41 protein-coding genes are annotated in these 46,472 nt (G+C 64.4%); 20 read left to right on the forward strand and 21 right to left on the reverse strand.

What is annotated here, in order from left to right; translation table 11 throughout:
• Nucleotides 1-33: 33 nt before the first annotated feature.
• From ACT3TS_RS14245 to ACT3TS_RS14270, 6 genes are all read right to left on the reverse strand, one after another.
• Nucleotides 34-2,931, reverse strand: a complete 2,898-nt coding sequence (locus ACT3TS_RS14245; protein WP_444532172.1) for a family 20 glycosylhydrolase — start codon at nt 2,929-2,931, stop codon at nt 34-36.
• Nucleotides 2,932-3,005: 74 nt separating this feature from the next.
• Nucleotides 3,006-4,520 (reverse strand): sulfatase-like hydrolase/transferase, encoded by a 1,515-nt coding sequence (locus ACT3TS_RS14250; RefSeq protein ID WP_444532173.1) that lies wholly within the window; start codon nt 4,518-4,520, stop codon nt 3,006-3,008.
• 6 nt (nt 4,521-4,526) lie between these two features.
• Nucleotides 4,527-5,549: an aliphatic sulfonate ABC transporter substrate-binding protein gene (locus ACT3TS_RS14255; protein ID WP_444532174.1), complete on the reverse strand. Its 1,023-nt coding sequence runs from the start codon at nt 5,547-5,549 to the stop codon at nt 4,527-4,529.
• A 70-nt stretch (nt 5,550-5,619) separates the two neighbouring features.
• Nucleotides 5,620-6,417, reverse strand: coding sequence for an ABC transporter ATP-binding protein (locus ACT3TS_RS14260; protein WP_444532175.1), 798 nt, complete (start codon nt 6,415-6,417; stop codon nt 5,620-5,622).
• A gap of 9 nt (nt 6,418-6,426) precedes the next feature.
• Nucleotides 6,427-7,305, reverse strand: coding sequence for an ABC transporter permease (locus tag ACT3TS_RS14265; protein WP_444532176.1), 879 nt, complete (start codon nt 7,303-7,305; stop codon nt 6,427-6,429).
• 223 nt (nt 7,306-7,528) lie between these two features.
• Nucleotides 7,529-8,695 (reverse strand): ROK family protein, encoded by a 1,167-nt coding sequence (locus ACT3TS_RS14270; protein ID WP_444532177.1) that lies wholly within the window; start codon nt 8,693-8,695, stop codon nt 7,529-7,531.
• 263 nt (nt 8,696-8,958) lie between these two features.
• Here ACT3TS_RS14270 and ACT3TS_RS14275 point away from each other — a divergent pair, with 263 nt between their 5' ends.
• Nucleotides 8,959-9,729 (forward strand): alpha/beta hydrolase family protein, encoded by a 771-nt coding sequence (locus tag ACT3TS_RS14275; protein WP_444532178.1) that lies wholly within the window; start codon nt 8,959-8,961, stop codon nt 9,727-9,729.
• 44 nt (nt 9,730-9,773) lie between these two features.
• Here the strand turns inward: ACT3TS_RS14275 and ACT3TS_RS14280 are convergent, their stop codons facing one another.
• Nucleotides 9,774-10,400 (reverse strand): phosphoribosylanthranilate isomerase, encoded by a 627-nt coding sequence (locus tag ACT3TS_RS14280; RefSeq protein ID WP_444532179.1) that lies wholly within the window; start codon nt 10,398-10,400, stop codon nt 9,774-9,776.
• A gap of 146 nt (nt 10,401-10,546) precedes the next feature.
• A complete protein-coding gene (locus tag ACT3TS_RS14285; protein ID WP_444532180.1) occupies nt 10,547-11,356 on the reverse strand; it encodes a metal-dependent hydrolase in 810 nt (269 codons plus the stop codon).
• Between the two features lie 309 nt (nt 11,357-11,665).
• Here ACT3TS_RS14285 and ACT3TS_RS14290 point away from each other — a divergent pair, with 309 nt between their 5' ends.
• The gene (locus tag ACT3TS_RS14290) at nt 11,666-11,881 is read left to right on the forward strand and encodes a hypothetical protein (RefSeq protein WP_444532181.1); all 216 of its coding nucleotides are present in this window, start codon (nt 11,666-11,668) and stop codon (nt 11,879-11,881) included.
• A gap of 33 nt (nt 11,882-11,914) precedes the next feature.
• On the opposite strand, the gene ACT3TS_RS14295 is transcribed toward ACT3TS_RS14290, so the two are convergent.
• Entirely contained in the window at nt 11,915-12,592 is a 678-nt protein-coding gene (locus ACT3TS_RS14295) for a YceI family protein (RefSeq protein ID WP_444532182.1), read from the reverse strand.
• Between the two features lie 154 nt (nt 12,593-12,746).
• Between ACT3TS_RS14295 and ACT3TS_RS14300 the strand changes: the two genes are divergently transcribed.
• The 5 genes from ACT3TS_RS14300 (at nt 12,747) to ACT3TS_RS14320 (ending at nt 16,433) form a co-directional block, all read left to right on the forward strand.
• Nucleotides 12,747-12,941: a hypothetical protein gene (locus tag ACT3TS_RS14300; protein WP_444532183.1), complete on the forward strand. Its 195-nt coding sequence runs from the start codon at nt 12,747-12,749 to the stop codon at nt 12,939-12,941.
• 449 nt (nt 12,942-13,390) lie between these two features.
• Nucleotides 13,391-13,852: a hypothetical protein gene (locus tag ACT3TS_RS14305; protein ID WP_444532184.1), complete on the forward strand. Its 462-nt coding sequence runs from the start codon at nt 13,391-13,393 to the stop codon at nt 13,850-13,852.
• Nucleotides 13,853-14,135: 283 nt separating this feature from the next.
• Entirely contained in the window at nt 14,136-14,744 is a 609-nt protein-coding gene (locus ACT3TS_RS14310) for a carboxymuconolactone decarboxylase family protein (RefSeq protein WP_444532185.1), read from the forward strand.
• Between the two features lie 72 nt (nt 14,745-14,816).
• Entirely contained in the window at nt 14,817-15,146 is a 330-nt protein-coding gene (locus ACT3TS_RS14315; RefSeq protein ID WP_444532186.1) for a hypothetical protein, read from the forward strand.
• Between the two features lie 24 nt (nt 15,147-15,170).
• Nucleotides 15,171-16,433 (forward strand): HD domain-containing phosphohydrolase, encoded by a 1,263-nt coding sequence (locus tag ACT3TS_RS14320; protein ID WP_444532187.1) that lies wholly within the window; start codon nt 15,171-15,173, stop codon nt 16,431-16,433.
• 22 nt (nt 16,434-16,455) lie between these two features.
• On the opposite strand, the gene ACT3TS_RS14325 is transcribed toward ACT3TS_RS14320, so the two are convergent.
• Nucleotides 16,456-17,211 (reverse strand): DUF427 domain-containing protein, encoded by a 756-nt coding sequence (locus tag ACT3TS_RS14325; RefSeq protein ID WP_444532188.1) that lies wholly within the window; start codon nt 17,209-17,211, stop codon nt 16,456-16,458.
• A gap of 214 nt (nt 17,212-17,425) precedes the next feature.
• Between ACT3TS_RS14325 and ACT3TS_RS14330 the strand changes: the two genes are divergently transcribed.
• Entirely contained in the window at nt 17,426-17,890 is a 465-nt protein-coding gene (locus ACT3TS_RS14330; protein ID WP_444532210.1) for a GatB/YqeY domain-containing protein, read from the forward strand.
• 149 nt (nt 17,891-18,039) lie between these two features.
• On the forward strand, nt 18,040-18,303 hold the full coding sequence (locus ACT3TS_RS14335; RefSeq protein WP_444532189.1) for a hypothetical protein: 264 nt from the start codon (nt 18,040-18,042) through the stop codon (nt 18,301-18,303).
• Between the two features lie 26 nt (nt 18,304-18,329).
• Here ACT3TS_RS14335 and ACT3TS_RS14340 read toward each other — a convergent pair whose 3' ends face one another.
• The gene (locus ACT3TS_RS14340; protein ID WP_444532190.1) at nt 18,330-19,406 is read right to left on the reverse strand and encodes a hypothetical protein; all 1,077 of its coding nucleotides are present in this window, start codon (nt 19,404-19,406) and stop codon (nt 18,330-18,332) included.
• A gap of 459 nt (nt 19,407-19,865) precedes the next feature.
• On the opposite strand from ACT3TS_RS14340, the gene ACT3TS_RS14345 reads away from it, so the two are divergent.
• The 4 genes from ACT3TS_RS14345 (at nt 19,866) to hrpB (ending at nt 25,609) form a co-directional block, all read left to right on the forward strand.
• Complete coding sequence (locus tag ACT3TS_RS14345) at nt 19,866-21,389, forward strand: flotillin family protein (protein ID WP_444532191.1); 1,524 nt, start codon at nt 19,866-19,868, stop codon at nt 21,387-21,389.
• Between the two features lie 271 nt (nt 21,390-21,660).
• On the forward strand, nt 21,661-22,341 hold the full coding sequence (locus ACT3TS_RS14350; RefSeq protein ID WP_444532192.1) for an MBL fold metallo-hydrolase: 681 nt from the start codon (nt 21,661-21,663) through the stop codon (nt 22,339-22,341).
• Nucleotides 22,342-22,601: 260 nt separating this feature from the next.
• Nucleotides 22,602-22,925 (forward strand): putative quinol monooxygenase, encoded by a 324-nt coding sequence (locus ACT3TS_RS14355; protein ID WP_444532193.1) that lies wholly within the window; start codon nt 22,602-22,604, stop codon nt 22,923-22,925.
• Nucleotides 22,926-22,930: 5 nt separating this feature from the next.
• Complete coding sequence (gene hrpB / locus ACT3TS_RS14360) at nt 22,931-25,609, forward strand: ATP-dependent helicase HrpB (protein ID WP_444532194.1); 2,679 nt, start codon at nt 22,931-22,933, stop codon at nt 25,607-25,609.
• A 15-nt stretch (nt 25,610-25,624) separates the two neighbouring features.
• Here hrpB and ACT3TS_RS14365 read toward each other — a convergent pair whose 3' ends face one another.
• Nucleotides 25,625-26,482 carry an SDR family oxidoreductase gene (locus ACT3TS_RS14365; protein ID WP_444532195.1) on the reverse strand — a complete coding sequence of 286 codons (858 nt, stop codon included), beginning with the start codon at nt 26,480-26,482 and terminating at the stop codon, nt 25,625-25,627.
• Between the two features lie 8 nt (nt 26,483-26,490).
• Entirely contained in the window at nt 26,491-27,111 is a 621-nt protein-coding gene (locus ACT3TS_RS14370; protein ID WP_444532196.1) for an L-threonylcarbamoyladenylate synthase, read from the reverse strand.
• A 439-nt stretch (nt 27,112-27,550) separates the two neighbouring features.
• Between ACT3TS_RS14370 and ACT3TS_RS14375 the strand changes: the two genes are divergently transcribed.
• On the forward strand, nt 27,551-29,995 hold the full coding sequence (locus ACT3TS_RS14375) for a transglycosylase domain-containing protein (protein WP_444532197.1): 2,445 nt from the start codon (nt 27,551-27,553) through the stop codon (nt 29,993-29,995).
• A 115-nt stretch (nt 29,996-30,110) separates the two neighbouring features.
• Nucleotides 30,111-30,539: a universal stress protein gene (locus tag ACT3TS_RS14380; RefSeq protein ID WP_444532198.1), complete on the forward strand. Its 429-nt coding sequence runs from the start codon at nt 30,111-30,113 to the stop codon at nt 30,537-30,539.
• Nucleotides 30,540-30,581: 42 nt separating this feature from the next.
• Here the strand turns inward: ACT3TS_RS14380 and ACT3TS_RS14385 are convergent, their stop codons facing one another.
• The gene (locus tag ACT3TS_RS14385) at nt 30,582-31,256 is read right to left on the reverse strand and encodes a hypothetical protein (protein WP_444532199.1); all 675 of its coding nucleotides are present in this window, start codon (nt 31,254-31,256) and stop codon (nt 30,582-30,584) included.
• A 204-nt stretch (nt 31,257-31,460) separates the two neighbouring features.
• Entirely contained in the window at nt 31,461-32,480 is a 1,020-nt protein-coding gene (gene cyoE / locus ACT3TS_RS14390; protein WP_444532200.1) for a heme o synthase, read from the reverse strand.
• A gap of 219 nt (nt 32,481-32,699) precedes the next feature.
• Here cyoE and ACT3TS_RS14395 point away from each other — a divergent pair, with 219 nt between their 5' ends.
• Together ACT3TS_RS14395 and ACT3TS_RS14400 are read left to right on the forward strand one after the other, a co-directional pair.
• Nucleotides 32,700-33,245 (forward strand): AMIN-like domain-containing (lipo)protein, encoded by a 546-nt coding sequence (locus ACT3TS_RS14395; RefSeq protein ID WP_444532201.1) that lies wholly within the window; start codon nt 32,700-32,702, stop codon nt 33,243-33,245.
• A 208-nt stretch (nt 33,246-33,453) separates the two neighbouring features.
• Nucleotides 33,454-36,180 (forward strand): DUF222 domain-containing protein, encoded by a 2,727-nt coding sequence (locus ACT3TS_RS14400; RefSeq protein WP_444532202.1) that lies wholly within the window; start codon nt 33,454-33,456, stop codon nt 36,178-36,180.
• 214 nt (nt 36,181-36,394) lie between these two features.
• Here the strand turns inward: ACT3TS_RS14400 and ACT3TS_RS14405 are convergent, their stop codons facing one another.
• Entirely contained in the window at nt 36,395-37,468 is a 1,074-nt protein-coding gene (locus ACT3TS_RS14405; RefSeq protein WP_444532203.1) for a LacI family DNA-binding transcriptional regulator, read from the reverse strand.
• Between the two features lie 263 nt (nt 37,469-37,731).
• Here ACT3TS_RS14405 and ACT3TS_RS14410 point away from each other — a divergent pair, with 263 nt between their 5' ends.
• From ACT3TS_RS14410 to ACT3TS_RS14420, 3 genes are read left to right on the forward strand one after another with little or no spacing between them, the layout of a single operon-like run.
• Nucleotides 37,732-38,865: a Gfo/Idh/MocA family protein gene (locus tag ACT3TS_RS14410; protein WP_444532211.1), complete on the forward strand. Its 1,134-nt coding sequence runs from the start codon at nt 37,732-37,734 to the stop codon at nt 38,863-38,865.
• Between the two features lie 2 nt (nt 38,866-38,867).
• The gene (locus ACT3TS_RS14415) at nt 38,868-40,112 is read left to right on the forward strand and encodes a dihydrodipicolinate synthase family protein (RefSeq protein WP_444532204.1); all 1,245 of its coding nucleotides are present in this window, start codon (nt 38,868-38,870) and stop codon (nt 40,110-40,112) included.
• Nucleotides 40,109-41,017, forward strand: a complete 909-nt coding sequence (locus ACT3TS_RS14420) for a sugar phosphate isomerase/epimerase family protein (protein ID WP_444532205.1) — start codon at nt 40,109-40,111, stop codon at nt 41,015-41,017. Before ACT3TS_RS14415 ends, ACT3TS_RS14420 begins: the two co-directional genes overlap by 4 nt.
• On the opposite strand, the gene ACT3TS_RS14425 is transcribed toward ACT3TS_RS14420, so the two are convergent.
• The 5 genes from ACT3TS_RS14425 to ACT3TS_RS14445 all read right to left on the reverse strand — a co-directional run bounded on the left by ACT3TS_RS14425 (nt 41,007) and on the right by ACT3TS_RS14445 (nt 46,464).
• The gene (locus ACT3TS_RS14425) at nt 41,007-42,188 is read right to left on the reverse strand and encodes a PQQ-dependent sugar dehydrogenase (protein ID WP_444532206.1); all 1,182 of its coding nucleotides are present in this window, start codon (nt 42,186-42,188) and stop codon (nt 41,007-41,009) included. The two genes, ACT3TS_RS14420 and ACT3TS_RS14425, sit on opposite strands and share 11 nt — an antisense overlap.
• Nucleotides 42,189-42,337: 149 nt before the next feature.
• The gene (locus ACT3TS_RS14430; protein ID WP_444532207.1) at nt 42,338-42,973 is read right to left on the reverse strand and encodes a uracil-DNA glycosylase; all 636 of its coding nucleotides are present in this window, start codon (nt 42,971-42,973) and stop codon (nt 42,338-42,340) included.
• A 250-nt stretch (nt 42,974-43,223) separates the two neighbouring features.
• Entirely contained in the window at nt 43,224-44,747 is a 1,524-nt protein-coding gene (locus ACT3TS_RS14435; RefSeq protein ID WP_444532208.1) for a SulP family inorganic anion transporter, read from the reverse strand.
• Between the two features lie 208 nt (nt 44,748-44,955).
• Nucleotides 44,956-46,146: a YihY/virulence factor BrkB family protein gene (locus tag ACT3TS_RS14440; RefSeq protein WP_444532209.1), complete on the reverse strand. Its 1,191-nt coding sequence runs from the start codon at nt 46,144-46,146 to the stop codon at nt 44,956-44,958.
• A 48-nt stretch (nt 46,147-46,194) separates the two neighbouring features.
• Nucleotides 46,195-46,464 (reverse strand): GlsB/YeaQ/YmgE family stress response membrane protein, encoded by a 270-nt coding sequence (locus ACT3TS_RS14445; protein ID WP_444532212.1) that lies wholly within the window; start codon nt 46,462-46,464, stop codon nt 46,195-46,197.
• Nucleotides 46,465-46,472: the final 8 nt, after the last annotated feature.

Genomic DNA, 46,472 nt, shown 5'->3' on the forward strand with positions numbered 1-46,472 from the left:
CCCAAAAACGACCCCCTTGGTGTGGTTTGACGCCTAGTGCATTCTGGCCCGTCGGCGTGCGCCGGCCAGAATTGTCCAGCCCATGATCAACGCCAGGGCCGCACCACCAAGCATCAAGGAAGATGTGGCGCCTGTGCGCGCCAAATCATCCGTCTTGTTCCCGCCGGAAGACGCCGTGGGCGACGTCGTTCCTTCCGTTGGGGCGCCGCTGGCGGCGCCGTCCCCGGCTGGGTCTGTATCAGGGCCCGCAGTTTCAGTGCCCGCTGGGGTGGCGGGCGCTGCAGGCTCTGTTGCTGCCGGGGGAGTTGTGGCGTCCCCCGCAGGCTGGGTGGCGGCAGGAGCCGTGGTGGCTTCCCCGGCAGGATCCGAGGCCGGATCAGTGGGCACGGCCGTCGGTGCCTCCGTGGGTTCGGCCGTGGCCGGTGCTGTGGTTGCCGGTGCTGTCGTCGGCGGCGCCTCGTCCGCTGCCATGGTCACGGTCGCAAAGCCAAGCAGCAGCCCGCTGTCACCTTGCACAGTCACGACATGGCCGCCCGGCGCCAAGCCCGTGGGTATGGTCAAGGGAGCCTCACCGGCCGCATTCGTGCGAACCCACCCGCTGCTCACGGCAGTGTCCCGGCTGTTCAGGGCAGCCGCACCGTCGTCAGCGGTCCCGTGGACTGCAAGCAGCAGCCAGGCGTTGGCCGGCAGCCTGCCCATCGTGACGTACTCGCCGCCGTCGAACTCCGTGGCCGGAACTCCCAGGTCAACCGGGGACTCGGCAGGAAGTGCGGCAGGATCCACAAGTGCCGGCATTTCCTCCGGTGCGGCCGGGGCCGTCGTCCAGTCCACGTCCGTGGTCGTGAAATGTGTCAGGTCCTGGATGGCCATGCGCCCGCCCAAGGCTCCCGCGCGCTTCGTGAAGTCAGCGTAGCTGCGGGATTCCTGCGGGGACCATCCCACTTCGGCCGTTGCCAGGCTGCGCGGGTACTGATAGGACTCGGTTTGTTCCATGCCGCGGATCCACTCGCCCCATTGGACTGTCTCCACTCCGAGGATCCGGTCGTCGCCAATGCCCGGCAGGTAGGTGCTTGGATTCCAGTCGTAATGGTTTTGCAGGGTGCAGGCGCCGCCGCAGGCCCACGTGCCGCCCACGGCCTCGGAGTTGTCCTGCTTCTGTGGAATGTACGTCCTCTCCACCGGGGACAGGATCACCTTGGAGTCGTTCGCCACAATGCGGTCGGCAACGCCCTGGCGGTTGCCGCTCCAATACTGCACGACCGAGCCGGCCGGCAGCTCCGCCGAGGCATACTCGTTCCAGCCAATGACCTGCTTGCCCGTGGCCACCACCTGGTCGGCGAACGCCGACACCATCTTGGTGTACTTCTCGTGCGGGGTGACAAATGATTCGTCGCCGCCAATGTGGACATAGCGTCCGGGAGTCATGGCTGCGATTTGAGTCAGGACCTCCTTCGTGAACTCGTACGTCGCCGCGCTGTCGGCGTCGAAGGTGGAGCCGCCAACGTTGCCGGAGCCTTGGGCCGGCGCCGTGTCTGTGCCGGGCAGCGGTTTCGGGGCCGCCCCTGACGAGTTCAGTTCGGGGATGGCGTGCAGGGCAGCCGTGGTGTGGCCGGGCATGTCAATTTCGGGGACCACCGCCATGCCATTCTCACCGGCATAGCGGACGATCTCCTGGTAGTCGGCCTTGGAATAGAAGCCGGTGTGGCCCAGTTCGGTGCCCTGCAGGACGCCGGCATCGTTGTAGGTCATGGCCGTCTTGCCGGAGATGCCCGTCAGGTCCGCGTACTTGATGCCCGACGGGCTGCTTGCCGGCTGGTCCATCGCAATGCGCCAGCCCTGGTCGTCCGTCAGGTGGATGTGCAGGCGGTTGAACTTGAACTGTGCGGCATTGTCGATGTGTTCCTTCATCTCATCGACGGTGTAAAAGGACCGGGCAACGTCAATCTGGATGCCCCGGTGCTCATAGCGGGGGTGGTCGCTGATGACGACGCCGTCGACGGTCCAGGGCGTGTTGACCGCCGTGTCCGATTCAATCCACTGCGGGAAAAGCTGGCGGAGGGTCTGGACACCGTTCAACGCACCCGCCGCAGAGTTGGCCTCAACCCGTGCACCCTGTGCATCGGCTTGAAGCGCGTAGCTCTCCGGTTTGTCCTCGGAACTCCCGGCAGCGACCGTGACGGCCACGTCGTTCGACGTTGCCGAACCGCCAACCACCGGCAGCGCAAATCCGGTGCTCTTGCGTGCCTTCTCGGCGAAGTATGTCGCGGCGGCAACAGCATCACCGGTGGCCACGATGCGGCTCGATGGCAGCAGCCGGAAGGTGCCGTCGGCTGTCTCGGCCAGTGACGCCGGCAGCGGCACCAGTGCCGGGCCTTCCGGGACGACAGGCTGCGCCTTGTCATAGATCTCGAATTCGGAGATGGAGTAGCCATACGTTGACCAACGCTTCGCACCGAGCAGGCGCACGAACTTGGCTTGTGCGACACCCAGGTGGACGTCATCGACGCGGCCGGGGCCCGTCTCCGAGGTCATGTCCTTGACATCCGTCCAGGTGGTGCCGTCCATGGATGTCTGCAGCGTGTATGCGCGAGCTGCAGCGTTGGGCCAGCCGATCTTCACATGGTCAATGGGGCCGGTTGCTGCCAGTTCCACCTGCAGCCACGTTGCGTCCACATAGTTGGAGGACCAGCGGGTTCCACTGTTGCCGTCGATGGCCATGGCGGCAGTGTTGTTCGGCAGGGCGGACTCGATGCTGGAGGCCGTGGCCGTGCCGGTCAGTGCCAGATTGACCGGCTGCTCAACGGGAGCCGGCGGCGGCACCACAATTGGTGCCGCCTGTGCCGGGGCTGCGCTCACCGCCGCGGGGAGGACCGCTGCAAACAATCCCAGCGCCGCGGCGCAGGCGAGCCCGGCCGTCGTCGTTCTCTTCAATGGTCGTAATGCTTTCATGCGGGTACTCGCCTTACTTCTCTTGGGACCGCAAGAGGCATCCGGAGCGGGTGGTGTCAGTGAGTGATGAAACGTTCGACGGCGGTGTCCGGACGGACGCGGTCGGCCTCGGGAATGTCCCCGGCAAACGCCAGCCACTGGGCGAACTTGTCGCCGCGTTCAACCAGTTGGCGGTACATGGCCCGGCGCATGGCGCTGACCTGGCCGCGGTAGAAGGGTACGTTGACGACATTGGTGAGCTCGTCCGGGTCTGCGATCATGTCGTAGAACTCGTCAATGCCCTCCGGATTCGCAATGTACTTCACTTCCTTGTTGCGAATCATGCGCTGGGCATAGGGGAAGTGGTGGCCGTGGAATTCGCACAGGATGTCTTCTCGCCAGCCCTCCACCGGTTCGCCGTGCGCCAGGGGGAGCAGGCTCCTGCCATGGACGCCCGAGGCGTCCGCCCCGGCGATCTCATGGAACGTGGCCGTGAAATCCAGCAGGCTGATGAATCGGTCCTCGCGGCGTTCCACCTCCCCAGGCAGGGCAAGGATGGCCGGTATCCGGTAGATGTCCTCATACATGGCCGGGCCCTTGTCGTTGAGCCGGTGCGCGCCGGTGAATTCGCCATGGTCCGCCGTGAACATGACAGCGGTGGTGTCCGTCAGCCCCAGCTCGTCGAGCACTTCCAGGATCCGGCCGATCTCATGGTCGATCATGGCAACGTAGCCCCAATAGACGGCCGTGAGCTTTTTCCACTCCTCCACCGAGAAGCAATCGGTTGACCAGTATTCCGCGTAGGCCTGCTGGACCATGGGCTTGCCGTGGAACGTCTCGGCGAAGGAACCGGGCAGTTCAATGGTGGACGGGTCAACCATGTCGTACCACTGCTGCGGGATGAGGTAGGGCAGGTGCGGTCCGAAGATGTGGCAGGAAAGGAAGAACGGCGTACCGTCCTGCTCCTGCAGGGCACCGGCCGCGAACTCACGCAGTTTGGCAATGGTCTGGTCCGCAAGGAACGCCTCAAAGGTGGCCTCCGTGGGCTGGTCCGTCACGCCGGCAATCAGGTGTCCCTGGCTGCCGTCCGCCCGCGTGGTGTAGACGGGGCTGGAGATTCGGAAGTCGGGATGGTCGTTGGCCTTCAGCCAGTCCTCGTAGCCCGGATCGTCAAAGACGTTGAGGGCGCCGGGCAGGTGGATGCCCTCAAAGCCGTAGTGTTCGGGGCCGCGGTCCCTGCCCACATGCCACTTGCCCACATGGCCCAGCCGGTAGCCCTGCTCCGTCAGGGCGGCCGAGAAGGTCGGCAGCCCATCGGGCAGCTCCTCCCGGTGGCCGGAGTTCCATTCGTAGTTGGCCAACAGGCCGTGTTCAAAGGGCTGGAGCCCGGTCAGCAGGCTCGCCCGCGCGGGCGTGCAAATGGCCGTGGGCGTGTAGGCCCGGTCAAAGGTGGTGCCGCGGGCCGCCAGCCTGTCCAGATTCGGGGTGTGCTGTGAGGTGTTGCCGTAGCAGCCCAGGGTGTCGATGCGCTGTTGGTCCGTCATGAGGAACAGCATGTTTTGGCGCTTGCTGGTGTGGTTCGAAGGTGACATTGAGATTTAGACCGTCGGAGCGCTGACGAAGAGTTCGGAATTGTAGAAGGTCTTGGGATCGGTGATCGCCGTGATTTTTCCGTCTATTTTGAACTGCTCCTGCAAACCATTGAGCCACGTGTCCACGGTCCCTTCCGTGGAGAGCGTCTCAAGTTCCTTTGACGTGAACAGCTTGGCCACGCTGGCCTGTGCTGCCATGTCCTCTTCCTTGAGCTTGAGGAACTTCGCCGTCAGGGCAATGGTGTCTTCCTGGTTGCTGTGGCGGAAGTCGTTGGCGCTCTTGACCACGGAAATGAAGCCGGTGGCCAGCTCCTTGTCCTTGGCGGCGCGTCCGGGGGAGGCCACAAAGGTCGACGGGAAGGTGAGGGTGTCGATGAAGTCTTCGTTGGAGTACAGCTCCACCAGGTCCGGCTGGCCCTTCTTCGCGCTGTCGATCAGCGGGTACCAAAGGGCTGCGCCGTCGATCTGCTTGGCGGCGAACGCGGCGACAACGGCCGGCGGCTCCATGGCGGTGACGTCGAAGTCTTCACGTGAGAGGCCTTCCTTGGCCAGGGCCAGGCTGAACAGCTGGTCGCCCGAGGTGCCTGTGGGGACGGCGACCTTTTTGCCCTTCAGGTCTGCCAAGGTCTTGATGCCGGGCTGGGCGATGATGCGGTCGGCGTTGGACACGGAGTTCACGGCCCAAATCTCACCCTTCCCCGAAGACGGGAGCCACAGTGCCCCGGAGCCAATGTAGACAACGTCAACGTTGTTGGTCCCCAGTGCCTGGATGGCCAGCGGGCCGTTGGTGAAGGGCAGGTACTTGGGCTTGAGGCCGGCCTTGGCCCAGTAGCCTTCCTGATCGGCAACGGCCATGAGGGCGGCGCCGTTGTAGTCGGCAATGTAGCCAACGTTGATGTCCAGCGCATCCTTCCCGCCCGCGGCGGTGCCGGCATCGTCGGTCTTGGCCCCGCAGGCTGCCAGCAGCGAGACCGCTGCGGCGCCCATGGACAGCTGGAGGATGTTGCGGCGCGAAATTGTCTTGTTCATGGCTTCTCCTGAGAGTGCTGGGCCCGGATTTGGGCAGGAAGTGCGTGGGGAATGTGGCAATGGGGGTGAACTACTGGTGTGCCTCGGCGACGCCGGGCTGGTGGTAGACGGCTTCCCAGACTTGGGCGCGAAGGCGGGCGAACTCGTCGGAGAGCCGCATTTCCTCGGTGCGCGGGTAGGGCAGGTCGATCTTGATCTCCTGGTGGATCCGGCCCGGCCGGGCTGCCATGACGATGACGCGGGAGGCCAGGAACACCGACTCGTCGACGTCGTGCGTGACGAACATGACGGTGCGTCGTTCCTTGGTCCAGGTGTCCAGCAGCTGCTCCTGCATGTGGACGCGGGTCAGGGCGTCGAGCGCGCCGAAGGGCTCATCCATGAGCAGAATCTCGGGGTTCACGGCGTAGGCGCGGGCGATGGCGCAACGCTGCTTCATGCCGCCGGAGAGCTCCTTGGGCAGCGCCTCGGCGAAGCGGGTCAGGCCCACCAGTTCAAGGTAGTGGTCCACGATGACACGGCGTTCCTTGGCGGGAATCTTCTTTAGTTCCAGGCCGAACTCCACATTTTTGCGGACCGTCAGCCAGGGGAAGAGTGCGTACTGCTGGAAGATGACGCCGGTGCGGGTGCTGGGTCCGTCGACCTGGCGGTCATCGACCATGACGCGGCCGCTCGTGGGATCCAGCAGGCCGGCGGCCGCGTTGAGCATGGTGGACTTGCCGCAGCCCGACGGGCCCACCACGGTGACAAATTCGCCGTCGGCAATGTCAAGGCTGACGCCGTTCAAGGCGGTGAAGGTGGTGCCGGTGAGCGTGAATTCCTGGCGCAGGTCCTCGAAGCGGATCATGGCCTTTTGTGTTGTGGTTGTCATGATTGCTCCTTAGCGGCGTTCTTGCCAGCGGGTCAGGTGGGCCTCGATCATCAGCAGCAGGCGGTCCATGAGCAGGCCGAAGATGCCGATGACGATTACGTTCACGAGGATGGTGGGCATGTCATAAAAGATTTGTGCCTGCTGCATGCGCATGCCCAGGCCGTTCGGGGCGGCAAGCAGTTCGGCGGCGACCACTGTGGCCCAGCCGGCACCGAGGCCGATGCGCATGCCCACCAGGATGAACGGCGATGATGCGGGCACCACGACGCGGCGGAAGATCGTCATGCTGTTCGCGCCCAGGACGCGGGCGGCGTTGATAAGCGTCTTGTCCACACTGACCACGCCCTGGTAGGTGGAGATCACGCAGGAGAGGAACGCGGCCAGGAAGATGACGAAGATCTTGGGCGTTTCGCCGATCCCCATGGTGACCATGACCAGCGGCAGCAGCGCCAGCGGGGGAATGGTGCGGAAGAACTGCACCCAGGGCTCGATGACGGCGCGGCCAACCTGGTACCAGCCCATGAGGAATCCCACGGGAATGGCCAGCAGGCTGCCGATCAGGAAGCCGCTGAGGACGCGGGCCAGGGAAGCGCCGGTGTCCTCGGCAAGCGTGCCGTCGGCGAGGAGTTCCCCGCCACGGACCAGGACCTCCACCGGGCCGGGAAGCCCCACGATCCCTGCAGCGGAGAAAGCGGTCCAGGCGCCGAGGCCGGCTGCAACGGAGCCGAAGTTGATGGCCAGCAGTGTTTTGCGGCTGAGCTTGCGGCGGATGGGGTTCGCGGTCTTTTTGGGTGTACCTGCGGGGTTGCTTGACTGCTCACTGGGCGTCTTGCTGCGAAGGGTTGCCGACAGCTGGTCGACGGGAGCGATGGTGTCTTTTGGTGCCATGCCCACAAATCTATGGCATGGATCACATCATGTCAACAGCCTTTACATAAATAGACTTTGCGTTAACTTTTGTGGCGTTTCGGTGCTCCAGGGGACGACGTCGGGCCCGCCGGATCGCGCTTGATCGGAGCCCCCGGCGGTGCGCAGGACGCGCTCGGGCGCTGCCGGCCGGTGGGCTCCCGTCGCCGGACAGGGCTCCCGTCGCCGGACAGGGCGGCGCGGCTTAGCTGAGAGTTGCCAGCGCCCAGTGCTTCAGGGCGGTCTGGGCGGCACCGTCGCTGCCTGCGCTGGGCGCAAACTCGGCGGTGCTGATGACGGTCTGGCGCGGGCCCAGGTCAAGGTGTTGTTCGGCCAGGGCTTTGCGCACCGGCACCAGGAGCGGCTCCCCGAACTGGGAGAGTTCCCCGGCAATCACGACGCGGCTCGGATCCAGCAGGACGCAGGCTCCAACAATGGCGCGGGCCAGCAGTTCACCTGCCCAATCAACGATGTTGGCGGCGATGCCGTTTCCGTCGGCTGCGGCCTGGGCAAGCTCGGCAATGGAAGCAAAGGACTGCCCCCGGTGGGCTGCCTCAACCAGCACGTTGCCTTCATTGATGAAGCTTTCCAGGCAGCCTTGGCGGCCACACCAGCACGATGGGCCGGCGAAGTCGACGCTGAGGTGGCCCAGTTCACCGGCGAGGCCGTTGCCGCCGCGGAGCAGTGCCCCGTTTGTCACCACGGCGGAGCTGATGCCGGCCGAAAGCACCACATAGAGAAGGTTGTCGCTGTCTTTGCCATAGGCCATGGCGGCGAGGCGGATGTTGTTGTCCCACAGCAGGGGAGCGGGCAGCACCTCCCGCAGTGGCGCCAGAGTGGCTCCCTGCGGATCAAACTGCCGTTCAGCGCCGTCGGACAAGGAAAGGGGATTGGCGTGGCGGCTGGCAATGCCCACGCCGGTGCCGACGACCGTCCCGGGGTTGATTCGCCCGTCGTCGATCATCGCCTTGACCATGCCTGCGGCAAGTTTCACCTTCGCGTCCAGTGCCATCGAGCTGGAGATGTCCTGGCGTTCGCGGGTGACGATGGTGCCGTCGAAGCCTGTGACGGAGATGCCGATGCGCCGCCGTCCCAATTCAATGCCGACGGCGGCGCCGGCCTTGGGATTGAGTGACAGGACCTTTGTGGGCCTCCCATTGCGCCCGGCGGCGTGGAACGACTGGTCGTTTTCGGTCAGCACGCCCCGGCGGCGAAGTTCTCCCACGATGGCGGACAGCGTGGTGCGGGAGAGGTTGGTGTCTGTTTCGAGTTCCCTGCGGGTCCTGTTGCCGTGGGTCACCAAAGACTCCAATACGCGCAGTTCATGCCTGCGCCGCACGGCCTGCAAGGCGCTGTCGTCAGGTGTCAGCACGGGTCCTGCTTTCTTTGTGTCAGCGAATTGCGTGGCCCTGCATGCAAGCGCTCCATTACCCCTGTTGGCTTGATGCAGACCATTTATGTAAAGCCTATTGGCTTTAATCTTTTTTCACGGCAACCGCCACGAAGTTTCTTCGTGCATGCCGACGGGGTTGGCGGCGGGGTGTTCGCGGCATGCCGGGACTGCGCCGGATTGTGCACCAGAAACCAATCTCAGGAACCAGTTACAGACGGGACGGAATCTGGTTGACTGTTGTCATGGCGCAACCCACTTACATGAATCCATTTGTCCTGCCGGTGCCGGCCCGAGAAGCTGTGCGTGACGGCGCCTTGGATGTCTACAGGCCGGAAGGGCTGCAAGACAAGGGCCCTCACGCCTCGGGAAACAGTGACCGAGACGCCGAACCCCTGCTGCCGGCCATCTTATTCGTCCACGGCGGACCGGTACCGCCGGACATGCAGCCCCGGCCCAGGGACTGGCCGGTCTTCGTTGGCTATGGCTCCCTGGCCGCGGCGCACGGGGTGGTGGGCGTCGTCGTTGAGCACGGATTGGTCTCCACCGCCGCGTATGCCGATGCTGCCCGGGATATTGTTGAAGCGGCCGCCGCTGTGCGCGCCCTTCCCGGAGTGGATCCCGAACGCGTGGCCCTGTGGTTCTTTTCCGGGGGCGGCATGCTGACCGCGGATTGGATTCGGGACACACCCAGCTGGCTGCGCTGCATCGCCGCCAGTTATCCGATCATGGCCCCGTGGCCGGGAATGGACGTTGACGCCCGCTTCCGCCCCACTGAAGCCCTGGCGGGGGCTGGCGACGTGCCCATGCTTGTCACCCGTGTCGGTCAGGAGCAGCCGGTCATAGCTGTCACTGTGGACGAATTCATCGCCGAAGGGCGTCTGCGGCAGGCGCGGCTGGACGTCATCGAGGTTGCCGACGGACACCACAGTTTCGACATTGTCGACGACACGGAGGCATCGCGTGCGGCTGTGCGACAAGCCATGGACTGGGTTCTGAGTCGGTTGCGGGAGTAATTCCGGGCCGGCAGCCAGGCATCCTTCGGGCCTTCCGGACGGTCTTAAGGGTTGTTGCGGGCGGCGCGGATGAACGACCGGATCAGCCCAACATCTTTCACGCCGCGGCTGGATTCGACGCCGCTGGAAACGTCCACGCCGGCCGGTTTCAGCGACGCCGCGAGTGAGGCGACGTTGCCGGGGTTCAGGCCGCCGGCCAACAGCCAGAAGCCGTGCGGGGCGCCGTTGACCAGCACGGCGGCATCAAAAGTCTCGCCAGCCCCGGGTTCGACGGCGTCCAGCAGCAGCCGCTCGGAATCCCAGGCCAGCCGCTCATCACCTGGGAGGGCGTTGTAGGCGTTGGCAGAGAAGGCCCGCAGGGTGCGGAAGCCTTCGCCGTGCAACCGGGCCATGTCGGCCAGGCTCTCATCCCCATGCAGTTGGACCGTCGTGACGCCGGCGCGGCGGGCCGTAGCCACGACCTCGTCGATGGGCTGGTTGCGGAACACCCCCACGGTTTCAACACGCTCGGGTACGGTGCTGCCAAGCTCGGCGGCCAGTTCGGCGGTGACGGTTCGGGGGCTGCCGGGGGCAAAGACAAAACCTATGGCGTCGGCGCCCGCATCCACGGCCGCGGCGACGGTTTCAGTCGTTTGCAAACCGCAAATCTTGACATACATTCCTGGCATCATTCCTGACTTCTTTACGCCGCTCGGGGAGTCTCCCGTCGCTCCGGGGCTGCTTCCATATTAACAGTGCCGCTGCAGGCGAGGCGATGTGACTGGAATGCCCGACGGCGACCGGCGGCTCGCGTGTCCGGCCGCCCGGGGCACGCAGCTCAGGAAAACACGGTGTCTGCCATCGCCCAGATGACGTAGCCGCTGACGGGCACCAGCACCAGCCATTCCCGCACGGAGCCGGCATTGCCCAGGATCGGCAGCGCAATGTTCCCATTGGGCCGCCAGATGTTCGTCACCAACGGCATCCTGCGCAGGAAGCGGGGAGGCCTGATGCGCAACGGCCAGATGAGGTTGCAGCCGCCGGTTGTCAGCATGTCCCCGAGTATGTGGATGGCAACACCCAGGGCCATGGCCAGGGGAAACCAGAACTCTTCCTGCGGGGCGAAGAACGTGACGAAGGCGCCGGCGGCAATGCCGATCACCCAGGGGAACTTGCGCATGGTGTCGGGGATGAGCTTCAAGGCCTTGGCCGCGAACGATGTCAGCAGCACGGCCAACAGGCCTGCGCCGGGGAAAATGGTGCCAACATTTGGCAGTTCAACGGTCCACATCCCGGCCAGCACCGCGATGGCGACAAAGATGGCCAGGCCGAGGATGGAGTGTGTCCCGTGCCGGTGGCCTCCGGACATCTTGCCCACCTGGATGCACATGATGTTTGAAAGCGGCGGCAGGGAGTGGGCAATCGTTGCGTGGCGGTGGTCCGCGTCGGGCACCAACGCGGCCCCGGCAGTCACCATGGCACCCACGAGCACACCCGTGGGAGTGAGGTCAAGAAGCCCCAAGCCGACGGAAACCTCCTCAGGAACCGACGGCAGCACGCGCGACACCGCGCCCAGGCCCACGTCAAATTGTGTGGTCAGGGCCAGCCAGACGGCGGCGCCGCTGGCAGCGTGATGGGGTCCCATCATGGGCTCACGTCCTTGTATGTTCGGGTACTTTGTTCTGATCCCGCAACACGTGGACAAAACCTGCTGATCCAAGCCTAGGGGCAGCCGCTGACATTCCAGAACGCGTGCGGCAGGGGTCACACGACCAAAGAGTTGGGGGAGGTGCCCATGTCCAGGCTCATCATGCAAGGCTGCTGGCGCGGTGGGAACGAGTTGCCACATTCTTTGCTGGGATTTGCGCCCGGCAGGGCGGCACCGCCTCAATCGACCTCGCTGGCGAACGCATGGGTGAGAATGGACTCCACGGACATTGACGCCAGGAGAAACTCCATGAACGATTCAAACACTGCAGCAGCCGGTGAATTCCCGCCCGCCATTTCCAAGCCCGCCATGAGGGCCCTGGCGGGCGCAGGCATCAGCAGCTACGGGCAGCTCACTGCGGCGACTGCTGCACACCTTCTTCAGCTTCACGGTGTGGGACCCAAGGCGGTTCGTATTCTGCGCGCGGAGCTGGCCGCGCGGGGTCTGGCGTTCGACGGCGAATAGCGCCCAATGTTTGCCGGTTTTGAGGTGCACTGGCTACTTGGTGAGCTGGAGCAGCATCTCGATGGTGCCCGTGCCCTCTACCTTGACGAAACCCAAGTTCGGGGCATCAATGCCGAAGTCGGAAAACACGATCGGAATGGACCCCTGCACCTCAACGCCACCGTCCGTTGCCTGCGCCTCGAGACTGACTGTGACCGGCCTGGTCACCCCAGCAACCGTCAGGTCCCCGGCTCCCTGGACCGACACGGGCCCGCTGGAGAGCGGGCCAATGTCCACCGGCGTGGTCAACACAAAAGTGGACGTGGGAAATTCCTGCGTCTTCAGGATGCCCTGGAACTGGCTGTCCCGGCTGCCGTTGTCCGTCGCAACGCCCGCCATGGTCACAGTGGCTGTTGCAGCGCTGAGAGTGGAGCCGTCGATGGTCGCCTGCCCTTCGACGTCGTCGGTCCTGCCCACCACAGTGACGTTCTGGCCGTTGAGGACTTCCTTCACCCGGTAACCGGCTTGGGAACCGTCGGCAACGTGCCACTTGCCGGCGATGGAGGTGGCGTCGAAAGTGCTGGACGGTCCGGTGCCGGCGGTCGGTGTGGAAAGGGCGAGCTGGTCCAGGGACTTGCTGTTCTCGACGTTTGCGTAAATGGCACTTCCTCCCCAGATGGCGCCGACGACCAGCAATAGGGATCCTGCGATGATGATCCATTTCCTGCGCATGTGCTGCCCCTCAAAATTTGGCCCGAAGCAATGAACTATGTCATTGGGGGCTGGGGACAAGCTGGGACTTTTCCGGGCCGGAACCATGGACGTTTGGTGCCTGCCGCATCTGGGAGGGGTTCCCGCATCAATGCATACGGCGTAGCGTGGGCTCATGAGCGAAGAACCAGTTGAAGGACAGCCCGACAGCGACACCAACGACAGCGGCCCCGGCAAGAGCGCATCCAAGGATGGCGGCCACCCGTCGCCGGTGGAGGATTTCATCGGCCTCATTGTCCCGGAGCCCGAGCTGTTGGAAGAGGAAACGTCGAGGGATCCAGATGTTGAACCCAGGGTCACGGGTTCGTAAATTCACGCACCAGGAGAGTGGGGATGCCATGGATACGCCGCCACGGCCGCAGGTGCCGCCTGCAAAAGCAACGATTCCCGATCCCAGCCGGCCGCCGATCTCACCGGATCCCACGCAGCCGCCGGATCCGAACAGGCCGTCCCCGCCCGGCGAACCCTTCCCCGCGCCGTTTCCGCCCGATCCCACATTTCCGCCCGACCCCATGGCTCCGCCGGACCCCGGCACACCGCAGCCGCCCCCATCCGACCCGTCCTTCCCCGTCGACGACCGGTAAGGAAGCGCTTGCCACGCCGAGCCGCACCTGCCAGGAACGGGCGGAGCGGCAAGCCGAGGCAGCATTTCTCAACCAGACCTCCACAAAACAATGACCCGCATGGATGGGTCATTTGCCCCATGCGCACGGGGGCACCCCAGTCATACGCTCTTCACATGAGGTGAAGGAGCCCACGTTGAGAACCACAACGCCACAGCAGTCCGCAGCCCTGGCGGAGTCGGAAACAGCACTCCCGGAGGACGCAGCCGAACAATTTTGCGGCTACGCGGTCATGGGTGTGCCGTTCAGCTCCGGCCACTGCCTGGCCTTCAGGCGTTTCCCGGCAAGCTCGGTTGGCCCCGGCTACCACGCCGTGTGGCTGCGCACCCCCGACGGGCAGTGGAGCATCCATGCCGACGCCCCACCGGAAGTCAGCTGTGCCAGGTACTTTGGCACGGCCTTGCACGAAACCAGGCAATCAACGGTTTCAGCTGAATGGACGAGCCCATGGGAGCTGGCGGTGAGTGTGCCGGGTGTCGTGCGTTGGGAGCTGGGGATGAAAGCCACCTGGACGACTGCGGCGGCCACGGCGGTGGCCCGGCACATGCCCCGGCGCTGTGGCGATGGGACGGCGTGTTGTCCACCATGGGCAGGCTGATGGGTCCGGCGCTGGGCGCCGGGAAGCTGAACTTCACCGGCCGTGTCCCCAACGGCCAGTCGTTTCAGGCCCGGCCCCTGCGCGTGTAGAGCGTCGGCACCAGCCGGGCAACCGTTGCCGGGGTCGACGCCGGATCCCCCCAGCCGCTGGCCGTGCAGGACCACCTGGCCGACTTCTGGCTTCCGCAACGGGGATTGTTCGTGGCCGAGCTGAGCCTGCGGTTCCCGTCGACGGCTGCACCAGTTGCAGCTCCGGCGGCATCCCCTCGGGAAAGCAGAACGTCGTGAGCATCGTCGAAACCGTCCCGGAACCGCAGGCCACAGGGCTCGCCGGCGAAATTTATGCCGCCGACATTCAAACCATCGGCTACGTCCCCAGCCACACCAAGGTGCTGGTCCTGAACCCGGAGGCCTGCGGTGCATGGCGGGCGCTGCAGTCGGCCATTGCCGGATCACTGGGCATGCGCCGCTACGAGCTGGTGACCCTGGCCGCCGCGCGCGGTCTTTGCTCCGCTGCCTGCCTGCTGGCCCACGGGAAGAAGACGCTGAAATTCATGGCGGAGGCGGACCTCATCCGGCTTGCCCGGGACCACCATGCCGCGGACCTTTCCGCAGCGGAGGTGGCCATGATGGACTTTGCGTACAAGCTCAGCACCAACGCGGTCTCCATGGACGACGGCGACTCCCAGTCCCTGCGCGACGTTGGCTTCAGCGACCGGGAGATCGTGGACATTGCCCTGGCTGCGGCAGCCCGGAACTACTTCAGCAAGGCGCTGCAGGCACTGGCGGTTGATGTCGATGTCCCGCCCGGACTGAGCCAGCCCCTTCAGGACGCCCTGTTGGCGCCGCTCGGTGCTGAGACGCCTGCAGGCCGTGAGCTCCACGCGGGCTGAAGGTCTGGGACCCTGAAGGTCTTGGGCCCTTAAAGTCTGGGGCGGTGCGCCCTGCGGTCGTAGAATTGACGTGTGGCGGATCAAGGCTCGGAACACTTTAACGTACCGCCCGCGGGGCAGGTCCCGGCGGCGCCAACACAGCGCGGTCCGGCAGCCGTGCGGCGTCCGGAAATTCTGGCAGCCTTGTCATTGGCCATCGACCTCGGCCTTGGGCAGCCCATGGAACACATGTTGCGGGCCACTCTTCTGGGGCTGCGCATGGCGGCACTCATCAATATCGACCAGGCCGGCCGCGACCGCATCTATTACACAAACCAGCTCGCCTGGATCGGCTGCCACGCCGACTCCTTTGAACTGGCGGCCCTTTTTGGTGATGACATCGCGTTCCGGTCCGACTACTAGTTCATCGACGCCCGCGGACTCGCGATGCTGTCCCTGATGCTGCGCCACACGGGAACCAAGCTCCCGCGCGGGCAGCGTGCGGCCCGACGGGCACAGTTCGCGGCCACGGCAACCACTGCGGTCAGGTCCTTGATCCGCTCGCATTGCAGCTCGGCGGGCCGTTTGGCCGAGCGGGTGGGATTGGACCAGGGCATGCCTGCCATCCTCAGCCACACCTTTGAACGCTGGGACGGCAAGGGGCTTCCGGCAGGACGGTCCGGCGTCGAAATTCCGGTGGAAATGCGCATCGCGCAACTCGCAGACACTGCCGAAGTGTTCCTTCGGACGTCCGGACTTGCAGCGGCAGTGGGCACTGTCAAGGAACGCCGCGGCACCCAGTTCGACCCCCGGCTGGCGGACTTGTTCTGTGCGCACGCCGTCGAGCTGACCGCCGGACTGCTGGAGCTTGACCCGTGGCCGGAAGCCCTCTCGGCCGCCCCGGACGAAGCACCCCTGTCGGGGGCCGGGATCGACACCATTCTGTCGGCCATGGGAGATTTTGCCGACCTGAAGTCTCCTTTCACCGCCGGGCATTCCCGCGCTGTGGCCGAGCTGGCGGCAGGCGCGGCGGGGGAGCGCGGACTGCCAGGCGACGAGGTGGCCGTGCTCCGGCGCGCGGGATGGGCTCACGACCTGGGCCGGATGGGCGTCTCCAACGGAATCTGGGACAAAAGTTCGCCCCTGTCTGCCATGGACATTGAGCGACTGCAGATGTACCCGTACCTGAGTGAGCGCATCCTGGGCAGGGTTCCGGACATGCAGCGGGTGGCTGAAGTTGCCGGTGCACATCACGAACGGCTCGACGGCTCGGGCTACCCGCGCGGGCTTGGCGCTGTCCGCCTTGACGAAAGCCAGCGGATTCTCGCTGCCGCCGACTCGTATCAGACGTCGCTGGAGCCGCGGCCGCACCGCGCGCCGATGTCGCCGCGCGCAGCGGGACAGCGGCTGTGGTTCGAGGCCCGGGCGGGCCGTTTGGGCGAGGACGCCGTCAATGCGGTCCTTGTCGTGGCCGGTCATCGGCAGGCTCGACGGCGCAGCCCATCCTCCGGTTTGACCGGAAGGGAACTGGAGGTGCTCAGCCGGCTGTGCCAGGGGATGAACAACAAGGACATCGCCGCAGCATTGTTCATCGCCCCGAAGACTGCGCGCAACCATGTGGAACACATTTATGCCAAGATTGGTGCCACCAACCGGGTCTCGGCCACCCTCTATGCCCTTGACCATGGCCTGTTGGACAGGTCCGGGTAGCTGACCGGCGCCGGGCGCCGGCTCAAGCCGTGCCAGGCCGGTTTCTTGTTTGCGAAAAGATGGACCTCGGCCGGGGCACCAGCACGCCGTCCACCGTGGTGTCGACCGATTCGTTGTAAAACGCGATCCTGCCCTCGATGGCTCCGACTGCGGGGTAGGGATGCGGGTAGGACCAGGCGACGCCGGGTGCTCCCGGGGCATCCCAGTATTCATCCGCACAGCCTTTGTAGGGGCAGTGGCTGCGATTGGCGCTGATGCTGAGCGTGCCCAGGTCGACGCCGCTGCGGGGGAAATAGAAGCGGGTGGGCAGGTAGGTTTCGAACAGCAGCACCGGATGGGTGGTTTCGGCGAGCGTCACGCCGTCCAGGGCGACACTGACGTGGCGTGAGCTCGGGAGCGCCTCGACCCGTTTGTGGGGATCCCTCGGATGGCTGCGGACCTCTTGATCCTCTTCCAACCAGCGGTCCACAATGCCGGACTGCCAATTGAATACGATCCGCTCGCCCACGGCGGGATCGTCGAGGATCCAGGCTGCGTGCGGGCTGACCTTGCCGGCGACGTGCAGGTCAAACCATTGGGCCACAGCCCCCTTGGGCAGGTGAAAAAACGAGCCACCGACGGGTCCATCGTCCCTTGGCAGCAAAAGATCCATGCGCACGTCGGCCTTGGCAAAGGCGTATGACGGGACGGGAAACTTTTCCTCCCAAAACAGCATCGGCGCCCGGGTGTCAACCACGACGGTGTCACCGACCATGGCACGCACCCATTTTTCGCTCATTTCGATCCGCACGGGGACCACCTGATTTCCGTAATTGGGGATGAAAGGAATTTTACGCCGGGGACGTCTGCCCGGCCATGGCTGGTGACCGACTTCAGGATTTAAGACCGCCAGCCCAGGCGGAGCCGGGTGCGTGCAATGCACCAGCCGCCAGGGAGGATAATTGGGGGCAATGACCATCAAGCTGAAGCCTTCAGCAGATTTAGGGGAATACATGTCCACGCTCAAGCAGCAACTGAAGACAGACGTCGTCGGGCACATGAAAGCTGGCAACAAAATTGCCCTGACCACCGTTCGCAACGTCCTGGGCGAAATCGAGACGCGTGAAAAGGGCGGCAAGACCCCCGTCGAGTTCGACGACGCCCAGGTGATCACGTTGTTGCAGAAAGAAGCTGCCAAGCGCCGGGACACCGCACAGATCTACACCGAAGCGGGCGAACCGGACCGTGCAGCCGCAGAGGTCACCGAGGCGGAGGTCATCGAGGCGTACCTGCCGAAACCACTCAACGCCGAAGAAGCGGCAGCCGTTGTTGACCGCATCATCACGGGCCTCGAGGCGGAGCAGGGCAAACTCTCCATGAAGCAGATGGGACTCGCCATGAAGCCCATCACCGCAGAGATCGCCGGTCGTTTCGACGGCAAGGCCGTCTCCGAAATGGTCCGCAAGCGGCTCCAGTAGCAACTGCCGGCACCAACGACATGAGTTTTACGGCCTGCTTCGCCCTGGCACCATTCCCGGACGAAGCAGGCCTTCCGTCCCTGGCAGGAGCCGGGGACGGCAGCCCGTCCCACTTGCAATGAGACGCTGATGATTTGAGACGGAACCCCATGATCCAACTGAAGCAGGACAGCGACGGATATGTGCGCATGAGCCGGCATTTTCCCGCCAAGACGCTGATTTCCATCACATTCTCAGACGGCAGCGTGGCCGAGTACACCGGCCGGCGGATGAATGAGATCTATGACGAGGCACTGGCGTCCTACCGCTTGGGCAACAACCTTGACGCGAAAGGCTTTGACCGCAACACCAAGAAGATCCACCGCCGAAACGCCGTCGACCATGTCCCTGTCCAGGCCGGCATGACAGCCTAAAGGGCCAAACCCTGGCCGATGGAATCCTAACCAGCCCCCTTGGACCGCCGGCGCCCGGCTTCCCACCGGCCGATCCGCAGCAACGGCACCCAGTCGTCCCGCCCACAGTCGTGCCCGGAGCCGGCCGGGGCGGGTGCCGGGGGAGCGGACAAGTCCTCAGCTGCCTGCTCAAGAATGGTCCGGCACTCCGCCTCGGTTTGCTCGGAGATGAACTCCTTGCGGGACTTCAGCAGTGCCCTGCCCACGTCGCAACGGAACTGGCCGGCAAGGACTGCGAGCCCCAAAACGAAGGCAACCGCCCAGAGGGCCGACAAGAGATAGTCGGGTTCGCCGTCGTTCGCGTTGATGGCCTCCTGCACTGTGAAGTACAGCGACAGCGCAGCCATCAGGCCGAACGGCAGCAGCCATTTCCCGCCGGACAACCGGTAGTTCAGCAACAGCCTCCGGAGGAGATACGCTGTGCGGGCGTGATGCTGCGGATCACTCCTGAGGTGCCGCAGCTGTTGGCGGACACGGGGCCGGTCCAGCGACTCCCGGGATGTGAAGTAGACAGCAAAGTCCCCGTCGGTGAACTGCTTGGCCCGGGCAGCGTTCCGTGTTTGGCGCAACTGCTCAAGTTCGGCGGCATAGTGCGCAATCTGGTGGGGGCTGTCCAGGGCGCCAAACTTCCTGGCGTCGTTGAGGTCCGCGAGGAGTTCGGGAAGCTCAATGCGTTCGTTGCGCAGGAACAATCCGGCGATGAACAGTATGGCCGCGGCGTACACGAGCAGGGTCAGGAAGGTGAAGCCCAGTCCGGGCAGGGACAGCAGGTTGACGGGGTCCTTGACGTCGTCAATGTGGGATGCCGCCAGACTTGAGGTGATGCCCGTGATGTAGTTGGCGACGAGCGTGAGCAGGCCCAGGATCAAGACAGTGTAAAAGAACACGCGGCTGCGTTGCCGCGTCTCTTGGTTGCTGCCGGCCAAGACGGCAAGTTTTCTGCGCTGCCTCGAGTTTTCCAGGATCTGGATGCCGATGGAGATGAGCGCCAGGACCAGAAAGATGATCAAGAGCACCGGCCCGTCGGCCTCGACAACTATCGTCACTTCACTTGGGTCATTCATCTGGCGCCCTTGCCCATCTGCCCGTCGGGTTCGTCCCGTCCGTGCTGACCTGCCGGCGGCTGGTGTCACGGCCTCCACCGCCACATGGCCGGGGCTGATCGATCGGCCGTTCACTGACCTTGGTCGCGCCTCGTGCGGAACGAACTTTGCTGCTCCCAGTCAATACCGGCTGCGCCATGCGGCGCAAGGGACCGTACGGCAATGCCCGGTGAACCCGTGCATCCAGGACCCCGGTGCCCACGCATTGGCCGAACTGCCCCGATGGCGGTGGGCTGACTGCAGGCCCTGCGACAATTCCAGACACAATGGGCGGTCATACTATCTGTTTCCGGCACGGCGGAGGCCCAATCGCACGCTTGTTTCTCCATCATGTGGAGAATGCCCTCGAAGTCCGTAGGATTGAGGCGACGAGGCGGGCCATGAAGACCCAGCGGACCGCCACCAAAACTGAAAGGTCTCGTGTTGTCAGCTCTGACCCTCATTCCATTGTTCATCGGGCTTGGCGTTCTGGTGGTGCTCATCATCATTGGTGCCATCATCTCGCGCATGGCCCTGCATATCGCCAGTCCGGACCAGGCCCTTGTCATCTCCTCCAAGGACAACAAGAGCCAGCCGGATCCCAACAGCCAGCGTGTTGTGTTCGGCCGAATTTTCATCAACCCGTTCACGCAGCGCGCCTACCCGCTCTCACTGGCCTCCCGCCAGGTGTCATTGAAGATTGAGGGCATTTCCAAGAACGGCATCAAGCTCCACCTCACGGGCGTTGCCCAGGTGAAGGTCGGCGGCGATGCCGAGTCCGTGCGCAAGGCGGCCCAGCGTTTCCTCAACCAGCAGGACGCCATCGACCACTACACCCAGGAGACGCTGTCAGGTTCGCTGCGTTCAATCGTGGGCACCCTGACCGTCGAGTCGATCATCAAGGACCGCGCCACCTTCGCCAAGAGCGTGAAGGAAGAAGCCGAGCACTCGATGCACAATCAGGGTCTGGTCATCGACACCTTCCAGATCCAGTCCGTCGACGACGATTCCGGCTACCTGGCCAACCTGGGCCGCCCGGAAGCCGCCCTCGTTGAGAAGAACGCGAAGATCGCCGAAGCCCAGTTCCTGCAGGAAGCCGAGCAGGCCAGGGCCATCGCCGATGAGCAGGTTGCCCTGGCACAGCAGCAGCTGACCATCAAGCGCGCCGAGCTCAAGGAAGAGGCCGACGCCCGCCAGGCACGTGCCGATGCCGCCGGTCCATTGGCTGCGGCTGAGCAGAACGAGCAGGTCATCATTCGCGACCAGCAGGTTGCCATGCGCCGTGCTGAGTTGCGTGAAAGGGAGCTCGACACCGAGGTCCGCAAGCCGGCAGATGCCGACAAGTACCGGCTCATCCAGCAGGCTGACGCCAAGCTTGAAGAACGACGCCGGTCCTCGGAGGCCGCTGAAATCGAGGCCACCGTTGAACTCGCCAAGCGCAAGCTCACGGCCGAGGGTGACAGGGTCGCCGCTGAGGCCGACGCTGCCGCCAACACCGCGCGAGGCAACGCCGACGCCGCCGTGATCGAGGCACGCGGTCGGGCCGACGCGGCAGTCATCAAGACGCGGGGCCAGGCTGAAGCCGAGTCCACGGAGGCGAAGGGCGTGGCAGAGGCTGCGGGCATCGCCGCCCAGGCCGAGGCCTACGAGAAGTTCAACGAGGCCGCCATCCTCAGCAAGGTCCTTGAGGTGCTGCCCGCCATGGCCCGCGAAGTTGCCGCACCCATGTCGGCCATCAAGAACATGACGGTGGTGTCCAACGACGGCGCCAGCCAGTTGAGCAAGAACGTCTCCAATGGCGTCCACCAGACAACCCAGCTGATCAAGGACTCAACCGGCCTTGACATCATCGGGTTGCTGCAGGGCGTGGTTGGCGGTTCTTCCGATACAAGCCAAGCTGCCGAGCAAGCCGCCCCGGCCGCTGCCAATGGCACTGCTCCGGAGTCCTTGGAACCGGCCGAGTAACACCTCTGGCTCCATGCCTCACATGATTCATGCACGACGACGGCGGCTCACCTTGGGTGGGCCGCCGTCATCGTGCGGTGGGCCCGGTGTCGTTGGCGGTCACGCCCTCCCCAAACCCGCTACGCCCGCCCGGGGCCCCTCGGGCGCTAGCGCCGTCACGCCCTCCCCAAACTCGCTACGCTCGCCCGGGGCCCCTCGGGTGCTAGCGCCGTCACGCCCTCCCGAAACTCGCTACGCTCGCCCGGGGCCCCTCGGGCGCTAGGCTTAGCCCATGAATGCTGAATCCTCGCTGATCCATGACCTTCCGATGCACACCGTCAGACGCGCCGTCGTCTCCGAGATGCAAAACAACGTTTATTTAATTACGTCGAAGACGACCGGAGCCCAGATCCTCATCGACGCAGCCGACGACTTGCCTGCCATCAACGCACTGTTCGCAGCTGCCGCCGCCGATGCCGAAGTGCCTGCGTCACTGGCCATGATTGCCACGACTCACCAGCACTGGGACCACGTCCGGGCCCTGGCAGGACTCGTTGCCCAGTCCGGGGCAGCGACAGCGGCCGGAGCCGACGACATGGCAGGCATCCTGGCCGAAGCTGGAGTCTCCACAGACAATTCCCTCGTTCACGGCGGAACCCTGGCAGTTGACGGCATTGCGTTGGCCACCGTGCATCTGCGCGGCCACACGCCCGGGTCCATGGCCTACGTATTGAGCTCCGAGCCCGACAACGCCGGCACAACGCTGATCTTCAGCGGCGACTCGCTGTTCCCCGGCGGCGTGGGCAACACCGAAAAGGACCCGGCACGCTTCACCCAGCTGCTCGACGATGTCGAAGAACGCCTGTTCAATGCCTACGGCGACGACACCCACGTGCTCCCGGGCCACGGGGACGCAACAACGCTCGGCGCGGAGCGCTCCTCGCTGCCGCAATGGCGCGAGCGCGGCTGGTGAGGCACCAGCCCCGCGGGCGCCAGTGCCGTCACGCCCTCCCCATCACTCGCTTCGCTCGCGCGGGGCCCCGCGGGCGCTAGCGCCGTCACGCCCTCCCCATCACTCGCTTCGCTCGCGCGGGGCCCCGCGGGCGCTAGCGCCGTCACGCCCTCCCCATCACTCGCTTCGCTCGCACGGGGCCCCGCGGGCGCTAGCGCCGTCACGCCCTCCCCATCACTCGCTTCGCTCGCACGGGGCCCCGCGGGCGCTAGGCTTGGGCTATGCACTTTATTGTTGTTAAATACCAGGTCAAGCCCGAATTCACCGACACTTTCATTGAACTGGTGACCCCGTTCACCGAGGCAACCCGCGCCGAGCCCGGCAACCTCTGGTTCGATTGGTCACGCAGCGTCGAGGACGCCAACGAATACGTTCTCGTCGAGGCGTTCCTCGACGACGATGCCGCAGGCGCCCATGTCTCCAGCGCACACTTCGCCGCGGGCCTGGAAACCATGCGCCCGGCGTTGGTTTCCACGCCGAAGATCGTCTCCCGCAAGGTTGACGGCAGCGATTGGGACGAAATGGGCGAATTGAAGATCGGCTGATCAATATGCCAGACGCCGCCGCGATGAAGCATCCCGGCGGCCCGTTTAATCTTGGCCGGCTTGGGCAGGGACTGGTTTTTGCCCAGTCCCTGCCCGAACTGGCGAGAGTGCTCACGGCCAAGGGCACACCCGACACCACTGGCGCGCCACCTGGCGGTGCCGCGGCTGTTGTCCAGGCGCCGCCGGGCACGGGAAAAACAACGCTCGTCCCGCCGCTTGTGGCCAATGTGCTCAATGCCGGCGCCCGGGCAGACCGGAAAATCATCGTCACCCAGCCACGGCGGGTGGCCGTCCGCTCGGCCGCCAGACGCTTGGCCGCACTCGACGGCACAGCCCTGGGCGCCAGGGTCGGGTACACGGTGCGCGGCGAAAGCCACACCAGTGCCGGCACCATCATCGAATTCCTGACCCCCGGCATCCTCCTGCGCCGCCTGCTCCGCGACCCGGGGCTGGAAGGGGTGGCCGCCGTCGTGCTTGACGAGGTGCACGAGCGCGGCCTTGACACCGACCTCCTGCTGGGCATGCTGGCAGAGGTCCGGCAGTTGCGCGGCGACCTGACACTTTTGGCCATGTCGGCGACCCTTGACGCGGCGCGCTTTGCACAGCTGCTGGGGGAGTCCGACGGCGGGTCGCCGGCTCCCGTGGTCGACTGTCCGTCGGCTTTGCACCCCCTTGAGGTGCGGTGGGCGCCGTCGGCCGTGCCGCGCATTGATCAGCGCGGCATCTCTCGGGCCTTCCTTGACCATGTGGCCGACACCGCTGCCGCGGCACACGCCGCCGCTGTGGCCGGGAACCCCGACATTGATGCGCTCGTGTTTGCGCCTGGTGCCTGGGAGGTGGGCCACATTGCCGCCCGCCTCAGGGCCACTGCCGAGGGCACCGACGTCCTTGAACTGCACGGCCAAGTGCCCGCCCGCGAACAAGACAGGGCCGTTTCGGCGAGGGAGCCCGGCGGGCTGCCGCGCATCATCGTCTCGACTTCGCTGGCCGAGTCGTCGCTGACAGTGCCGGGCGTGCGGCTGGTGGTTGATTCCGGGTTGTCCAGGGAACCGCGGCGCGATGCCTCCCGGGGCATGACCGGGCTGGTCACTGTTTCCACGTCCCGCGCATCTGCAGAACAGCGGGCGGGGCGTGCGGCCCGCTTGGGCCCGGGCACCGTTGTCCGTTGCTACGACCAAAAGACCTTTGCCGCTGCGCCGGCCCACGCGATGCCCGAGATTGCCGTGGCCGAACTCAGCGCGGCCGCCTTGACCCTGGCCTGCTGGGGCGCGCCTGAGGGGGAGGGCCTGCTGCTTCCCGACGCCCCGCCCGCGCAAGCGATGACGGCAGCTGTTGCCGTCTTGGGCGAATTGGGCGCCATTGACGGCCGCGGACACGCCACGACCCTGGGCAAGACCTTGGCCGCCATTCCCGCCGATCCCCGGCTGGCCAGGGCCCTGCTCGACGGAGCACAGGTTGTGGGAGCCAAGGCCGCAGCCGAAATAGTTGCCTTGGTGTCGGGCGACAGTCGGGCGCCCGGGGCGGACTTGACGGTCTCGTTGGCCGCGCTGCGCTCCGGACGCGACCCCGGTGCGCGCCGCTGGAACCAGGAAGTGCGGCGCTTGGAACAGCTGGTGCGCAAGGACACCGGCGGCAGTCACGGCCGCGGCTCCCAAGACCGCGCCGGCCAGGGCGCATCGGAGGTGGAGCGAGCCGATGTGGTGGGCTTCGTCGTCGGACTTGCCTTCCCCGACAGGGTGGCCAGGTTGGTGGCCGGCGCTGCGGGGAACCAATACCTGTTGACGTCGGGCACCCGGGCGGGGCTGCCATCCGGCAGCTCGCTCACCGGTCACGAGTGGCTTGCCGTGGCCGAGGTTGCCCGGGCCGATGGCCGCGATGCCGCCGGAACCGGTGCCGTCATTCGTGCGGCGGCGCCGCTGGCCCAGCAGAACGCCGAGGCCGCTGCCGCGCACATGCTCAAGGATGAGGTCGCCGCCAGGTTCACCAACGGCAAGGTCACGGCCCGCAGGGAACGCCGCCTGGGCGCTGTGCTGCTGTCAGCCACACCCGTCAAGGCGAGCGTTGCCCAGGGCCGGGACGCGGTGGCCGCGGCCCTGGCCCGGGACGGCCTCGGCCTGCTGTCCTGGACTGGCACGGCCGACGCCCTGCGCCGCCGGCTTGCCCTGGTGCACCGCGAACTGGGGGCACCGTGGCCGGATGTCAGCGACGCCGCGCTGCTGGCGCGGCTGCCCGAATGGCTGGGTCCGGAACTGGAAGGCGTTGCAGCCGGCAGGTCGTTGCCGGCGCTGTCCCTGACGGACCCCCTGCGCCGGCTGCTGCCCTGGCCGGAGGCTGCCAAGTTGGGGGAGCTGGCTCCCGAAACGCTGGCAGTGCCCAGCGGGTCCCGGATCAGGATTGACTACCCGGACGTGTCCGACGGCGGCCCTCCCGTTGTCGCCGTGAAGCTCCAGGAATGTTTTGGGCTGGCGGACACTCCCCGGCTGGTCAACGGACGCGTGCGCGTCCTGTTCCATTTGCTGTCGCCGGCCAGACGGCCGCTGGCCGTGACCGACGATTTGGCTTCCTTTTGGAGTGGTCCCTACGCGCAGGTGCGGGCGGAGATGCGGGGACGGTATCCGAAGCATCCGTGGCCCGAAGACCCATGGACGGCACCGGCCACGGCAAAGCTGAAGAGCCGGATGTAGCCCGCGTTCGCCCAGCTACCCGTCGCTGCTGGTTTTCTTGGGGGTGGCCTGGCTCGTTCCGTTGGTGGTGGCCCGGCGCCATTCGTCGTCGGCCAGATGCGAACTCGCCTGCGCACCCACTTCGGCCATGCCGCCGTCGACCTCCCAGCTGGCACCTGTGACATAGCTGGCTGCTGGGGAAGCCAGGAAGGCGATGACGGCGGCCACCTCCTGGGCCGTTCCGGCGTGTCCCAGGGGGATCCCGGGCCGGGCAATGTCATGCGGGTGCCTGGTTTCGGCCGGCCCGAGGTGGGTGGCAATCTCTCCGGGGGCAACGGCGTTGACCGTGATCGCGTGTTGGGACAGTTCAATGGCAAGGGTCTTCGTCAGCCCGTCAAGGCCGTATTTCGACGCGCAATAAGCGCCGTAGCCAACCCGTGGCTGGTGGGCGTGGATGCTGGTGACAACGACGATCCGGCCCCCGGACCCACCGGCCACGAGCAGTTTCGCAGCAGCCTGCAGGCACAGGAATGCGCCATTGAGGTTGGTGTCGAGGATGCGCTGCCAGTCCGCGTAGGCGGTGTCGAGGACCGGTCTGGTCAGCCCCACCCCCACATTGTTCACAAACACCCCCAGCGAACCGAGCTCATTGGCAAGCTGGTTCACCGCGGGCGCACAGCTGGCCAGCTCGGTGGTGTCCAGCCACATCGACGCAGCACGCTGGCCGAGATCCTCGATGGTGGCTGTGGTGTCAGCGGCCCCGGCCTCGTCGTCATGCCAGGTGAAAGCGACGTCAAAGCCGTCCCGGGCAAGCGCGACGGCGGTTGCCTTGCCAATTCCCCTGTCGGCCCCGGTGACGATCGCCGTGCGCGGATAGGGAGTTCCCGTGGGCATGGCCGCAGCTATTCAAAGCGGGCGGGGTCGCCCATGCCGCGGCGCACGATCTCCGCGTAGCCGCTGGAAAAATCAACCACGGTGGTCGGTTCGGCGCCGACGTCACCGGAATCGATGACCGCATCGATCACGTGGTCCAGCGCTTCCTTGATTTCCCAGCCCTGGGTCAGTGGTTCCTCCTCATCGGGGAGCAGCAGCGTGCTGGAGAGCATTGGTTCGCCCAGCTCCTCAAGGATGGCGTGGATCAGGCGGCTGTCAGGGATGCGCACGCCAACAGTCTTCTTCTTGGGGTGGGCAAGCCGTTTGGGCACTTCCTTGGTGGCAGGCAGGATGAACGTGTAAGGCCCGGGAGTGACAGCCTTGATGCTGCGGAAGATGTCGTTGTCGACCATGACAAACTGGCCGAGCTGGGCAAAGTCCTTGCACACAAGCGTGAAGTGGTGCTTGCTGTCCAGCTTTCGGATGGTGCGGATGCGGTCAAGCGCTTCCCGGTTTCCCAGCTGTGCCCCCAGCGCGTAACAGGAATCCGTGGGATAGGCGATCAACCCGCCGGATTGCAGGATGGCGACGATCTGGCTGACCGAGCGGGCCTGCGGATCGTCCGGATGAATGTCGAAGAATTTAGCCATGCCCTGAGCATACGACCACTCGGGCCCGTGCGCCTCCATTGCTGCTGGAACCAACAGTTTCGGGCCGCTGCCATGTCTATCGGGCGGAGGGGTGCCTGCTGCCGGCAGGCGCTGTTGACGTCAGTACCGGCACTGGCGTCGGCTCCACCAACGCACCAACTCGCGATGGTTTCCGCCCCGGCCGGTGCAAAACTGCCTGAGCCAGCTAAAGGATGTCCACACGCATCATAAAGATTGGGTAAATTCTTTTTCCGGCCACAGGGCCGGGCTTGCACGGGCGCAGACCTCCTGAGTGCCCGTTCCCGGCGGCGGTTCCTGTCCACTTTCAGCAAATTCCCAATTTTTAGGAGGATTCTGGACAATACTTGTGTCGGATGCTGAAAGGCTGCATGACGCTGCACGGGAACAGCACGACCAGCAAATAAGGGAAAACGGCACAATGGCCAACAAATCAGCAGTGCAGACCGGCTCGAGCAGGGTTCCGGGACGGGGAGTGGATCTTGGCCCGGGCAGTGCCTTGGCCAATCTGGGGCGTTTGTTCCTCGTGTGCGGAGTTGTTGGCGTGCTGGTTGCCGCCTTGTTCATCCCGGCCGGCGCGCTGGCCACAGCCGCCGTTGGCGGTGCCGACAAATTCCTCTCGGTCGTGCCCGAATCGCTGGATTTCAAGGCTCCGGCTCAGGCAACGACCGTCTTGGCGGCAGACGGTTCCACCATCGCCACGTTGTATGCCCAGGACCGGCAAATAATCCCGCTGGCGGACATGTCCCCATTCATCAAGAACGGCATCGTTTCCATTGAAGATGCAAGATTCTATGAACACGGGGGAGTGGACCCAACCGGCATTGCCCGGGCCCTGGTCGCCACGATCAAGGGCGGCCGCCAAGGTGCTTCAACCATCACGCAGCAGTACGTCAACAACATGTTGATCGAGCAGCTGGTTGCCGACGGCAAGACCGACGAAGCCAAGCTTGGGGCGGAAAAGACGGTCGTTGACAAGGTCAAGGAAATCAAACTGGCCATCGGCCTGGAAAAAACGATGTCAAAGGACGATATTCTTGCCGGCTACCTGAACATCATCTACTTCGGCAACGGGGCCTACGGCATTGAAGCCGCGTCGAAACTGTACTTCAACACGACAGCCAAGGATCTGACCCTCCCGCAGGCTGCCGTCCTTGCCGGTGTCGTCAACAGGCCCAGCTTCTACGATCCGGTCACCCAGCCGGAAAATGCCGTCAATCGCCGCAATGACGTCCTGGCAAAGTTGCTGGACCAGAAGAAAATCAGCCAAAAAGACTATGCTGCGGCCGTCGCCACGCCCCTTGAATTGCAGGTCACCAAGTCGCCCCAAGGCTGCGCTGCCGCATCAACGGCGCCGTATTTTTGCGACTATGTCCAGCAGCTGATTCTCAATGACAAGGCATATGGGCCAACGCCCGAAGAGCGCACCAAGGTCCTGTACCAGGGCGGATTGACCATCCAGACCACGCTTGAACCAGCGTTGCAAAACGTGGCCCAGGAACAAGCCAGTGCCACCATGAGTGCCACCGACCCGCTCCAGCGCGGGGCCGCCGTCGTCAGTGTCCAGCCAGGCACGGGCAGGGTCGTCGCAATGGCCCAAAACACTGTCTTCGATCCGGCCACGGCTCCGGGCAACTACATGGGCAACTTCGCACTGCCTGTCAATGACGCGAGCGGGCAACCGCTGCACGGCGCGGGTGGCTTCCCGATCGGTTCCACATTCAAACCGTTCGTTTTTGCCGAGTGGCTCAACAGCGGGCACTCGATGATGACGAGCATCAACGGTGCCGTGCGGAACTACCCCCTCGGCTATCCGTGGAAGAACAGCTGCGGGCCGGTTTCCGGCGCCTACGATCCCGCAGTTCCGGCCTCGTTTCTGCTGCCCAACGACGATCCCAACCACTACTACTCGATGAGCGCCTACCAGGGCCTGTACAGCTCGATCAACACCATCACGTTCCAAACGGCAACCGCGCTGGACTTCTGCAATATCCAAAAGATCGCCACGGCAGCAGGAGTGAAGAATGGCCGGACCAACGAACCGTACGACATGTCCGAGATTTCCAGTCTCATTGGCACCCAGAATGTCGCGCCGCTTGACATGGCGACGGCGTTTGCGACATTTGCCAGCGGTGGCATGCATTGCGACCCGATCGCCCTGGTCTCAATTACGGATGCCGCCGGCAACAAGCTCCCTGTCCCCGGGGCCAATTGCAAGCAGGCCGTTACACCCGAGGTCGCGGCGGGCGTGACCTACGCCCTGCAGAGTGTGCTGACGCGAGGCTCAGGCTGGAACATCCCGCTGGATGACAAGTCGAACGCTTTCGCCAAGACCGGCACAACAGATGGCAACATCGAGACCTGGACCATCGGCGGCACCAGCGGGCTCGTCACCGCATCGTATTTTGGCAGCTACCAGGGCAACGGCCCCGAATGGGTGAACCAGGACATTGTCATCAACGGCAAGTACTACGCCGGGGTTGACGGGGCAGATCTCGCAGGGGGCCAGTGGGCCGCTGTCATGAACGCCGCAGCCGGCAATCCCTGGTATGCGGCTGCGCCTTTCGCTCAACCCCCGGCCGAGATGCTGCAGCCGACCGCTGCACTGGTCGCAGGTGTGAACGATCCGAAACCGGGAGATGCCCCGGTTCGTCCGGTGGTTCCAGAGCAGCCCCTGGAATCTGAGCAACCGGCTGAACCGGAGCCCGCCCAGACAGAAGCACCAGCCCCGGAGCCGACGCCGGAGCAGCCGGCACCCGAAGTGCCGGCCCCCGAACCTTCGAATGCGCCCGAGGCTCCAACAGAGCCGCCCGCTCCCGAGGCGCCGGCCCAGGTGATTCCGACTCAGCCTCCGGCAAAGCCCTAGCGTTCATCCCTGGGACTCGCCCTTGGCGCTCCGGAGGCGGACCATTGGCGCCTTTCTGTTTTCTGCTGGACAATGAGGCCCAACGGGATGGTCCCGTCGTGCGAAGGAGCAACTCGTGTCTGAAACTGCATCAGCGGTCCGCATTGTTGTAGGTGTCGATGGTTCAAGTGCATCCGTGAACGCGCTGAGGGAAGGCGCCCGGCTGGCTGTCGAACTCGGTGGTTTCGTGGAAGCCGTGGCCGTCTGGGATCTGCCGGCGAAGCATGCCAGCTACGCCGCACTCGGCATTGACAGCTTCGAAGAGGGAGCCCGCAAGATTCTCAGCGACGCCTTGTTCCAAGCTTTTGGCGAGCATCCTCCGGACAACGTTTCTGCCCGGCTGATTCAGGGCCAGCCGGCTGGGGCTCTGCTTGGATTCGCCGAAGGCGCCCGCATGCTGGTTGTGGGGCGGCCTGGGCAGGGCGCTTTGTTGGGCCTCCTGCTTGGCTCGGTCAGCGCCGCGGTCGTCAGCAAGTCTTCCGTTCCGGTGCTGGTGGTGGCGTAGCCGCTCGGTATTTGGCAACCGGCGGGTGTGGACGAACGCTGTTCAGAGTGCGCGTTCATCAAGCAAGGGTTCACGGCAGCAGTGGGCTGCATGCTCTGCTGCCGCCAAGGCTGTGTCCAACGCGGTGACGGCACGCTGGTAGTTGGCAACGTCGTCGTCCGTGTCTTGAACCTTGGTGTCCATGATGGCGGCGCCCGGGCCATGGACGACGAGATTCCGGGAAACTGTGCCGGCGGCGCCCAGGCCATGGACGACGAGGTCAGCCGGCCTGAGCCGGGCCGCTGCGGCAACAGCCCGGATCAGAGCCGACGTTTCCGGAATGCGGACGTCGGTCATGGTGGGGAAATCAATGGCGGCGCCGGGGTCGAGCTCGTAGCGGCTCCATTGCGCAATCAAGGCGTCGTGCCGGGCTGCGGCGGCGGCCAGCGCTAAACTGAGCCGCCCGCGATGCATGGCAGCGGCGGCAAGGGCCCGGTGGCGCCGGAGGGTCGTATGGGTGGCCACCGCGGATGCGGCTGCCAAGGCGAACAAGCAGATGGAGAACAGGTTGTTCGTGAGGGCTGGAATGAGAATCATCGGCAACAACACGCACAGGCCGCCGAAGGCATACCAGAAGCCGGAGTCAGGGTCGTTTTCCTGCTGTGCGCGCGTGCGGACCAGCCACACGGTTGCCGCAGCCGTCACCGTGACCAGCACTGCGAGAACGAAGTAAACCATTTCCGGCACCTCCCGGCGCAAGGTCCGGGCGGCGCCGACCGGACGCAATGAGCAGACCAACGCTATTTGTGGCCTTACTCCATTGCAGGCCCAATTGAGCCGCAGGTCAAGGGGTCGTGTGAAGGGGGTGGTGCAACGCCTCTCCCCAGTCCGCCGGCCCTTCGGCTGAACTGTGCCAGAACTTCAGCACCGGACTCGTTGGGACTAAGGCAGGCGCGGGCCGACCGAGAGCATCACGGAGATGGCGCACGTCACGATCAACGCATAGCGGAACATGAGCCGTGCCCACCTGTCGTTGTGGCCGGCACTGAGCCCTCGTACCGCCATGACCAGCCAGCCGGCACCGAGGATCGTCATGACGGCTGTGTAAATCCAGCCGGTGTAGCCAAAGGGCTGTGGAAGCAGCGACACAGCCACGAAAACCACTGCATACACAAGAATTTGGACCTTGGTGTTGGCGACGCCCCGGACCACCGAGATGACAGGCACGCCGGCGCGTGCATACTCGTCCTTGCGGTAGATGGCGATCGAGTAGAAGGCCGGGAGCTGCCAGAAGAACAACATGAGGAATGCAATGGCTGCGCCTGCGTCGAGCGCATTGCTGGCGCCAACGTAGCCGCCCAGAATCGGCGCGGCCCCCGAGATGCTGCCCACGAGGGTGCCGTGGACGGACATCCGTTTGGACAACATTCCGTACAGCACTACGTAGGCCAGGAACCCGGCGAGTCCGACAGCCACGACGAGCATGTTGGTCCATGCGACAAGTATGGCCATGCCGCCCAGGCCGAGAACTGCCGAGTAGATGACAGCGTTGCGTGCTCCCACGCCTCCGGTTACAGAAGCACGCTTCTTGGTGCGTGCCATGAGGGTGTCGATGTCACGGTCAAGCACGTTGTTCAGCACGCAGGCGGAGCCGATGACCAGTGTTGTACCCAGACAGACTGCGAGGAAGAGCAGCCAGTCGATGTGGCTGGGACTGGCGAACAGAAAGCCTGCCGCAGCTGTCAGAACGTTGCCGTACAGGACCCTGGGCTTGGCCAGAGAATAGTAGCGAAGCAGCGTCGCCTTCCAGGTGTTGCCGGTTGCCCGTGCGGCAAGGGCGCTGTCCTTGCCGTCGATGCCACCAGCGCCGAAGTCGCTGTTCACGCTGATCCCTCCGTCGTCCCGACGGTTGTGCGGCGAAAGGCCCCGCTGGGAGGGGATGGACGAACTGCGCGGGGTCATGGGGGAGCTCCAAAGGCGAAAAGTGATTGTGTCCAGCTTATCGTCCGAGGTCACAAACAGGTGCCCACGGAGATCTGGGTAACATTTCGCAGCGGACGTCCACCCGGGGCAACGGTTCGGCCGAAATTTGGTCCCAACCACTGCGCGCACGTGTCACGAGGTTTAGCGTTTAATCACCCAATACCTGGGCTCCATGTATCTCCCAAAGAGGTGTTCTCAATGAAGTTCGTCAAGACGTTGCTGGCAATTTTGGGGTTGCTTGCCGCTTTCATCATGATCGCTCCTGCGCCCGCTCAAGCTGCCCCGTTCTGTGGCATTACTTGGGGTTCGCTCGCAAAGGTGGCCGGCACCGGGTCGACTGCCTCCATAACGAATGTTCGGGCCGGCCAGCATGCTTGTTTCGATCGCATGGTCGTAGACGTCCAGGGCCGTGCCAGCGGCTACAGTGCGCGCTATGTTTCAGCAGTGGCGAACCCCGGCAGCGGCGCAACCGTTCCGTTGCGAGGGTGTGCGTTCCTTCAGGTGGACGTGCTGGCGCCAGCCTACAATTCCGCGGGTCTGCCCACCTACTTGCCGGCCAATAGGAGTGAAATCGTCAACACATCGGGATACTCCACCTTCCGCCAAGTGTCGATGGCGGCCAGCTATGAGGGCAGGACCACCTTGGGTCTGGGTGTGCGGGCCCGGCTGCCCTTCAATGTGTTCGTCCTTGACGGTCCCGGGACGATCACGCGCATTGTCATTGACGTGGCCCACCGCTGGTAGCAAAGGAATTGCCGCCGCGGATTCTCAACGGTCTGCACTCGATACAGGAACGCCTTGTTGCTGTTGAGAAAGCTCAACAACGGCAGGGCGTTCATTGTGTGCAATGGCTGTAGGCGCCGGAATTGTGCTGTCTGCGGTGCTAGGAAATATTTTTAGGTAGTTGTGGATAATAGTGTTGCTTTCCACACATTTGATATATGCTTGTGGTATGGGTAGTTCAGTGAATTTCCCGGTTGGCCGGGATGGTTCATCCACCACATTGAGTGTGGCGGACCTGATTGCTGGACTTGCTCTTCCTTCCATTGAACCCCTTGGCACTGACATTGCTGCGATGGCCGGGTTGCCTGACCTGCCGGTTCCCGATCCCCGCCACTGCGGCCCCCGTCGCGGCGCTGCTGGCACTGCTCAGCCCGCCGCTCCAGAAGCCGTTGACCCCGCTGCTGCTGAAGCTGTTGACCCCGCCGGTACTGGTGTTGGCCCATCTGCTGGTTCCGTTGATTCCATTGGTTCGGCTTCGGCTGGTGCTGGTGTTGTGGAGTCCCGTTTGGAGGGGGCGCGGGCGTTGATGGATGGTTGCACGGACGCGATCGCGGCGTTGCATAAGCATCAGAATCAGTGCGCGGCGTTGGCGGCTGTGTTGATTGCCCGTTTAGAGTCGACGGCTGTTCTTGAGGGCGGCATTCTTGCTGTTGATTCTTGGCAGTGCGATATCTCGTTGATGTCGATGCGGGCTGACTTGGCAGGGATCTTGTCAGTCTCCGAGGGTGTGGCGGGGCAGTTGATTCTGCATGCTGGCACGCTCGTGAACTATTTGCCGGCCACGATGGCGTCCTTGAGCAGTGGCTGGTTGGGGTGGGACTACGCGGTCATCATCGCCGAAGAAACGAGCCTGCTGCGTGAAGCAGGCCTGGGGCAGGAAACTGTTGATGCTTTTGAGCAGGTCTTGCTCGGCAAAGCCGCCGGCGCCACGCTGCCGAGCTTCAGGGAAAAGGCCCGGCGCCGCCGGGAACGGTTCTACCCGGAAACGATCACCCCCAAGACGCGGCGTGAGTATAGCCAGCGGCGCTTGGGTGTTTCTCGTGCCCGGGACGGGATGTCGTGGTTGAGCTTGTATGCACCAGCACCGACCGTGGAGGCTATCTGGGCTCAATGCACCCTCACTGCCCAGGCAGCCCAGGGACCCCACGAGGAACGGACCCTGACACAGCTCAGGGCTGATGTCGCCGCGGCCCTGCTGCTGAACCAGTCCATGGCCGAAAACCAGATCTACGCCCCCACCCAACCCAACACCACCAATACCGCCGGCACCGCTGACGGCACTTCCAATGCCGCCACCACCACTGATGGCACTTCCAATGCCGCCGCCACTGCCACTGGTGGCGCACCTGCCGGTGCCGGTGCGGGGACTGGGTCCGCTGCAGCTAACGGCGCTGCGGGTGCTGCCGGTACCGCGGCGGGTGGACCTGCTGCTGCAGGCGATGGCGTGGTCGTGTCTGGTGATGCTCAGGGTCCGTGGTTCGCGCCAGTGGACCCGGCCGCTGACGGGGTTCCTCTGGACCCCGGACCGGAACCAGAGCCAGACCCGGCCCCGGAGCCCGTCCCGATCCGTGATCGTGGCCCGGACTGGGACTATGTAGCCCGGCGGGACCGTGGTGTCGTGGTGGTTCCTGACAGGTGGGTGCCTGTCTTTGACGACCCGGACTATTCCGATCCCGGCTTCAAGGACCCCGATATCCGCAACGGTCCCGATGGGGACCCCACCGCCATACCACCAACCCTCACCCCGGCCCCATCAAGCGCCGATACCGCCACCACCAGCACCGACAACGCCAGTACCAGTGCGAACTTGGCCTCAATTACTGGTGGTGAGGGGACGGCTGCGAGCAACACCACCAACACAAGCGCTGGTACCGGCACAGGCCCCAGTACTAACACCAGCGGCACCGACGCCAAGACTGGCATCGGCACTGGTTTCAACGCCACCGGGGGTGGTGCTTGTGTGGTGGGGCCGGTGTGGCCGCCGATGCCGCAGGTTGCACCGGTGTTGTTGATTCCTGCGTTGTCGTTGTTGGGGGCCACGAATGAGCCGGCGTGGTTGGAAGGTTATGGTCCGCTGAGCATGGAAGTTGCCCGGCACTTGGCGGCAGGGGCGCCGTCGTTGTTGCGGGTGTTGGTTGATCCGATCAGCAATGAACCCCTTGATGTGGCTCCGCAACGCTATCGGATCAGTAAAGAGATGCGTACGATGCTGCAGATCAGGGACGAGTACTGCCAGTTCCCGGGGTGCTTGGCGAAAGCGACGAGCTGCGAGATCGACCACATCAAGAAATTCGAGCACGGCGGCCTCTCCATTTACGACAACCTTGAAACGTTGTGTCATCGCCATCATGTGCTGAAGCATTTCAAGGATGACAGGACCCGTACCGGTGAATGCCGTACCGATCAAAGCCCGGAACGTGAAGCAGTACGCCTGCGTGGCTGGACCCCGGCCATGGTCGACGGCCACGTGGCCTGGACCTCACCGACCGGGCGGTACTACCCGCCAGAGATTGGCGATACGCAACCACCGGTCTACCCGGAATGGTTGAAGACACTCATCAACAAAACCCTCGGACAACCAGACAGCCACGACAACACCGAGCAAAACACCATTGACCCCGCGAGTACTGACCCGGAAAGAACTGCCGAGTTCCAAGACCCCCAGGATCCTCAAGAGCCTCAGGACTTCCAAGTCTTCGAGGACTCCCAGGACTTCCCGGACTTCGCGCTCCTGGACGAGGCAGACGTCCCGGGCCTGGAACAAGACGACGACCCCTACGCCCGCCCCCTGCCAGTACCGCCACCAGGAACCTTCCCCACCGACGAGGAACAAGCGGCCCTCGACAAAGAAACCCTCGCCAACTACCTCGTCAGCCATCCAGACATGCGCGGCTGAGCAGGGCAGTTGAAGGTCAAGCTGCGGTTGACTTCGGTATGTTGGAACCGGTCCAAGTCTAGAGATTCTAGGATGAGGGCCGAGCACTTCGGCCCGACGGTCCAGGCCTCATATTCGTTCAGGCCGCCAGTCTGAGAAGCCTCCCAAGCATTGATCGCAGGCCGGCGGCAGCCATTCTGTTCAACGAACCATCCCGAGTCGTTGCCGAGCGATGCTAGTTGCCTTGGGGGACAGTCGCGCCGGCACTTTCGCGCAGAACCACGGCCCCGGTGACTGCGGGTGGCTGTTTGGCTGACGGAACGAGCGCGACATGGGCCGCCATCCGCCCGATGTCCTCGAGCGGCAGGCGGTATGTTGTCAGGCCGGGAAAGTGGTCGCGCAGGGTGGGTATGTCGTCAAAACCTGCGACTTGAACATCTTCTGGAATGCGAAGTCCACGTGATCTCAGGGCGGTCATGGCGCCGAGGGCCATGACGTCGTTGGCGGCAAGGATGCACAGCGGGGATCCGCCGTCGGGCTTCAGGGCCGCGTCGAATTCGGCACCCGTACCCAGTGTGTCCAGGTATTCCAGCGTGGAGTCGTAGCCACCCTGGCTCGTAAATGCGCCATGTACGACGGCGAGGGGCTGAAGGTCTGCTTGTGCGAGACGCTCGGTGAAGCCTTCCACGCGGATCCGGGCGGTGTTGCGTTCGTGCGGGCCCGCCAAAATCACGAAGCGCCCAATTCCCTGCTCCAGCAGGGCACCGGCAAGTGCGGCGGCGCCGTCGTGGTTTTCGACATTCACCACCTGAGCTTCCGGGATGCTGGAAACGCCCAGAGTGACAACCCGCCCACCGTTCTTGATGTACTGGGAAAGTGCCTTGATCAGCCTCGGGTCTTCGTCCAAGAGCCTGGAGGCGGCCAAAATAATGGCATCGGTCCGGTACGAGATGAAAGCATTCACGGCGGCCAGCTCGGCGCCGCCGGGGGAGCCTGCATCACCTTCTATGTCAGTCCCTGCCAAGAGCACCTGGTGGTGTGTGTCAAGGCTCGCCTGCTGAACGCCGTGGGCAATAGCGGAAAAATACGGGTCAGCGATGTCGTGGACCACGAGCCCGACCAGACCCGTGGTTGACCGTGCCAAGGCTTGGGCCTGCGCGTTGGCCACATATCCGAGCTCCTCCGCTGCAGTCTTGACCCGTTCGGCAATATCGGCGGCAGGAGTCCTGCTGGACCCGTTGAGCACACGAGATGCGGTGGCCAGCGACACGCCAGCCTGGCGGGCCACTTCAGTGAGTTTTACGGGCACAGGGGCGTCCTTGTCTAAGAAATGTGGCCGGGGCAACAAAGGTGTCTTGACCCGGGGATAACTTCAGCATATATTGGAAAGCGCTTTCCAAACTTCAGGCCACGCCGGGTTTTCCGGTTCGTGCTGACAACAACATCCGGGAGAAATCAGTGACTCTTACGACAACCAACGGGCAGGCTGCTGCAACCAAGGCTCAGGCGGCTCCGTCTGCCGCTGACGCCGGAGCGGTCCAAGAAGGCAAGCAGCGAGTCATCCGCATTGCCATGAATGGCATCACCGGCCGCATGGGCTACCGCCAGCACCTGCTGCGCTCCATCCTGCCGCTGCGCGAATCCGGCCTGACACTTGAAGACGGCACGAAGGTTGCCATCGAGCCCATCCTCATCGGCCGCAATGCGGACAAGGTCCGCGAACTGGCCGAACTGCACAACGTTGAACACTGGACCACCGACCTGGACGCGATCATTGCCGATCCCACGGTCGACGTCGTGTTTGACGCCTCCATGACCAGCCTGCGCGCCGCCACCTTGAAAAAGGCCATGGCCAACGGCAAACACATCTTCACCGAGAAGCCGACTGCAGAGACGCTGGAAGAGGCCATCGAGCTGGCCCGCATCGGCCAGGAGGCCGGCATTACGGCCGGCGTGGTGCATGACAAGTTGTACCTGCCGGGCCTGGTCAAGCTGCGCCGCCTCGTCGATGAAGGTTTCTTTGGTCGCATCCTCTCCATCCGCGGCGAGTTCGGCTACTGGGTCTTTGAAGGCGATCACCAGGCTGCCCAGCGCCCTTCATGGAACTACCGCAAGGAAGACGGCGGTGGCATGACCACCGACATGTTCTGCCACTGGAACTACGTCCTTGAGGGCATCATCGGCAAGGTGAAGTCCGTCAACGCCAAGACAGCCACGCACATCCCGGCCCGTTGGGATGAGGCGGGCAACGAGTACAAAGCCACCGCCGACGACGCCGCCTACGGCATCTTCGAGCTGGAAACCCCGGCAGGAGACCAGGTCATCGGCCAGATCAACTCCTCCTGGGCCGTGCGCGTCTACCGCGACGAATTAGTGGAATTCCAGATTGACGGCACCCACGGTTCCGCCGTCGCCGGCCTGAACAAGTGCGTTGCCCAGCAGCGCGCCCACACGCCCAAGCCCGTCTGGAACCCGGACCTGCCCGTTACCGAGTCCTTCCGTGCACAGTGGCAGGAGGTTCCCGCCAACGCCGACCTCGACAACGGCTTCAAGCTGCAGTGGGAAGAGTTCCTGCGCGACGTCATGGCCGGTCGTGAACACCGCTTCGGCCTGCTCTCCGCGGCCCGCGGCGTGCAGCTGGCAGAGCTGGGCCTGCAGTCCTCCGACGAGCGCCGCACCCTGGACATCCCGGAAATCGAGCTCTAACCATGACCATTTCAATCACCCTTCCGCTCGCCACCGGTGAGCTCGAGGCCCTGACCCTGAACGCGACCGGTCCGTGGCGCAAGCCCACCGGGCTGATCACCTCCCGCAAGGTGTACGCCGCCGCGCACGTGACACCGAAGGTTCTGGGCAACAACGTTCCCGGCGCGCCGGCTGACATCGATTGGGACGCCACCCTGGCCTTCCGCCGCGAGTTGTGGAGCTGGGGAGTGGGCATTGCTGACGCCATGGACACCGCACAGCGCGGCATGGGCCTGGACTGGCCGGCAACGCAGGAACTCATCAACCGTTCCGCCGCCGAGGCCGCACTCATTGCGACGCCGGAGCGGACAGTCCGCGACCTCCTGGCCTGCGGTGCCGGCACCGACCAGCTGAACCCGGCCGACGTCGAACCCGGCGAAGCGGGGTTGGCCGCCGTTTTGGCCGCTTACCGCGAGCAGATCGCCGTCGTCGAGGCTTCCGGGGCGAAGGTCATCATCATGGCCTCGCGCGCCCTGGCCAAGGTTGCCAGCGGCCCCGAGGACTACCTGGCCCTCTACGGGACACTGCTGAACGAGGTCAAGGAGCCCGTTGTCCTGCACTGGCTCGGCACCATGTTCGACCCCGCCCTGGCCGGCTACTGGGGCAGCGATGACGTCGCCGCCGCAACGGCTGCCTTCCAGCAGCTCATCCAGGCGCATGCGGCGAAGGTTGACGGCGTGAAGGTTTCCCTGCTCGACGCCGGACACGAGGTTGCGCTGCGGGCCAGCCTTCCCGAGGGTGTGCGCCTGTACACGGGCGACGACTTCAACTACCCCGAGCTGATTGCCGGCGACGGCTCGCACTACTCGGATGCACTGTTGGGCATCTTTGCTGCGATCGCCCCCGCGGCCTCCACCGCCTTGCAGGAGTACGACGCCGGCCGTCCCGCCGAAGCGCGCGCCATCCTCGACTCCACGCGGGATCTGGGGCTGCACATCTTCGAGGCCCCGACGTACTACTACAAGACGGGCATTGCCTTCCTCGCCTGGTTGAACGGCTACCAGGCCGGCTTCCAGATGATCGGCGGCCTGCACTCCGGGCGCGATCTCAACCACCTGGTCAAGCTGTTCCGCCTGGCCAACACGGCCGGGCTGCTGCTCAACCCGGGCCTGGCCGCGCACCGCATGTGCGTGTACCTCAACGCAGCCGGGGTTTCCTCGGTCGCGAAGGGCGTGGAGCAAGTCGTCTTGGAAGGGGCCAACGCATGAGCAGCTTTGAAAAGCTCTCCATCAACACCGCCACCATCAAGAAGGCCTCGCTTGCCGAAGCCCTCGACCTCAGTGTTGCCGCGGGCCTGAAACACGTTGGCCTCTGGCGGGACAAGGTGGCCGAAGTTGGCCTCGAAACTGCGGTCGAAATGGTCAAGGCCTCCGGCCTGCAGGTTTCCAGCCTGTGCCGCGGCGGCTTCCTGACCGCCGCGGACGAAGCCGGCCAGGCTGCTGCCCTCGAGGACAACAAGGCTGCCATCCTGGAAGCGAAGGCACTCGGCACCACCGAAATCATCATGGTGGTGGGCGGGCTGCCCGACTTCAGCGTTTCCCCCGGCGCGGTCGACGGCGGAGGCGAGTCGACCGCAGTCGTGGGTGGCAAGGACATTGGGCTGGCCCGCCAACGCGTGGCCGACCGCCTCGCCGAGCTCGTTCCGTTCGCGCTGGTACACGGCGTGCGCCTGGTCCTGGAACCGCTGCACCCCATGTATGCCGCCGACCGGGCCGTCCTCTCAACCCTGGGCCAGGCTCTGGACTTGGCAGCGCCGCACCCGGCCGAGGCCGTCGGCGTCGTGGTGGACACCTTCCACGTCTGGTGGGATCCGTCCCTGCAGGAACAGATCGCCCGTGCCGGTGCAGAAGGCCGCATCGCCTCCTACCAGGTGTGCGACTTCAACCTGCCCATCGCTGCCGATGCGCTGCTGTCCCGCGGTTTCATGGGCGACGGCGTCATCGACTTTGCGTCGATCGGCGCCTGGGTGGCCGAGGCAGGCTACAACGGCGTCGTGGAGGTGGAAATCTTCAACGCGGACATCTGGAACCTGCCCTACGCCGAGGTTGTTGACACCGTCAAGACGCGCTATGCCGAACTCGTGGAACCGCACCTGGCTGCCGTCACCGTATAATCTCCACGATCCTGTCGTCGCCCGGTTTCGGGTTGCCCCGGCCGTCTGTATTGTTCGTCAGGACAAGCAGTCGGCCGTCGGTCGCTAAAGCGACGTCGCGGAGCCTGCCGAGCTGGTTGGTGAGGCGGGCATGGGCGGAGGGCTCGCCGTCAAGTTTGACCTCCCACAGGCGTTCCCCACGCAAGGACGCCATATAGAGGGTGGTGCCGGCAACCGCGATCCCGCTCGGGCTCGCCTCGGACGTGGGCCAGGTCAAGGCCGGGTCGGTGAAATGAGGGTCGGTTCCGGTACCTTCGACCAGCGGCCAGCCGTAGTTGTTGCCAGCCTGGATTTCATTCAGTTCGTCCCAGGTGTTCTGCCCGAATTCGGAGGCCCACATGCGGCCGGTTTCATCCCATGCCAGGCCTTGGACGTTGCGGTGGCCCAGGCTCCAGACGGGGCTGTCGGGGAAGGGGTTGCCGGTGGGGACGTCGCCGTCGCGCGTGATGCGCAGTATCTTTCCGCCCAGGGAAGCCGGAGTTTGGGCGTTGTCTCGGTTTCCGGCGTCGCCCGTGCCGGCGTAGAGCATTCCGTCGGGCCCGAACGCGATCCGGCCGCCGTTGTGGTTGTTCCCCTTGGGGATGCCGGTGATGATGGGGGTGGCGGGACCAAGGCTCCGGCTGCCGGACTCGCCCAGCAGCGGCATCCGCACGATTCTGTTGTCGCTGGCCGTGGTCAGATAGGCGAATACGTCAGAGCAGGGCTGGTTGGGATCAAAGAGTTCCGAGCCGGGGCACGAACCCGGATGCACGGCAAGCCCCAGCAGTCCGCCTTCGCCCTGATGCACGACGCCGGGCACCTGCCCGAGGATGTGCTTGGCGCCGGACGGGGACATCTCCACCACCTGGCCGGAGTCTCGTTCGGTGACCAGCAGGCTTTTGTCGCCCAACAAAAGCATGGACCAGGGTGCCGCCAGACCTGTGGCAATATCACTGACGGAACTCTCGGTCACATCGGGCGGCGCCGGGGAAGGCGCCTGGCAGGCGGCCAAGACAAGAGCGGCCAGTAGGAGAGCGGACAGGATGAGAGCGGACAGGATGAGAGACGCGGCCGGGGCAGTGGCAGTGCTCCGGTGCCGGCGGGCCCGGCGCCGGTGCGCCGAATCGGCCTCTCCAGCCGCCGTCCCACTCATGGCCCCAGCGTAACTGACCGGTGCAGCGGCTGGCGGGTCTCGCCGTCGTGCTTAAAAAACTGTGTCGCAGCTGATGGACGAAAAACCCCGGGAATCAGGGAAATCGGTCCAACGTCTGCGACACAGATGCGGGGGAGTGGTGCTGGAAGTCAGCGGCCCTTGACCAAGATGCCGCTGCGGGTCATCGACTCGGCATAGGCCTTGGCCGATTCGAGCAGCCACTGCTCCTGGCGTTCGGGGGAGCCGGCAAAGCTGCGCCCGGACAGCGAACGGACCTTGTAAATGCCGAAGCCGCGCTTGTAAAGCATGGGGCCCTGGGCCTTCAGGAGCTGGTCGGCGAGGCGGTGGGCCTCGGTGCCGTGGGCAATCAAGGCGGATGCGCGGGGGACCAGGGTCAGGAACTTGACCAACGGGCGCAGGCCCTGCTCGATCTGCGGGGCAGTGAGGCGGCCGTTGGGCTGGCCTGGAGTGAACCACGGGTGGACGTTCCACGGCATGACATAGCTGGGTCGCAGGCCGATCTGCCAGTGAATGCCCAACAAACGCGTGGCTGCCTGCTCGTCACCGGCAGTGATGAACCCCGACTCGTCCAGTTCGCCAACGTTGGAGAACAAGCTGATGATCTTGCACTCATCAATGTCGTGAACCGGATCCACATAGGCCACCTGCTGCTCGGGCCGGGCTTCCGCCAGGGTGTCGCACAGTTCGGTGACGGGAGCAATGTTCTCGTCGTATCGGCGATTCCAAAGCTGTTCACGCAGTGATTCAGTGGCCACGGATGTCATTGAGGTTAGTTTCTCCTTAGAGGAATGTGAGTGAGTGCGGCAGCTTCCCGACCAGGGGTATGTCCGACTTTCCAGCATAGCAATCATCCCGGGTGTCCGGGCTTGTCGGGGGTGTGCTAAGGAGCTCCCAAAAATGGCAGGTGTGAGAAATGCAACAGGGCAAAATTGGTTGTTTTCGGCCCGCCGGGGGAGGGCCAATGTCCATCTCGGGGGCGGGCGGCCGCCCGCCTTGGGGAAGGCAGCCGCCCAGCTATCCGTCCGCGCCGAGCTTCCCTGCTAGGCGTTCGTGCATTTGGGCGCTTGCATGGTTGAGCCCGGTGATCGTGACGCTTTTGCCGTGGCGCCGGTACTTTTCCTTGACTGCGTCGAGGGTTGCAATGGTGGAGGCGTCCCACAGGTGGGAGGCGTGCATGTCAATGACCACTTCGTCGGGATCAAGGGCGTACTCAAACTGCGTGTAGAGGTCATTGGAGGAGGCGAAAAACAGTTCACCGTCCACCACATACACAGCCGTCTCACGGTCGCCGGCCTGCGACACCGTGCGCTCCACGGTGACTAGATGGGCCACCCTGCGGGCAAACAAGGCCATCGCCACCAAGACGCCCACCCCGACGCCAATGGCCAGGTTGTGCGTGGCCACGACGACGACGACGGTGGCCACCATGACCGCGGTCTCGCTCTTGGGCATCAGCTTCAAGGTCGACGGGCGGATGCTGTGCCAGTCGAACGTTGAAAATGAAACAAAGATCATCACGGCCACCAGGGCTGCCATCGGGATCAGCGAGACAACGTCGCCCAGCACCACGACGAAGACAATCAGGAAGGAGCCAGCCAGAAATGTTGAGATGCGGGTGCGGGCTCCCGATGCCTTCACGTTGATCATTGTCTGCCCGATCATGGCGCAACCGCCCATCCCGCCGAAGAACCCCGTGACCATGTTGGCGATTCCCTGGCCCAATGCTTCCCTGGTCTTGACGGACCGGGTGTCGGTGATGTCGTCGACAAGTTTCGCGGTCATCAAGGACTCCAGCAGCCCAACAAATGCCATGGCCAGGGCGAAGGGTGCAATGATCTGGAACGTCTCCCACGTCAGCGGCACATTCGGCACGAAAAGGGAGGGGAGGCTGTCCGGCAACTCGCCCTTGTCGCCGACGGTTGGCACCGTTGCCGAGGCCAGAACCGTGAAGAGTGTCAGGACAACGATGGCAACCAGCGGCGCCGGCACGGCTTTTGAAAGTTTGGGCAGGAAAACAATGATCAGCAGGGCAGCGGCGGCAAGCGGATATACCATCCACGGCACGCCCAGCAGTTCGGGGACCTGGGCAATGACGATCAGGATGGCCAGGGCATTGACGAACCCCACCATGACAGAGCGCGGGATGAAACGCATCAACTTCGCAACCCCGGCGAGGCCAAGAAGCACTTGGAAAAGGCCGGCCAGGATCACGGCGGCGATCAGGTAGTCCAGGCCGTGGCTCTTCATCAGCGGCGCGATGACCAGCGCGACGGCGCCCGTGGCAGCCGAGATCATTGCCGGCCGGCCTCCCACAAAGGAGATGGTGACGGCCATCGTGAACGCGGCAAACAACCCAATCCGTGGATCCACCCCGGCAATGATGGAAAAGGCAATCGCCTCGGGGATCAATGCCAGTGCCACAACGAGACCGCCCAACACCTCGGTTTTCAGCCTGCGCGGGGACTTGAGTGCGCCCCACACCGACTGCAGCTGATCCGGGGTGGGGGCAGGGGTCGTTCCGGTGGCTTGTACCGCCATTGCTGGTTCCTTTGTCGTGCGAGGGATGTCCGACGGCGGTTTCGTCACGTGCCGCTGGTCGAAGCCAACCCTAATGCAAGGACCGCCCGAGGGCCTCGCCCGCGGCAGCAATGTTTCGCAGTGCGGCCACTCCGGGGACTGGCGCCACGATGCGGCACGCACCAGGCACCGGCGTAGCGGCGCCAGTGCCTGCTGCCTGTACCTGGTGCTAGTTCCTGGGGCGCCAGCGGTTGCGAATGGCGGCTGCGGCAGCCACGGCTGCGCCGATTCCGGCCATCCACCACAGTGCCCTGACCTCGGGCGAGCCTGCGATGGCATGCTCCGGCGATTCATCCAGATCGGCTCGAAGGTGGCGGCCCTCGGCGATGAGCAGCAATTCCTTGTTGCGTTTCTTGGCACTGGCCGCTGTCTCCCGCGGTGGCAGCTGCAGCTGTGCCTCAGCCTTGATCCCGGCCTGCAATTGTCGGGCCCGCTCCAGTTCGGCGTCGACCTCGGCGCCAAAAAGCAGCACCAGGTTCATGATCCACAACCAGAGCAGCAGCACGATCATGCCGGCGATGGTTCCGTAGGTCTTGTCGTATTTGGAGAAGTTGGACACGTACAGGCCGAACCCGGCGGAGGCTGCGATGCTGGCCACCAAGGCAAGGGCGGCGCCGACGCTGATCCAGCGGAACCTTGGTTGGCGGACGTTGGGCGTGAAGTAATACAAGACCGCAATGAGCACCACGGCCAGGATGCCCACGACGGGCCATTTTGCGATGTTCCACGCGGAGATGGCAGCATCCCCGACGCCGAGCACGTCACCGACTGCCCGGGCCACCGGACCGGAAAGCACCAGCATGAGCGCCATGGCAGCGACCAGCAGCACAGCCGCCAATGTGACGAGCAGCAGTGCAGGGCGCAGCTTCCACACGGGGCGGCCCTCGTCGATCCCATAGATCCGGTTCATGGACCGGCTGAACGCTCCCACATAGCCAGAGGCCGACCACAGAGCCGTGACGAGTCCCAGAACAAGAGTCCAGCCTGCCGAGGTGGAATTGGTTAGCTGTTCAATGGGTTGCCTGAGAGTCTCTGCAACCTTTGCATCGGCCAGCTTGCCGACCATCTCCAGCAGCATTTTCGTGGTCTGTTCGGCTTGGCCCACGAGGCCCAGGATCGACACCAACGCCAATACTGCAGGGAACAAGGACAAGACCGCGTAGTAGGTCAGCGAGGCGGCCATGTCCGTGGAGCCGTCAGCGCTGAACTTGTTGACAGCCCGTTTGGTGACGTACTTCCATGACTTGGCTGGCACGGCGGCGGGACTTTGGGGTTTGCGCCCATCGTCGGGTGCCGGCGCGCCAGCCTTGTCAACGGAAGTTCCCGGTCCCGCCGGAACGGGAGCAGCTTTGTCAGGCACAGCTGCTCCCGTCCACGGCGTTCCAGAGCTTGCCACGGGCCCCAGGGATCAGGACACGGCCTTGTTGCGTCCGGTGATGGCCCCGTAAATCCCGGCGACAACCAGCCCGCCAACAATGGCAAGCAGCCATGACCCGAGGCTCCAGAAACTCATTTCACCCTTGTTGAAGAGCAGGTCGCCGATCCAGCCGCCAACGATGGCTCCGACGACGCCGAGAATGAGGCTCGTCACCCAGCCGCCACCAACGCGGCCGGGCATGACTGCCTTGACAATTACGCCAACGATGAGGCCCAAAATAATCCAACCGATGAAACCCATTGCTCCTC

The sequence above is a fragment of the Specibacter sp. AOP5-B1-6 genome, assembly GCF_052376555.1.
Taxonomy (GTDB): domain Bacteria; phylum Actinomycetota; class Actinomycetes; order Actinomycetales; family Micrococcaceae; genus Specibacter.

Bases quoted from the DNA above. Each gene is read 5' to 3' on its own strand.
- ACT3TS_RS14250 (WP_444532173.1), bottom strand. From the start codon at position 4,520: ATGTCACCTTCGAACCACACCAGCAAGCGCCAAAACATGCTGTTCCTC.
- ACT3TS_RS14255 (WP_444532174.1), bottom strand. From the start codon at position 5,549: ATGAACAAGACAATTTCGCGCCGCAACATCCTCCAGCTGTCCATGGGC.
- ACT3TS_RS14260 (WP_444532175.1), bottom strand. From the start codon at position 6,417: ATGACAACCACAACACAAAAGGCCATGATCCGCTTCGAGGACCTGCGC.
- ACT3TS_RS14265 (WP_444532176.1), bottom strand. From the start codon at position 7,305: ATGGCACCAAAAGACACCATCGCTCCCGTCGACCAGCTGTCGGCAACC.
- ACT3TS_RS14275 (WP_444532178.1), top strand. From the start codon at position 8,959: ATGGCGCAACCCACTTACATGAATCCATTTGTCCTGCCGGTGCCGGCC.
- ACT3TS_RS14280 (WP_444532179.1), bottom strand. From the start codon at position 10,400: ATGATGCCAGGAATGTATGTCAAGATTTGCGGTTTGCAAACGACTGAA.
- ACT3TS_RS14285 (WP_444532180.1), bottom strand. From the start codon at position 11,356: ATGATGGGACCCCATCACGCTGCCAGCGGCGCCGCCGTCTGGCTGGCC.
- ACT3TS_RS14290 (WP_444532181.1), top strand. From the start codon at position 11,666: ATGAACGATTCAAACACTGCAGCAGCCGGTGAATTCCCGCCCGCCATT.
- ACT3TS_RS14295 (WP_444532182.1), bottom strand. From the start codon at position 12,592: ATGCGCAGGAAATGGATCATCATCGCAGGATCCCTATTGCTGGTCGTC.
- ACT3TS_RS14300 (WP_444532183.1), top strand. From the start codon at position 12,747: ATGAGCGAAGAACCAGTTGAAGGACAGCCCGACAGCGACACCAACGAC.
- ACT3TS_RS14320 (WP_444532187.1), top strand. From the start codon at position 15,171: ATGCTGTCCCTGATGCTGCGCCACACGGGAACCAAGCTCCCGCGCGGG.
- ACT3TS_RS14325 (WP_444532188.1), bottom strand. From the start codon at position 17,211: ATGAGCGAAAAATGGGTGCGTGCCATGGTCGGTGACACCGTCGTGGTT.
- ACT3TS_RS14330 (WP_444532210.1), top strand. From the start codon at position 17,426: ATGTCCACGCTCAAGCAGCAACTGAAGACAGACGTCGTCGGGCACATG.
- ACT3TS_RS14335 (WP_444532189.1), top strand. From the start codon at position 18,040: ATGATCCAACTGAAGCAGGACAGCGACGGATATGTGCGCATGAGCCGG.
- ACT3TS_RS14340 (WP_444532190.1), bottom strand. From the start codon at position 19,406: ATGAATGACCCAAGTGAAGTGACGATAGTTGTCGAGGCCGACGGGCCG.
- ACT3TS_RS14350 (WP_444532192.1), top strand. From the start codon at position 21,661: ATGAATGCTGAATCCTCGCTGATCCATGACCTTCCGATGCACACCGTC.
- ACT3TS_RS14355 (WP_444532193.1), top strand. From the start codon at position 22,602: ATGCACTTTATTGTTGTTAAATACCAGGTCAAGCCCGAATTCACCGAC.
- hrpB (WP_444532194.1), top strand. From the start codon at position 22,931: ATGCCAGACGCCGCCGCGATGAAGCATCCCGGCGGCCCGTTTAATCTT.
- ACT3TS_RS14365 (WP_444532195.1), bottom strand. From the start codon at position 26,482: ATGCCCACGGGAACTCCCTATCCGCGCACGGCGATCGTCACCGGGGCC.
- ACT3TS_RS14370 (WP_444532196.1), bottom strand. From the start codon at position 27,111: ATGGCTAAATTCTTCGACATTCATCCGGACGATCCGCAGGCCCGCTCG.
- ACT3TS_RS14375 (WP_444532197.1), top strand. From the start codon at position 27,551: ATGGCCAACAAATCAGCAGTGCAGACCGGCTCGAGCAGGGTTCCGGGA.
- ACT3TS_RS14385 (WP_444532199.1), bottom strand. From the start codon at position 31,256: ATGGTTTACTTCGTTCTCGCAGTGCTGGTCACGGTGACGGCTGCGGCA.
- cyoE (WP_444532200.1), bottom strand. From the start codon at position 32,480: ATGACCCCGCGCAGTTCGTCCATCCCCTCCCAGCGGGGCCTTTCGCCG.
- ACT3TS_RS14395 (WP_444532201.1), top strand. From the start codon at position 32,700: ATGAAGTTCGTCAAGACGTTGCTGGCAATTTTGGGGTTGCTTGCCGCT.
- ACT3TS_RS14400 (WP_444532202.1), top strand. From the start codon at position 33,454: ATGGGTAGTTCAGTGAATTTCCCGGTTGGCCGGGATGGTTCATCCACC.
- ACT3TS_RS14410 (WP_444532211.1), top strand. From the start codon at position 37,732: ATGAATGGCATCACCGGCCGCATGGGCTACCGCCAGCACCTGCTGCGC.
- ACT3TS_RS14415 (WP_444532204.1), top strand. From the start codon at position 38,868: ATGACCATTTCAATCACCCTTCCGCTCGCCACCGGTGAGCTCGAGGCC.
- ACT3TS_RS14420 (WP_444532205.1), top strand. From the start codon at position 40,109: ATGAGCAGCTTTGAAAAGCTCTCCATCAACACCGCCACCATCAAGAAG.
- ACT3TS_RS14425 (WP_444532206.1), bottom strand. From the start codon at position 42,188: ATGAGTGGGACGGCGGCTGGAGAGGCCGATTCGGCGCACCGGCGCCGG.
- ACT3TS_RS14430 (WP_444532207.1), bottom strand. From the start codon at position 42,973: ATGACATCCGTGGCCACTGAATCACTGCGTGAACAGCTTTGGAATCGC.
- ACT3TS_RS14435 (WP_444532208.1), bottom strand. From the start codon at position 44,747: ATGGCGGTACAAGCCACCGGAACGACCCCTGCCCCCACCCCGGATCAG.
- ACT3TS_RS14445 (WP_444532212.1), bottom strand. From the start codon at position 46,464: ATGGGTTTCATCGGTTGGATTATTTTGGGCCTCATCGTTGGCGTAATT.